The 56,643-nt window shown below is 52.3% G+C and carries 61 protein-coding genes, 6 tRNA genes and 1 rRNA gene (1 of these 68 only partly in view); 31 read left to right on the top strand and 37 right to left on the bottom strand.

What is annotated here, in order from left to right:
- Positions 1–18: 18 nt before the first annotated feature.
- The 3 genes from QXF46_02545 to dcd all read left to right on the top strand — a co-directional run bounded on the left by QXF46_02545 (position 19) and on the right by dcd (position 1,604).
- Positions 19–115 (top strand) — tRNA-Lys (locus tag QXF46_02545).
- A gap of 53 nt (positions 116–168) precedes the next feature.
- On the top strand, positions 169–1,035 hold the full coding sequence (locus QXF46_02550) for an ARMT1-like domain-containing protein (GenBank protein MEM0225736.1): 867 nt from the start codon (positions 169–171) through the stop codon (positions 1,033–1,035).
- A 50-nt stretch (positions 1,036–1,085) separates the two neighbouring features.
- Positions 1,086–1,604 (top strand): dCTP deaminase, encoded by a 519-nt coding sequence (gene dcd, locus QXF46_02555; GenBank protein MEM0225737.1) that lies wholly within the window; start codon positions 1,086–1,088, stop codon positions 1,602–1,604.
- Here the strand turns inward: dcd and amrS are convergent.
- From amrS to xylB, 3 genes are all read right to left on the bottom strand, one after another.
- Positions 1,588–2,667, bottom strand: coding sequence for an AmmeMemoRadiSam system radical SAM enzyme (gene amrS / locus QXF46_02560; GenBank protein ID MEM0225738.1), 1,080 nt, complete (start codon positions 2,665–2,667; stop codon positions 1,588–1,590). The genes dcd and amrS overlap by 17 nt on opposite strands.
- Before the next feature lie 141 nt (positions 2,668–2,808).
- A tRNA-Gln gene (locus QXF46_02565) sits at positions 2,809–2,909 on the bottom strand.
- Positions 2,910–2,934: 25 nt separating this feature from the next.
- Entirely contained in the window at positions 2,935–4,458 is a 1,524-nt protein-coding gene (gene xylB / locus QXF46_02570; protein MEM0225739.1) for a xylulokinase, read from the bottom strand.
- 85 nt (positions 4,459–4,543) lie between these two features.
- Here xylB and QXF46_02575 point away from each other — a divergent pair, with 85 nt between their 5' ends.
- On the top strand, positions 4,544–5,284 hold the full coding sequence (locus QXF46_02575; protein ID MEM0225740.1) for a PAC2 family protein: 741 nt from the start codon (positions 4,544–4,546) through the stop codon (positions 5,282–5,284).
- Between the two features lie 61 nt (positions 5,285–5,345).
- Here QXF46_02575 and QXF46_02580 read toward each other — a convergent pair whose 3' ends face one another.
- Positions 5,346–5,501: a ribbon-helix-helix protein, CopG family gene (locus QXF46_02580; protein ID MEM0225741.1), complete on the bottom strand. Its 156-nt coding sequence runs from the start codon at positions 5,499–5,501 to the stop codon at positions 5,346–5,348.
- Positions 5,502–5,568: 67 nt separating this feature from the next.
- Positions 5,569–6,213 carry an MBL fold metallo-hydrolase gene (locus QXF46_02585; protein MEM0225742.1) on the bottom strand — a complete coding sequence of 215 codons (645 nt, stop codon included), beginning with the start codon at positions 6,211–6,213 and terminating at the stop codon, positions 5,569–5,571.
- Positions 6,214–6,258: 45 nt separating this feature from the next.
- Here QXF46_02585 and QXF46_02590 point away from each other — a divergent pair, with 45 nt between their 5' ends.
- Positions 6,259–7,602: a glycerate kinase gene (locus tag QXF46_02590; protein MEM0225743.1), complete on the top strand. Its 1,344-nt coding sequence runs from the start codon at positions 6,259–6,261 to the stop codon at positions 7,600–7,602.
- 30 nt (positions 7,603–7,632) lie between these two features.
- On the opposite strand, the gene QXF46_02595 is transcribed toward QXF46_02590, so the two are convergent.
- The 3 genes from QXF46_02595 to QXF46_02605 form a co-directional block, all read right to left on the bottom strand.
- The gene (locus QXF46_02595) at positions 7,633–8,013 is read right to left on the bottom strand and encodes a hypothetical protein (GenBank protein MEM0225744.1); all 381 of its coding nucleotides are present in this window, start codon (positions 8,011–8,013) and stop codon (positions 7,633–7,635) included.
- Positions 8,014–8,157: 144 nt separating this feature from the next.
- Positions 8,158–8,889 carry a TatD family hydrolase gene (locus QXF46_02600; GenBank protein MEM0225745.1) on the bottom strand — a complete coding sequence of 244 codons (732 nt, stop codon included), beginning with the start codon at positions 8,887–8,889 and terminating at the stop codon, positions 8,158–8,160.
- An 86-nt stretch (positions 8,890–8,975) separates the two neighbouring features.
- Positions 8,976–10,040, bottom strand: a complete 1,065-nt coding sequence (locus QXF46_02605; GenBank protein ID MEM0225746.1) for a sn-glycerol-1-phosphate dehydrogenase — start codon at positions 10,038–10,040, stop codon at positions 8,976–8,978.
- A 92-nt stretch (positions 10,041–10,132) separates the two neighbouring features.
- Here QXF46_02605 and metG point away from each other — a divergent pair, with 92 nt between their 5' ends.
- Positions 10,133–11,842, top strand: a complete 1,710-nt coding sequence (metG, locus tag QXF46_02610; GenBank protein MEM0225747.1) for a methionine--tRNA ligase — start codon at positions 10,133–10,135, stop codon at positions 11,840–11,842.
- Here the strand turns inward: metG and QXF46_02615 are convergent.
- Complete coding sequence (locus QXF46_02615) at positions 11,839–13,101, bottom strand: tRNA (N(6)-L-threonylcarbamoyladenosine(37)-C(2))-methylthiotransferase (GenBank protein ID MEM0225748.1); 1,263 nt, start codon at positions 13,099–13,101, stop codon at positions 11,839–11,841. The genes metG and QXF46_02615 overlap by 4 nt on opposite strands.
- 114 nt (positions 13,102–13,215) lie before the next feature.
- Between QXF46_02615 and QXF46_02620 the strand changes: the two genes are divergently transcribed.
- Positions 13,216–14,775: a hypothetical protein gene (locus QXF46_02620; GenBank protein ID MEM0225749.1), complete on the top strand. Its 1,560-nt coding sequence runs from the start codon at positions 13,216–13,218 to the stop codon at positions 14,773–14,775.
- 220 nt (positions 14,776–14,995) lie between these two features.
- On the opposite strand, the gene QXF46_02625 is transcribed toward QXF46_02620, so the two are convergent.
- A tRNA-Leu gene (locus QXF46_02625) sits at positions 14,996–15,101 on the bottom strand.
- Between the two features lie 11 nt (positions 15,102–15,112).
- Positions 15,113–16,606 (bottom strand): DUF402 domain-containing protein, encoded by a 1,494-nt coding sequence (locus QXF46_02630; GenBank protein ID MEM0225750.1) that lies wholly within the window; start codon positions 16,604–16,606, stop codon positions 15,113–15,115.
- A 115-nt stretch (positions 16,607–16,721) separates the two neighbouring features.
- Between QXF46_02630 and QXF46_02635 the strand changes: the two genes are divergently transcribed.
- From QXF46_02635 to QXF46_02660, 6 genes are all read left to right on the top strand, one after another.
- Positions 16,722–16,979 carry a UPF0147 family protein gene (locus QXF46_02635; protein ID MEM0225751.1) on the top strand — a complete coding sequence of 86 codons (258 nt, stop codon included), beginning with the start codon at positions 16,722–16,724 and terminating at the stop codon, positions 16,977–16,979.
- Entirely contained in the window at positions 16,979–17,425 is a 447-nt protein-coding gene (gene rimI, locus QXF46_02640) for a ribosomal protein S18-alanine N-acetyltransferase (protein ID MEM0225752.1), read from the top strand. Before QXF46_02635 ends, rimI begins: the two co-directional genes overlap by 1 nt.
- Positions 17,412–18,422, top strand: coding sequence for a radical SAM protein (locus QXF46_02645; GenBank protein MEM0225753.1), 1,011 nt, complete (start codon positions 17,412–17,414; stop codon positions 18,420–18,422). The genes rimI and QXF46_02645 overlap by 14 nt, the downstream gene beginning before the upstream one ends.
- A gap of 222 nt (positions 18,423–18,644) precedes the next feature.
- A complete protein-coding gene (locus QXF46_02650; GenBank protein MEM0225754.1) occupies positions 18,645–18,824 on the top strand; it encodes a hypothetical protein in 180 nt (59 codons plus the stop codon).
- 93 nt (positions 18,825–18,917) lie between these two features.
- A complete protein-coding gene (locus tag QXF46_02655) occupies positions 18,918–19,283 on the top strand; it encodes a hypothetical protein (GenBank protein MEM0225755.1) in 366 nt (121 codons plus the stop codon).
- A 36-nt stretch (positions 19,284–19,319) separates the two neighbouring features.
- On the top strand, positions 19,320–19,637 hold the full coding sequence (locus QXF46_02660; protein MEM0225756.1) for a hypothetical protein: 318 nt from the start codon (positions 19,320–19,322) through the stop codon (positions 19,635–19,637).
- On the opposite strand, the gene QXF46_02665 is transcribed toward QXF46_02660, so the two are convergent.
- A complete protein-coding gene (locus QXF46_02665) occupies positions 19,634–22,147 on the bottom strand; it encodes a DNA-directed DNA polymerase I (GenBank protein ID MEM0225757.1) in 2,514 nt (837 codons plus the stop codon). The two genes, QXF46_02660 and QXF46_02665, sit on opposite strands and share 4 nt — an antisense overlap.
- Positions 22,148–22,732: 585 nt before the next feature.
- Here QXF46_02665 and aspS point away from each other — a divergent pair.
- Both aspS and QXF46_02675 read left to right on the top strand, forming a co-directional pair.
- Positions 22,733–23,998 carry an aspartate--tRNA(Asn) ligase gene (gene aspS / locus QXF46_02670; protein ID MEM0225758.1) on the top strand — a complete coding sequence of 422 codons (1,266 nt, stop codon included), beginning with the start codon at positions 22,733–22,735 and terminating at the stop codon, positions 23,996–23,998.
- A gap of 40 nt (positions 23,999–24,038) precedes the next feature.
- Positions 24,039–24,545 carry a deoxyuridine 5'-triphosphate nucleotidohydrolase gene (locus tag QXF46_02675; GenBank protein MEM0225759.1) on the top strand — a complete coding sequence of 169 codons (507 nt, stop codon included), beginning with the start codon at positions 24,039–24,041 and terminating at the stop codon, positions 24,543–24,545.
- Positions 24,546–24,846: 301 nt separating this feature from the next.
- Here the strand turns inward: QXF46_02675 and QXF46_02680 are convergent, their stop codons facing one another.
- A complete protein-coding gene (locus QXF46_02680; protein ID MEM0225760.1) occupies positions 24,847–25,575 on the bottom strand; it encodes an ABC transporter ATP-binding protein in 729 nt (242 codons plus the stop codon).
- Between the two features lie 44 nt (positions 25,576–25,619).
- Positions 25,620–26,255, bottom strand: a complete 636-nt coding sequence (locus QXF46_02685) for an FtsX-like permease family protein (GenBank protein ID MEM0225761.1) — start codon at positions 26,253–26,255, stop codon at positions 25,620–25,622.
- Between the two features lie 204 nt (positions 26,256–26,459).
- Here QXF46_02685 and QXF46_02690 point away from each other — a divergent pair, with 204 nt between their 5' ends.
- The 3 genes from QXF46_02690 to QXF46_02700 are packed head-to-tail and all read left to right on the top strand — an operon-like array spanning position 26,460 to position 28,992.
- The gene (locus QXF46_02690; GenBank protein ID MEM0225762.1) at positions 26,460–27,947 is read left to right on the top strand and encodes a DUF2240 family protein; all 1,488 of its coding nucleotides are present in this window, start codon (positions 26,460–26,462) and stop codon (positions 27,945–27,947) included.
- A 24-nt stretch (positions 27,948–27,971) separates the two neighbouring features.
- A complete protein-coding gene (locus QXF46_02695; GenBank protein MEM0225763.1) occupies positions 27,972–28,226 on the top strand; it encodes a hypothetical protein in 255 nt (84 codons plus the stop codon).
- Positions 28,219–28,992: a geranylgeranylglyceryl/heptaprenylglyceryl phosphate synthase gene (locus QXF46_02700; GenBank protein MEM0225764.1), complete on the top strand. Its 774-nt coding sequence runs from the start codon at positions 28,219–28,221 to the stop codon at positions 28,990–28,992. Before QXF46_02695 ends, QXF46_02700 begins: the two co-directional genes overlap by 8 nt.
- Here the strand turns inward: QXF46_02700 and QXF46_02705 are convergent.
- The 8 genes from QXF46_02705 to QXF46_02740 all read right to left on the bottom strand — a co-directional run bounded on the left by QXF46_02705 (position 28,974) and on the right by QXF46_02740 (position 33,337).
- Entirely contained in the window at positions 28,974–30,005 is a 1,032-nt protein-coding gene (locus QXF46_02705; GenBank protein MEM0225765.1) for an ATPase domain-containing protein, read from the bottom strand. The genes QXF46_02700 and QXF46_02705 overlap by 19 nt on opposite strands.
- A gap of 162 nt (positions 30,006–30,167) precedes the next feature.
- A 5S ribosomal RNA gene (gene rrf / locus QXF46_02710) occupies positions 30,168–30,286 on the bottom strand.
- A 174-nt stretch (positions 30,287–30,460) separates the two neighbouring features.
- A tRNA-Asn gene (locus QXF46_02715) sits at positions 30,461–30,565 on the bottom strand.
- Between the two features lie 87 nt (positions 30,566–30,652).
- On the bottom strand, positions 30,653–31,231 hold the full coding sequence (locus QXF46_02720; GenBank protein MEM0225766.1) for a hypothetical protein: 579 nt from the start codon (positions 31,229–31,231) through the stop codon (positions 30,653–30,655).
- Between the two features lie 11 nt (positions 31,232–31,242).
- On the bottom strand, positions 31,243–31,815 hold the full coding sequence (locus QXF46_02725) for a hypothetical protein (protein ID MEM0225767.1): 573 nt from the start codon (positions 31,813–31,815) through the stop codon (positions 31,243–31,245).
- A 46-nt stretch (positions 31,816–31,861) separates the two neighbouring features.
- The gene (locus QXF46_02730; GenBank protein ID MEM0225768.1) at positions 31,862–32,227 is read right to left on the bottom strand and encodes a hypothetical protein; all 366 of its coding nucleotides are present in this window, start codon (positions 32,225–32,227) and stop codon (positions 31,862–31,864) included.
- A 44-nt stretch (positions 32,228–32,271) separates the two neighbouring features.
- Positions 32,272–33,123, bottom strand: coding sequence for a UbiA family prenyltransferase (locus QXF46_02735; GenBank protein MEM0225769.1), 852 nt, complete (start codon positions 33,121–33,123; stop codon positions 32,272–32,274).
- Positions 33,124–33,242: 119 nt separating this feature from the next.
- A tRNA-Ile gene (locus QXF46_02740) sits at positions 33,243–33,337 on the bottom strand.
- 82 nt (positions 33,338–33,419) lie between these two features.
- Here QXF46_02740 and QXF46_02745 point away from each other — a divergent pair.
- Entirely contained in the window at positions 33,420–34,085 is a 666-nt protein-coding gene (locus QXF46_02745) for a hypothetical protein (protein MEM0225770.1), read from the top strand.
- 20 nt (positions 34,086–34,105) lie between these two features.
- Here the strand turns inward: QXF46_02745 and QXF46_02750 are convergent, their stop codons facing one another.
- From QXF46_02750 to QXF46_02775, 6 genes are read right to left on the bottom strand one after another with little or no spacing between them, the layout of a single operon-like run.
- Positions 34,106–34,531, bottom strand: coding sequence for a 50S ribosomal protein L14 (locus tag QXF46_02750; GenBank protein ID MEM0225771.1), 426 nt, complete (start codon positions 34,529–34,531; stop codon positions 34,106–34,108).
- 23 nt (positions 34,532–34,554) lie between these two features.
- Positions 34,555–34,941 carry a 30S ribosomal protein S17 gene (locus QXF46_02755; protein ID MEM0225772.1) on the bottom strand — a complete coding sequence of 129 codons (387 nt, stop codon included), beginning with the start codon at positions 34,939–34,941 and terminating at the stop codon, positions 34,555–34,557.
- Between the two features lie 52 nt (positions 34,942–34,993).
- The gene (locus QXF46_02760) at positions 34,994–35,311 is read right to left on the bottom strand and encodes a ribonuclease P protein component 1 (GenBank protein ID MEM0225773.1); all 318 of its coding nucleotides are present in this window, start codon (positions 35,309–35,311) and stop codon (positions 34,994–34,996) included.
- A complete protein-coding gene (rpmC, locus tag QXF46_02765) occupies positions 35,280–35,492 on the bottom strand; it encodes a 50S ribosomal protein L29 (GenBank protein MEM0225774.1) in 213 nt (70 codons plus the stop codon). The genes QXF46_02760 and rpmC overlap by 32 nt, the downstream gene beginning before the upstream one ends.
- A gap of 10 nt (positions 35,493–35,502) precedes the next feature.
- Positions 35,503–36,093, bottom strand: a complete 591-nt coding sequence (locus QXF46_02770; protein ID MEM0225775.1) for a 30S ribosomal protein S3 — start codon at positions 36,091–36,093, stop codon at positions 35,503–35,505.
- Between the two features lie 58 nt (positions 36,094–36,151).
- Entirely contained in the window at positions 36,152–36,604 is a 453-nt protein-coding gene (locus QXF46_02775) for a 50S ribosomal protein L22 (GenBank protein ID MEM0225776.1), read from the bottom strand.
- Positions 36,605–36,688: 84 nt separating this feature from the next.
- Here QXF46_02775 and QXF46_02780 point away from each other — a divergent pair.
- From QXF46_02780 to QXF46_02810, 7 genes are all read left to right on the top strand, one after another.
- Positions 36,689–36,787: transfer RNA gene (locus QXF46_02780), tRNA-Thr, on the top strand.
- A gap of 213 nt (positions 36,788–37,000) precedes the next feature.
- Positions 37,001–38,071, top strand: coding sequence for an ABC transporter ATP-binding protein (locus QXF46_02785; protein MEM0225777.1), 1,071 nt, complete (start codon positions 37,001–37,003; stop codon positions 38,069–38,071).
- Positions 38,068–39,138 (top strand): ABC transporter ATP-binding protein, encoded by a 1,071-nt coding sequence (locus QXF46_02790; GenBank protein MEM0225778.1) that lies wholly within the window; start codon positions 38,068–38,070, stop codon positions 39,136–39,138. Before QXF46_02785 ends, QXF46_02790 begins: the two co-directional genes overlap by 4 nt.
- Positions 39,131–39,805 carry a DUF47 family protein gene (locus tag QXF46_02795; GenBank protein MEM0225779.1) on the top strand — a complete coding sequence of 225 codons (675 nt, stop codon included), beginning with the start codon at positions 39,131–39,133 and terminating at the stop codon, positions 39,803–39,805. The genes QXF46_02790 and QXF46_02795 overlap by 8 nt, the downstream gene beginning before the upstream one ends.
- Positions 39,799–40,914, top strand: coding sequence for a substrate-binding domain-containing protein (locus tag QXF46_02800; GenBank protein MEM0225780.1), 1,116 nt, complete (start codon positions 39,799–39,801; stop codon positions 40,912–40,914). The genes QXF46_02795 and QXF46_02800 overlap by 7 nt, the downstream gene beginning before the upstream one ends.
- A gap of 3 nt (positions 40,915–40,917) precedes the next feature.
- Entirely contained in the window at positions 40,918–42,603 is a 1,686-nt protein-coding gene (locus QXF46_02805; protein MEM0225781.1) for an ABC transporter permease subunit, read from the top strand.
- Between the two features lie 295 nt (positions 42,604–42,898).
- Entirely contained in the window at positions 42,899–45,070 is a 2,172-nt protein-coding gene (locus QXF46_02810; protein MEM0225782.1) for an STT3 domain-containing protein, read from the top strand.
- On the opposite strand, the gene QXF46_02815 is transcribed toward QXF46_02810, so the two are convergent.
- The 9 genes from QXF46_02815 to QXF46_02855 all read right to left on the bottom strand — a co-directional run bounded on the left by QXF46_02815 (position 45,067) and on the right by QXF46_02855 (position 50,686).
- Positions 45,067–45,255 carry an RNA-protein complex protein Nop10 gene (locus QXF46_02815; GenBank protein ID MEM0225783.1) on the bottom strand — a complete coding sequence of 63 codons (189 nt, stop codon included), beginning with the start codon at positions 45,253–45,255 and terminating at the stop codon, positions 45,067–45,069. The genes QXF46_02810 and QXF46_02815 overlap by 4 nt on opposite strands.
- Before the next feature lie 7 nt (positions 45,256–45,262).
- On the bottom strand, positions 45,263–46,060 hold the full coding sequence (locus QXF46_02820) for a translation initiation factor IF-2 subunit alpha (protein MEM0225784.1): 798 nt from the start codon (positions 46,058–46,060) through the stop codon (positions 45,263–45,265).
- Between the two features lie 9 nt (positions 46,061–46,069).
- Complete coding sequence (locus tag QXF46_02825; GenBank protein ID MEM0225785.1) at positions 46,070–46,276, bottom strand: 30S ribosomal protein S27e; 207 nt, start codon at positions 46,274–46,276, stop codon at positions 46,070–46,072.
- Between the two features lie 5 nt (positions 46,277–46,281).
- Positions 46,282–46,566 carry a 50S ribosomal protein L44e gene (locus QXF46_02830; protein MEM0225786.1) on the bottom strand — a complete coding sequence of 95 codons (285 nt, stop codon included), beginning with the start codon at positions 46,564–46,566 and terminating at the stop codon, positions 46,282–46,284.
- Between the two features lie 203 nt (positions 46,567–46,769).
- The gene (locus QXF46_02835; GenBank protein ID MEM0225787.1) at positions 46,770–47,333 is read right to left on the bottom strand and encodes a hypothetical protein; all 564 of its coding nucleotides are present in this window, start codon (positions 47,331–47,333) and stop codon (positions 46,770–46,772) included.
- 46 nt (positions 47,334–47,379) lie between these two features.
- Positions 47,380–48,501, bottom strand: coding sequence for a DNA primase small subunit PriS (locus QXF46_02840; protein ID MEM0225788.1), 1,122 nt, complete (start codon positions 48,499–48,501; stop codon positions 47,380–47,382).
- A complete protein-coding gene (locus tag QXF46_02845; protein ID MEM0225789.1) occupies positions 48,488–49,546 on the bottom strand; it encodes a hypothetical protein in 1,059 nt (352 codons plus the stop codon). Before QXF46_02845 ends, QXF46_02840 begins: the two co-directional genes overlap by 14 nt.
- A gap of 1 nt (position 49,547) precedes the next feature.
- Complete coding sequence (gene pcn / locus QXF46_02850) at positions 49,548–50,297, bottom strand: proliferating cell nuclear antigen (pcna) (protein ID MEM0225790.1); 750 nt, start codon at positions 50,295–50,297, stop codon at positions 49,548–49,550.
- A gap of 53 nt (positions 50,298–50,350) precedes the next feature.
- Complete coding sequence (locus QXF46_02855; protein ID MEM0225791.1) at positions 50,351–50,686, bottom strand: transcription factor S; 336 nt, start codon at positions 50,684–50,686, stop codon at positions 50,351–50,353.
- Between the two features lie 116 nt (positions 50,687–50,802).
- Here QXF46_02855 and QXF46_02860 point away from each other — a divergent pair, with 116 nt between their 5' ends.
- From QXF46_02860 to QXF46_02880, 5 genes are all read left to right on the top strand, one after another.
- Entirely contained in the window at positions 50,803–51,222 is a 420-nt protein-coding gene (locus QXF46_02860) for a translation initiation factor IF-2 subunit beta (GenBank protein MEM0225792.1), read from the top strand.
- Between the two features lie 33 nt (positions 51,223–51,255).
- Complete coding sequence (locus QXF46_02865) at positions 51,256–51,552, top strand: SWIM zinc finger family protein (protein MEM0225793.1); 297 nt, start codon at positions 51,256–51,258, stop codon at positions 51,550–51,552.
- Positions 51,553–51,761: 209 nt separating this feature from the next.
- Positions 51,762–54,242 (top strand): phosphoenolpyruvate synthase, encoded by a 2,481-nt coding sequence (gene ppsA / locus QXF46_02870; protein ID MEM0225794.1) that lies wholly within the window; start codon positions 51,762–51,764, stop codon positions 54,240–54,242.
- Between the two features lie 97 nt (positions 54,243–54,339).
- On the top strand, positions 54,340–54,585 hold the full coding sequence (locus tag QXF46_02875; protein ID MEM0225795.1) for a DNA-directed RNA polymerase subunit H: 246 nt from the start codon (positions 54,340–54,342) through the stop codon (positions 54,583–54,585).
- 3 nt (positions 54,586–54,588) lie between these two features.
- On the top strand, positions 54,589–56,643 hold the 5' portion of the coding sequence (locus tag QXF46_02880) for a DNA-directed RNA polymerase subunit B (protein ID MEM0225796.1). The gene runs 1,299 nt beyond the window's last position; only the first 2,055 of its 3,354 coding nucleotides appear in the window; its start codon is at positions 54,589–54,591; its stop codon lies beyond the right edge, outside the window.

The following is a 56,643-nucleotide window of genomic DNA, read 5'->3' on the forward strand; positions in this document are numbered from 1 at the left end:
TTTGAAGGATGTCTACGGGGGCCCGTAGCTCAGCCTGGAAGAGCGACGGGCTTTTAACCCGTAGAGCGGGATAGCCGCGCGGACGACCCGGGTTCGAGTCCCGGCGGGCCCGCCACCCGGCTGGTGGCGCTGCTCAAAACTTATCTCATGAAACCTTGCAGGGGATGCGTGCGCATCTGGCCGCAGTGCATCCCCTGCATCTACGTGGCGAGGTCGAGAGAGCTTCTAAATTCTCAGTTAAGCGACTATGAGAAGGTTTTCGCGCTAACGAGGCTTGCGGGAATGTTGGCCGCTGCTACCCCCTTTTCATCCACGATTAGATTGGCTACTGATACTTACCGGTTCGTAAAGCTGGCAGCCAGAAACGCTGATCCTTACAGTGGCTACAAAGCCGAGAGTAACAGCTGGGTGAAGGAGCACGTGATACCACGCATACAGGAGCGCGTAAGAGGGCTGAGTGGCTGCGAGCTTTTGCGAGAGCTGTTAGTAGCCTCGATCGCGCTGAACGCATTGGACCCGGGAGTACCGGGCTACGGCGCGTTCACTATGAATTTTACAGTCGGGTTGGGCCGCGATGAGAGCGCGATGGTGTGCCGGCTCTTGTCGGCTGCTCGAAGGGTCGCCTACATCCTCGACAACGCCGGAGAGGCTCTGCTGGACCTGGAGGTGGTGAAGGTCCTGGAGAGCATGGGGCTTGAGGTCTACGTTGTGGCGAAGAGCGGTGCCTACCAAAACGACGTCACTGAGGAGGAGGCTAGAGCTCTCGGCTTCGGCGACTACGCGCGAGTCGTAGGCACAGGGAGCGATAGTGCCGGGCCCCTCCCGGGGGAGCTATCGAAGGAAGTTTTGGAATTATTATCTTCAGTGGATGTCATACTGGCAAAAGGGATGGCGAACTTCGAGGCTTTCGAAGAGTGGTGCCCACCGAAGCCCGTGATCCACGTGCTCCTTGCGAAGTGCGTGCCAGTTGCTTCGGCTGCCGGCGTTGCTGTGGGAGAAGGGGTTATTGCGGTTAGATTCTCGGATTGCCACTAGCTCCTGTTATTAAGCGTTGATTGTTTATTCTCCGGCAGTACTCCAAGGCCATGCTTTCGGGCGCTGAAATCAGGAGGTTGATTGAAAGGGGTCTGCTTCTAGTGGACCCTCTGTCCGGTGAGTGCATAAGGGAAAACGGGATAGACCTGCGGATCGGAGATGAGATAGCTGTGCTGCTCAATAATCCCGTGCCACTCGATCCAGATAAATTGAGGGAGGTGAACTTGAACGAGTACTACAAGGTAATGAAGCTAGACTCCGGCTTTGTCCTCCAGCCGTACATGAAGGTGCTGGTCTCAACGCTCGAGTACGTTAAAATGCCGGACGATGTGGCGGGCCTCATTGAGCTGAGGAGCACGTTCGCGCGCCTAGGACTTAGCATCCCGCCGACCGTGATAGACGCAGGGTTCGAGGGGCAGATCACGCTGGAGGTGCACGGCGGAGCGTTCCCCGTGGTTCTAAGAAAGGGTATGCGCTTCGCCCACGTCGTATTCTACAGGGTTGAGGGCGAGCCTATCCCCTATCGAGGTAGGTACCAGGGACAAAGAGGAGTTACTTTACCGCGTTAGCATACTCCGCTGTAGAGCCTGCTCGCCACCGTGTCCCCCTTATGTGCACCTGCGCTCCGCAGAACCTGCAGCGATTATCCAGCGTGAGGTTCCACTCGAAGATCTCAAAGCCGAAGCGCTTAATCACGGGTTTCCCGCATTGAGGGCAGTACGTGTACTCACCACTGTGTCCGGGCACATTGCCCACGTAAACGTAGTGCAACCCCTCATTTCTTGCTAGCTCCCAGAACCTCACTAGGGTCTCTACAGGCGTGGGCGGCCTATCTATGAACTTGTAGTGCGGGAAAAAGCGCGAGATGTGAAGGGGGACCTCTGAGCCCAGCTCGTCTAAATGCCATCGTAGCATCTTGCGGAACTCCTCCTCAGAGTCGTTAACTCCGGGAACGACTAGGTAAGTGGTCTCAACGTGCACGCCTTTCTCCTTGAGCAGTTTGACATTTTCGAGCACGGCTTCCAACTTGCCGCCGATCACCCGCAGGTAGGTCAAGGGATCGAAGGCTTTAACATCAACGTTGGCGGCGTCGATGTATCCCGCCAGCTCCTCCAGCGGCTCCCGGCAGGCAAAGCCGTTGGTGACCAGCACGTTAAACCCCCCCTCCTGCTTTACCAGCTTAGCGACTTCCTCAACGTACTCGTACCATATGAGGGGCTCGTTGTACGTAAACGCCAGGAAGGGAACACCGTACCGCTTCATGAGCCTCACAACATCCTGTGGCTCCACGTACTCCAGCCACGCCTTAGTGGGGCTGGCGCGCGAGATGGTCCAATTCTGGCACCAGGGGCACCTAAAGTTGCACCCCACCGTGCTGATGCTAAAAATGGGCGCCCCCGGGTAGAAATGATAGAGCGGCTTCTTCTCGATGGGATCGATCGCCATGGATGAAACCATACCGTAAACAAGCGTGTAAAGCTCGCCACCCCTGTTCATCCTGACGCCGCAAAGCCCCACGCGCTCGGGCTCCAGGACGCACCTCCACGGGCACAGCAAGCACCTGACCCTACCACCATCCAGCTTCGCAAACCAGCGCGCCGGTCTAACCCCTTTAACCCCTTCCACACCCACACTTTAAGGATCGCAACCCCTCCTTAAATTCAGTGCCCGAGCCTTTGGAAGCTAAGTTGATCGCTCGCAGCATGGCTGATCCGAACCTTTGACTCACTTATCGTGAGTGCCCGAAGCTGCAGCTTTACCAACGGGGAAGCTTGGTAGCCCGGCGGGGATTCGAACCCCGGCCTCGGGGGCATGCTCGCCGAGCTCAAAGCTCGGCTCAAAGCCCCGCATGCTTGCCGCTACACCACCGGGCTGTGAAAGTGATTCTGAGAGTCCCTTTTAACTTTTCGCGCTATTGAAGGCTTGCTCCAGGCAACGGTAAGTCTTCAAGTACCTCGGGTAGAGCTCGGCATAGATCCTCTGCATCTCCGGGTCTGGGTCTACCGCGCGCTCTATGTGTACCATCGACGCGATCGCGCGTCGCACGTCCCCGTAGTGCCCGCAGCCGACGGCGGCTAGAATCGCAGCGCCGAGACCTGCCGCATCGCTAACGTGCGGTAAGAGTAGGCTTACACCCACTACGGACGCTTTGATCCTGTTCCAAAGCTCCCCCCTCGCTTCACCACCCGTCATCGTCAGACGCTTGACATGAACGCCCAGCTCTTCGAGCAGATCGAGCACGCCCTTGTACTGGAAGGCTACACCCTCGAGTATAGCACGCACAAAGTAGCCGCGCGTGTGAGCGTGAGTGAAGCCTATGAAGACGCCCTTCGCGCGAGGATTAAAGAAGGGGGCTTTCGCCCCCCACAAGTAGGGGTAGTAGAAGAGACCCTCGCTCCCCGGCGGCACTTTCCCAGCCTCCTCTAGGAGAACATCGTACGCCGAGACCTGGCGCCGCCGCGCCTCCTCAACCTCGAGGCCGCCAAACTGGTCCCTAAACCACCTCAGCGACTCCCCAGTCGCGTTAACCACGATTTCGTACTCCCACCTGTTTGGAACCACATGCACGCAAGTATCGATGCGCATCTTCTTGTCTGGCCTCGGCTCGACGAGGGGGGCCTCGAAGCACGTGCCAGTGCCTGTACCAATGTTCACCTCGCCCTCATCGACAACCCCGGCCCCGAGCGCCTCGCACGGTCTATCACCTCCGCCGCTGACGATGGGAGTCCCCCGTTTAAGTCCAGTAACTTCAGCGGCTTCCGAAGTCACCTCGCCGACCACCTCCCACGAGCCCTTAAGAGGCGGGAGGATTTCCGCCGGGATCCCCAGCTCCTCGCAGAGCTCAAGGGACCACTTCAACTTGCGGATGTCCAGCAGCATCGTCCGCGAAGCCATGCTGAAGTCAGTGCAGGCTTCACCCGTCAACTTGTAGGCAATGAAGTCCTTAGCGAAGAGAATCCTGTCGATCCTGCGGAACAACTGCTCCGCCTCCTCCTTCAACCATAGGAGCTTAACAGCGGAGAACATCTGATCCACGGGTAGCCCTGTGATCTCAAGAACCCGCTGGCTTCCAACTCGCTCGCGAACCCACTCCTCCTGCTTGCTCGCGCGAGAATCAAGCCAGATTATCGCGTTGTAGAGAACCCTCCCCTCCTTATCCAGCGGAGCGAAAGCCTCCCTCTGCGACGAGAGACCAACAGCTTCGATGCTCTCCGAACCCACGATCCTAGTCACCTCCCTCAATGCCTCTAACGCAGCCCTCCACCAGTCGTTCGGGTCCTGCTCAGCCCAACCCACGCGGGGGTGGTAGACGCCGTACTCCCTGAAAGCGGACGCAACCTGCCTACCGGCGAGGTCGAAAACTACAACCTTACAGCCGCCAGTTCCAATATCAATCCCGGCCACCAGCGGGGTATCTGCCACGCAGGACACTGCTCGGAAGAGGTAAATAACGCTTTCACAGCTTGAGAGAACGATTTAATAATGGCGTTTAACCTCGACCCAGGCTATGATCAAGTTTAAGGAGCTAAAGAGGTTAAGGCTAAGAGATGGGGTTCTTGTGCAGGGACTGCCGGGGATAGGCCTGGCTGGGAAGCTGGCGGTCGATTACATCGTGAGAGAGCTTAAACTAACGAAGGTCGCCGAGCTGCTCACCGATGGACTCCTCCTCCAATCGAACGTCGCCGTCTTTGTCGATGATGAGGCCATCATCAGGCTCCCCGCCTACGAGTTCTTCCTGTACGAGGGAGCGAGAGACGCGCTCTTCGTTACGGCTCCCTCTCAGCCGGTTGTCTGGCAGCAGTACGAGGTTAGCGAGTACATCCTTGACTACTTCCAATCAATCGGCGGCCACGAAGTCATAGCCGTGTGCGGAACAACTATGGGGGACTCCGAAGGAGTTTACTTCGCTGCTGCAAGCCCAGAAGTCAAGGAGGAGCTGGCCAAGCTCGGCTTCAAACCCTCACCAGGGGGCGTTATCACGGGTGCTTGCGGGCTTCTACCTGCGCTGGCTGCGTTGCGGGGCTTGAAAGCGTATGTACTGATGGGGTATGTCACGCAGCCCGAGCTGGATCCCATCGCTGCGAAACACGTTGTACAGGCCCTCAGCAGGCTTCTTGGATTCGATATTAGCACGAGCAACCTCGATCTTCTGATGGAGGAGTTAAAAAAGAAGGAGATGGAGAGAATTGAAGCTCTCAAAGAAGCCGTAAAAACGAGGAGGATCGAAGGTCCACCCTTCTACTTGTAAGTAAAAAGTACATTGATTAACAGCTCCGATGATTGTATGATGATTAATAGTAATGATTACTTTATCTTAAGATAATGTTACCATAATCTTTCAGAAGCTTTACGATAGCTTCGCGGAGGGCATCGGACATCGAAGGGTAGATTCCTTCCTCGACTAGAAGCTTGAGTAGTCGGTATTGCTCAGCAGTCAACCTGATCGACACTCGCTCCACATCCATTCTCATCACGCTTCAGAGCTCCAGACCCTCGTCAGCACGTCAGCGCGAGTGAGGCGGTAACCCTCCCCTATATTATTGCTACCTCGCAAACGCCCTCGAGAAGCCTCTTAAATGATTCAGCATCCCTCCTGTCACCCACTATAGCCCCGTAGTGCATCGGAATTGCCAGTGCTGGCTGTATCCTGCGTACGGCTTCTACAGCCTCGCTAGCAGTCATCACGTACACGCCGCTCACTGGAACGAGAGCGACATCCACGTGTCCTCTGAGGCTCTCCATCTCGGGTATGAGGTCGGTATCGCCGGCGTGGTATATCCTCACACCACCCAGCTCTACGATCACGCCGATGCCGCCGTACTCGCGCGGGTGGTATGGTTTGCCGACGTTGTACGCAGGTACTGCACGCACCTTAACCCTCTTCACCTCAACCTCGTCCCCTGGTTTCAGAAGCTTCAGCTCCCGTACTAGTCCCCTCAACTTTCGCTCGCAGTTAGAGGCCGCTACGATGACGGCATCCCTCTTGAGGGCCTTCCTCAAGTCTTCGGGGCTGCAGTGGTCGTAGTGATCATGGGTGCAAATGCCCACGTCCCCGTCGCCGGGAGAAGAGGGCAGGGAGAAAGGGTCTATGTAGACGACCGAGCCGCCCCCTTCCAGCCTGAATCCCGCGTGTGGGAGGTGCTGAATCTTAACCCCCCTGAAGTGTAGCTCGCCCACGAGTAAGCATTAACAAAGCCGCAATATATCCTTACTGGGGTCGACATGGAACTGTGCGATTACGCGCGCAAGCTGGCACTTGTGCTGGTTCTCGAGGGTTTAAGAGCTGTAGATCCCGCGAACCTGCTCATGGAGCGAGTTTCGCTCGCTCAAGGCAAGCTTCGAGTTGACGGCTTGGAGGTGAACGTGAGCAGCGGTGTGTACCTCGTGGCGCTCGGGAAGGCTGGTGGGTACATGGCTGAAGCGCTCGAAAAGATCCTCGGCGACGCTGTAAGGGGGGGCGTTGCCACGATGTTAAAGGGGGCGTCGAGCCCAGCTCTAAGGAGAGTTTCGTTAGTGGTCGCGGGTCATCCCTACCCAGATGAGGGCAGCATAGAGGCTGGAAAGCTGGCCTTGAAAACCGCGGAGAGGGCGAAGGCGGAGGGCGTCCCTCTCGTTGTTCTGCTCTCTGGTGGCGGGTCGGCGATGGCCGAGGTACCTGCTCCCGGCGTAAAGCTTGAGGATCTGCGAAGGTTAACAGAGCAGTTGCTAAAGTGTGGCGCAACGATCGATGAGGTCAACACTGTGCGAAAGCATCTTTCGCTGCTGAAGGGTGGAAGGCTGGCTGCTGCAGCTTCACCCTCACCCGTTGTAACTCTCGCCATATCCGATGTCATCGGCGATAGATTGGACGTAATTGCATCGGGACCCACCGTACCGGACCCCACAACGTACGACGACGCGCTGAACGTACTGAAGCGGTACAACTTGATGTCACAGGTACCCCCTAGCATTGTTGAAGCTCTGATGAAAGGTCATAAGGGAGAGATCCCTGAGACCCCAAAGCCGGGCGAGCTACCAAACAGCGTCGCTCTCGTGGTGGGCAGCAATATGACTGCTCTCAAGGCTATGAAGAGGCACGCTGAGAGCATGGGTCTTAACGCTTTGATCCTGACCAGTATGCTGCAGGGCGAGGCCAGGGAGGCAGCTAAGGCCTTAACCGCTGTAGTGCTCGAGGTAAAGCGGTCTGGCTTACCGGTTAAACCACCTGCAGCTGTGATCTGCGGTGGCGAAACCACAGTCACTGTACGAGGGAGCGGTAAGGGGGGAAGGAACCAAGAGTTCGCCCTCTCAGCCGCTCTACGTATCGCGGGCGAAGAAGGCGTAGCAGTAGCAGCGGTAGGCAGTGACGGTATTGACGGTCCCACAGATGTAGCGGGAGCAGTAGTCGATGGCCGCACGATCAAGAGGGCAAGGGAACTGGGGCTGGATCCGATCCACTACTTGGAGAACAATGATAGCTACACTTTCTTCAAGCTAGTAGGTGGGCACGTAGTAACGGGTCCTACACGTACAAACGTGAACGACTTTTACATTGGCGTGGTGGCGACCGAGGACGTTGCCTGGTAAATAAAATAAAGATTGTTAAAAATAATAACGTTATCTTAATTGTATTCTCTCCGAGATGTTAAACTTCTCGTTAACTTCAGTGATTTCATTTTCACTTCTCTCGAGCTTGCTAAACCTGCTCAGAGTCAATCGTAAACTACCTCTGTAGAGCGTTGTGAACCCATTACTGATCCGGACCGTTGAGCCGATAATCTCCCTGATTCTATCGATATCATCGTCCCAGACCGACATTATCACTGTACCGGTTTCGTCGCCCACTATTGCGTCAGCCACTCTGTGCTGCGCCCCATCCTTCCTTGAAAAGACAGTCTTCTCATCATTTAACTTCAGAATCTTCACGGTGATTGTAAACCATTTCGAGTACGGCTTAAGATCCTTAACTTTCAGCACTTCTAAATTCCTCTTACTCACCGCATCCTCTCGCGCTCCCGCGCGCCTGCGCGGCCCGTGAGCCGCCTTAAAATGTTTTCGCCCCCCCGATCCACGCAGGTGTTCATTCCTTTTTCGAAGGCCTCAGGTCTGCTCTCCTGGAGCGGGGAAAGTCGCGTTCTAACGCTACGATAGAAGCCTAAGCAAGTTTTCTCGAGATACCTCTATAAGCTCATTAGCGGCTAGGCCGCGTTCTTCTGCTATGAGGGTAATAACCTCTGGGATCATTGAGGGGGTTAGATGCAGCCCCCTGTACTCGTAGGGGCCATCGCTTTCAAACGTTATTGAATTGAGCGGGGTTCTTTTCGCGATGCTTCTGTGCTTATCGCTGATTTTCACGGTGGGGTTAATCGATATCAGGTAGCCCCGTGCCACGATCTCTGAAAGGACGTCTAGGGGGCCGGTGAACCAGTGGAAAAGCGCACGTTTTATCCCGAAGCGTACGACTTCCTCAAGAACCTGCCTCCAGGCTTTAGCAGTGTGCAGGTTAACGGGAAGATCGTGATCCTTGGCGATCTGCAGAACGCACCTGAAGACAGCCAACTGCTGCTCATACGTGTCTGGTACGAACGCCAAATCTAGGCCTACTTCTCCAATGCATCGTACTTCACCACTAGCCGCGAGCTTTTCCAGCCCCTTCAATTGCTCTTCCAAGTTCACCTCCCTGAGCGACCAGGGATGAAGGCCAGCGCATGGTACAATGTACCTGAACTTCTTAGCGAGTTCGAGAGTCCTCAAGGAAGATTCCACATCGTCCGCTACCCCAACGATCATTTCGAAGCTATCCCCAAACGACTCCAGTTCAGCCTCGCCAAATTCATGGATGTGGCAGTGCGAGTCGGTATACCTATGCGTCATTGCGCAGTCGTTTGTCCTAGGCGGAGCTGGTTATTAAAGCCGTTTGAAGCCGCTGATCCGGGAAAGGCGGAGTTCGAGGCGGGAGTCTACGGTATGACTCCGGTGGTCTTGGCGAGCTTCCAAGCGGCAGATTCGCTGAGCCCGCCTTCGCCGAGTATGGTGTACCTATCCCTCACCTTGTGTGCTAGTTTCAACGCCTCGATGATTGCTTTTGGGGGTACGCCGAGCTCCTCGCAATTCGTTGGAGCCCCCACCACTCGCAATAGCCTCCTGATCCGTCTCCAGTCAATTCCGTGAAGATAAGCCATCATAATGGTTCCGACACCGACCTGTTCGCCGTGAAGACTCTGTTTCTCGGGGTAGACGATGTCGAGAGCGTGGCTGAAGGCGTGTTCGCTGCCCGAGCAGGGCCTAGAACTGCCCGCTATCGCCATCGCTACGCCACAGCTTATCGCAGCTTCGACGAGTATGCTAATGCCTTCAGGCTCCTGCCTGGCTATCGCCTCCGCGTTCTTGGCTACCATGGAAGCGCTCATCCTAGCGAGCGCCAAGCTGTAATCGCCCACATACTCACCCTTAATCTTCCTGGCCAGTATCGCATCTCTTACGCTGGTGAACTTACCTATGATGTCTCCAAAACCGCTGGCGAGAAGTCTACGCGGGGCCTGAGCTATAACGTCGATATCCGCTACAATAGCTATCGGTGGCTTAACGAATTTGCTAATAGGGTAGCCGTTCACATCCTTTAACGAGACGGCTGGGCTGGCAATACCGTCGTGAGAGACCGAGGTGGGCACGCTTACGAAGGGGATATTAAAGATGTAAGCCACGTACTTAGTAACGTCGATCACCCTCCCTCCACCTACTGCTATCGCAACGTCGGGTCTGATCGATTGGACCAGCCCCCTGGCTTTCTCAAGGCCCTCCCTATCACTCCCCTCAATAACGCCCGTATGAACCTCGAACTCCTCTCTTAAGAGCAACTCGGCTACGCTGAACCCGACACGGGGACCCACGTGAGGCCCTGTGAACACCACAACCTTCTCATAAGCGAACGACCCGAGCAGCGGGGGTAATTGCTTAAGCGCTCCACTACCCACGATAACTTTCGCGGGGAGCTCTATCTCGTGTATCGGCTTCCCCTCCACCACTCCCCCATTGTGGGAGAAGGCTAAAAAACCGACTGAGTCCAGCTGTTAAGCGGCGAACAAAGTTTAAGAGCCAATAGGGGGTTATCGCCGGGGTGGTGGAGCTAAAAAAGGAAAGGTGGTTGGTATTCTCAGCCTGGCCGTACGTTAACGCGATCCCCCACCTAGGTAACCTGATAGGGTCGATCCTCTCCGCTGACATAGCGGCGCGCTTCCTCAGGATGAAAGGGGCTGAAGTAGTATTCGCCAGCGGATCAGATCAGCATGGAACGCCAATCGAGGTGGAAGCCATTAAGCGCGGTCTAGATCCAGAGAAGATGGCCGACGAGATGCACGAAAGGATCAGCGAGCTCTTCAAGAAGTGGGGTATCTCATTCGATATTTACACGAAGACCCATAATCCAACTCACATAAACTTCGTTCGAGAGTTCTACTCTCGGGTTTATGAGAACGGGTATATCTTCAGTGATACGGTCCAGGTACTCTTCTGTCCTGTAGATAATATATTCCTGCCCGATAGGTTCGTTGAGGGTACATGCCCCTACTGTAATTACCCGAGGGCTAGGGGGGATCAATGCGACAACTGCGGTAGGCTCCTCGATCCCCTCCAGCTCATTGAACCCCGTTGCGTAATATGCCTATCTAAACCGGTGGTCAAGGAGAGTAAACACTGGTTCTTTGATTTACCTAAACTTGCTAATAAACTAAGTGAATATATTGAAAGCAATCCAAACCTTCCAGATAATGCCCGCAATATGAGCGTCCAAATGCTGAACGAGGGTTTGCGGCCCAGGTCAGTTACTCGAGACAATAAGTGGGGCATTCCAGCACCTTTCCCGGGAGCTGAAGGTAAGACCATTTACGTGTGGATGGAGGCCGTCCTTGGATACGTTTCCGCCGTGCGAGAATACTTTGAGCGGCGAGGCGAACCCGAGAAGTGGAAGGAGTTCTGGTTAAACAGCGAGACTAAGAGCGTTTACTTCGTCGGGAAGGACAACATACCCTTCCACACAATCATTTTCCCAGCCCTGCTTCTAGCATCGGGGGAGGGCTATGTTCTACCGTGGACAGTGGCTTCCACCGAGTACCTGTTATTCGAAGGTGAAAAGTTCTCTAAGAGTAGGGGGATCGGAATATGGATTGATGAGGCAATCGAGCTCCTGCCCGTCGACTACTGGCGCTTCGCGCTAGTTTGGATGAGGCCAGAGGTTCGAGATACTAGCTTTACGTGGAAAGGGCTGCAGGAGGTTGTGAACGCTATACTCAACGACACCATCGGCAACTTCGTTCACCGAACTCTGACGCTTGTTAAGCGCAGGTTTGATTACGTGATACCTGATCCTGGTGAATTGAGGCCCGATGATCAAAGGGTACTAGATGACGCTTGGAGTAGGATTGATGAAGCTGAGAAGGAGATGATGGCTTTCCGATTTAAACGGGCTCTCCTACGCATAGTGGAGGTTGCATCCATAGGTAACGCTTACCTGAACGAGAAAAAACCCTGGGAGGAGCCTCTTCAAGAAGCTGCAAAAACCCTCTTTACGGCTTGCAGTCTTGTAAAGACTCTAGCCGTAACGCTGGCGCCCGTGATTCCTGGAAAGGCTCAGGAGATGTGGGAGGCTCTTGGCTACCCAGGGAGAGTTGAGGAAGTTTGGTGGCACGAGGCGAAACAACCGGTCAAGCCGGGCCTTAGGATAATGGAGCCTCAACCCCTGTTTAGAAAGATCAGCGATGAAGAGTTGGCTGCTATGCAGGAAAGGTTGGCAAAGATCCGGAAAGGGGGTCTCTCCTCGAGTCAGAGTTAATCTACAACCTCGCCTACTAGATGCAAGGGGGTGTAACCCTTTATCCTCACTCTAACTCGCTCCCCCACTTTGACTGTGTTCGGCAAGATGACTGGTTTGTACGTGTCGGTCCTGGCTATCACGGTTCCCTCTTTCTTGCCATTCTCGCAGACTAGAACTTCAAGCTCCCTGCCTAAGTAAGTCGAGTTTATAGAGGCCGCCACCCTTAGTGCTACATCGGTGAGAATTCGCGATCTCCTCTTTTTCTCTGGTTCAGCGACGGTGTCTCTAGCTATGTAAGCTGGGGTAAAGGGTCTGAAGGTGTAGCGAGCCACGTGAACCTTGTCGAACTTCAACTCCTGCACTAATTTAACACTCCTGAGAAAGGCTTCCCAGTCTTCACCGGGGTATCCCACGATAATGTCCGTCGCTACTGACAGTTCACCTACCCTACGGCGAAATAGTTGAACTAGGTTCTTGTACTCTTCCACAGTGTACCTTCTTCGCATCAGCCTTAGTACAGTGTCGTCACCCGACTGCAATGGTAGGTGCACGTACTTGTATACCCTCTCGTCCTTGATGAGTTCGGAGAGCTCATCCGCGATGCTTTTGGCCATCCAAGGCTCCATCATTCCGATCCTAATCCTGTAGTCGCCGTCAACCTCAGACAGGATGCGTCTAATGAGGTCGGTTAGCCTGAGACCCAGATCGAGGCCATACGCCGCAACATCCTGCCCAGTGAGGTAGACTTCCTTTGCGCCTCTTCTCACGGCATCTGCAATAAGCCGCAACGCCAACTCTGGGTCTAAACTTGTTACCCCCCTCCTAACCAGAGGCTCGGCGCAGAAGCCGCACGCCCCTGTGCACCCCACCTCAATCGGAATCACATACCTCACACCCCCCGTGTATTCGCCAGCGAATATCGCCCTCCGGTACTCGCGGACCAGCCATAGCTCCTCACCTTGCACGAAGCGTGGTAGTTCACTGAGGCATGATGGCTCCACGAGTGAGGCTTTTGGAGCAGCTTCAAGTATCGAGTAGGGTCGAACGTTAACGAGGCATCCAGTTACGGCGATCCTCTTACCCGTCGAAGCGAACTCTCTCAACCTCCTGAGAATCTTGCGCTCCGTATCTCCTCTAACGGCGCACGTATTGATGATAACTGCGTCAGCTAGCTCGGCATTCTCAACGATCTCAGCGTACCGTGATACTACCTGCTTCACGTACTCACTGAGGGCCTTGTTAAGCCAGCAGCCGTAGTTTTCGACGTAGACCCTCATCCACTCGTACCGCAGTAGGACAGCTTAAATCCTTCAAGCGCGTTACAGAGTCAGCAGTCCAACGCACTGTTTGTTGAGGAAGAAGTTAAAAAGTGCACTTACCGCAGATAGCGCGTGCGGAGAATAGCGTGGACGCTGATCATGCTGCTTACACTAGTCCCCCTCAGCGCTACGGCAGCCCCCTCAGTCGAGGCGAAGGCTAGGGTTGAGCCGCCCTACGTGATACTCACTCTCTCTGTTCAAGATCTTCCAACATCAACTTTCACTCTCGATATTGGGAACTTCTCTCACTTTCTCGAATACGCCTTCGCGGTGACCAATGGTGCAGTCGCGTACGGTTCTCTCGAAGGATCAAAACTGATATTTCAAACGAAAATGGTAGGAAATACTACAATTTACATGGTTTTAAGAACGTTTAAATACGAATATCACAGCATTGTCTTCAGCTTACCAGCCCCCCTAGCTCCAATTGAAATTCTACCGTGCAATTTCTCGCTCACTATCTATGGTCTACCGTCAATGCCGAGCGTAATTCAATCGCCTTTCAATGTTACAACCGGTTACAACGAGAGCCTACGATACTACATCAAGGGTGCCACGGTAGCAGAAGAGCCATGGGGCAATTTAACTTTCAGCATTGGCACTACTCGCCTACCCCCTACAATTAAGAGGGTTGAGAGGACGTTGATGATCGATGCTCAAAGAGTTATAATAGTAGACAACATTACGCTGCAGGGCATCACCGACTACAACACCGAGAGCATCAACCTCACATACCCGTTAAGCCTCGATGTGGAGGAGGTGGGAGGCCTCGTAGGCCCCTATCCGCGAGCTCTCTACACGGTTACTCGCACCGGTAACAGCACGCAGGTCGGTATATCGCTGCTCGCGCCCCCTGCACGCGAGGGCGATCTGGCCTTCGTATGGGTGAAGCTTTCGAGCCCACTGCTCTCCAAGGATAATCGCTACCTGATCCCGGCTTACGCCGGTATTGGGCACTACGTGCCAAGCTTTACGGTTACTCTCAAAGTGCGCGGCAGTCTAGCAGGTTTGAGCGAAGCAGCGGTGGAAGGGGACTATCGCGTTTACAAACTTCCAGAGCGTAAACTACTGGGAGTGGAAGTAGACCCTTACATAATGCTTGAAGGGTCTCTACTGCCCCCACCGCAGCCGAACTACCTGCTCATATCCATGATTTTTGCCGTAATTGCGGCGTTGAGTTACTTCATGTCATCAAGAGTGGGGCGTGCGGCTCCGACAGAGACGAGAGTCGAGGTTAAATTGACTGGCGAGCTGATTGCTGTTCTGAAGGAAAGGAGCGACAACCTTGCTGCTTTTCTCGATTCGTGGAGCAAGTACGATAAAGGCAAGCTCAGCAGGCAAGCTTACAGGCAAGCGGTACTTAGGTACAGACGACGGGAAACCGAACTGAGGAGGAGGGCTAGAGAAGTCGCTCTAAAAAGTGAGGAGAGTTTAAAACTTTTAGATAAGGTTGATAATATATTTTTTGAGGTTGAAAAACTTTTGAATAGGCTTGACGAGCTAAAAACTAGTATGGAAAAAGGACTCATGCCACAAACAGAGGGAAGAAGAAGGATAACCGAACTTAATGAGAGGCTGGAACAACTAAGGAATGAATTAGAGGAGCTAATAGTAAAATATTCTGAATCTTGATCAAAACGTAAAAAGTATTTACGTCAACATCTTTACTGTTTGAAGCTTAGCCTCCGTACTGGTTAAATTCGGTGAATAGGCAAAGAGATAGCCCATGCGATTATTGAACCCTCCTTACGCTGAGCTAAAAGAGAGACAAGCTTTCGCTTTTTAGCCTGCCCACCAGAGCTATAGGACCGGTATGAGCCTTTGAAGCGCTTATTCTGCATCATAGAGGGGATGGTGCGGGGGCCGGGATTCGAACCCGGGCAGGCCTACGCCAGCGGAGCCTCAGTTTAGGCCTAGGGTGTAGTCCGCCCCCTTTGACCTAGCTCGGGCACCCCCGCACGGGTGACGTCTAAGTCTGGGTTATAAAGCTCGCGGCCGATGAGCTAGCGGGCAGTGTAAAGCTCAGCGGGTCGGCGATGTAGCTTCTACTGAGCTCTACGAACACTTCCAAGACACTATCGGCGGTTGTGGCCTCAAACTCGCGGAGCTTTCCAGCAACTTCGGCAGCTATTTTCTCGTAGTAGCTGATGCACTCGTCAGTGAGATAGGCACGGTAGCTCCTCAATTCCTCCAGGTCGATCACTCTCACCTTACGCTCCTCGGTGTACGTAACATCAACGCAGAGGTCTATGTACCAGAGGGCGTTTGGCGGGCGCGGTTCGATCGGCGTGTTTATGTTTACGTAAACCCCCTTGAGAAGCCCATTACCGCTAAAGTACGCGTGTGGCAAGACGCAAGATCCGAGCGTAGCGACGCTTAAGATAACATCCCCCTCCTCCTTTGGTATCTCGAGGCCATCATAGGTGCCTGGCGCACGAGCTTTCCTAACCAGCTTTAACGTGAGCGGCCATCTTGCGAGTACCTCGCACTCTCCCTCTATTACCGCTACCCTGCCATCGATCTTCTCGTGGAGAAGCCGGAGCCTGCCCGCCGTATACTCCTTTGCCACTTCCTCCATCAAGGCTTTGGATAGGTGCTCGGGCTTGCAGTACTTCAGAAACACGTTCTCGGCCTCATCGACTAGATTGGAGTACCTGCTTCCGCAGGCCTTAAAGAGGTGGTGCAACGGGATCGTGGGGACTTGCTTCGCGCGAAGGTTATCGAAGCGTGCTTTGTCTTCAAGCGATAGCGGTACGAGTGCTAATAGCTCGCCATCTGTTAGTTTGACAGGTTGCGTGGCTTCACGTGCTTTCTCCTTCACGCGTAATGCCTTTTCCTTCAACGACTGCAGCTCGCCCAATAGTTCGCTCATTTCCGCCCAGCGGGCCGAGCTTCTCCACTTGACCCCCCAACCCTCTAAACCGGCCCTCATGGCCATCGATAGGAGCAGGCTCCGCTGCACCCCCCGAATGTGCTCGCTGACCTCGTGGAGCCGCCCCTCTATCAATCGAGCATATTCGCCTACGAGCGCTACCCCCCGCCTCAGTATGGGCATTCCTTCATGGAAAGTCACTACGTGTGCAGTCACGAGTTCACCGACTTTCGCACTGTCTTCGAGTACTCCTTTACGCTCTCCCGGCAGCTCCACAGTGTTTGGTCCCACAACTCTACAAACGTATGTAGCGTAAAGCTCCTCCTCCATCGTCACTATGGGAGACCTTGCTGCCACGCTGCGTAAGATCCTCAGTACGCTCTCCGCTAACGGCCTTTGGCCGATGACGACGAGCCCAGCGTGGTCGTCTCGATCCTTAATCGTGACTAGCGCTACTCCTTTCTCCTCTACCTCGCTACCGAATCGCTCCTTAAGCTGGGGGCTGGCATCGACGATTTTAATGCCGTTGTCGATCATGAGACGAGCAAGGGCCGTGGAGAAAATCCCCCGCACTCTAACCCCTCTCTCCATTGGCACCGAGGAGCTGCCGTGAACCGGAAGAAGAGCCTTGCGCTTGGGATCAAGTTGTGCGCGAGTGGTTCGCAAGAAACTTTTATACATCCGCCCTTTCTGCAGCGTGATGAGTATGAGTGAAGCTGTCCAACTGAGGCAGGCGGTAGATCTACTTCGGAAGCTAGTGGAAGATCGAGGGGTTCCTCGAAACATCAGGCGGCTTGCTGCCGAATCCATAGAGATTCTAAACGACGCCAAGCTTTCGCTGGGTCTGAGGGCGGCGAATGCGATTTCGAAGCTTGACGAAGCCTCCCTAGACCCTAATGCTCCTTTGTATGCGAGGACGTTGATATGGCAAGTAATAGCGCTGCTGGAGCAACTGAAAGATTAGTGATCAGGGAAGCGAGGAAAGAGGACTTAACGGATGTTTATGACATAGAAACGTTAAGCTTTGGAAGCGAAGCTTACGAACCCTTTCTCCTACAGTTGTACTTCAATTTAGCTCGCGAAACTTTCCTTGTAGCTGAAGTTGAAGGTCGCGTGATAGGCTATGCGATCGGCGTGCTCACTAGGTGGGGTGGGGGGCACGTGATCTCCATTGCAGTCCACCCGTCGTTCAGGCGGATGGGAGTTGCCGAAAAACTTCTGAGAGAACTTTTGAAGAGAATGCGACAGAGGGGGGCTAAAGCTGTTAGGCTGGAAGTCAAGGTGAGCAATGAGCCGGCTATAAATCTTTACAAGAAGCTAGGCTTTAGAGCTGTAGGCGTCATAAGCAACTACTACCCTAACGGCGAAGATGCCTACGTAATGATGGTAGATTTCGATGAAAACGGTTAAACTGTACTCCGGCAACGTGGTTTACGGTCGTCTGCCGTACGGTTGCCAACTATGCCTGCTCGGGTTGAAAAGCGTAATCTTCGTCACAGGCATCTGTCCGCGCTCGTGCTACTACTGCCCACTCAGCCTGGAGAAGAGGATGCGTGATGTATTCTACGTTAACGAGCGTCCCGTTAAAGGGCTCAATGAAGTGATCGCAGAGGTAGCGACCTCAGGGAGCAGGGGGGCTGGATTCACTGGAGGGGATCCGCTATCGAGGTTTGAGAGAACATTAACTGTGTTACAAACCTTGAAGAGCACTTTCGGCGAGCGCTTTCACGTGCACCTATACACGACGGGAGTAACCTTGGATGCCGACATAATCGGCAAGTTAGAGAGGGCAGGGCTGGACGAGCTGCGTCTTCACCCCGACCCTTGCCATGTAGAAAAACTTCTGAGTTTATTAAGAGAGAAAAGACCATCGTTCGTCGTTGGGTTGGAAATACCAGCGATCCCGGGTGGTTTCAACGAGGCCTTAAATCTAATAGAGAGGGCAGCAACTTCCGAGGTGATAGACTTTGTAAATTTGAACGAGCTCGAATTCTCGGAGAGCAACAGTAGTGAGCTTAGGAAGAGGGGATTAAGCATCTCCGATGATGGAAGGAGCGCTGAGGGTAGTCGGGAAACAGCGCTCAGATTAATCGAGGTCGCGAAGGCAAGAGGGTACGCCATAAGTTTGCACTTCTGCCCTGCGAAAAGCAAGGATGCCTACCAGACGCGATTGAGGCTCTATAGAAGGGGGGTTATTTCAGCAAAACCCCACGAGATAGTAAGCAACGATGGAACTATACTCAAAGCTGTAGTACCGGAGAGTTGCAGCAGCGTACCTGAGATCCTCCTATTTCGGGGGCGTCAAGGCTCTGAGACATCGTTGTTAGTTGCTGAGCTTACCGGCGCCCAACACAGCTTAGTTGAAGAGCTACCCGACTTCAATCGCACGCTCCTCAACATCATTTAGCTGCTCTATTTTGTGGAAAATCTCGATAACTCGGTGTAAATCACAGAAATTATAAGAATAATGATTCATATTTTTCCTTAGATCACGTGCAGCAGGGCAGCACTACAGTATTAGTTTTGCACTTTAGCAATCGTTAAGTATCAAAGCAGTATACAACGTTCAAGATTCAGGATTGCACTGCACATAAATAAGGGAGCGTTAACAAGTGTACCGGGAGAAAACATGGCGGAGTGGTACGCATTCGATGTAAAAGCCAGGAAGAAAGTGCGCATCAAGAACCCACAGTTCGTGCAGCTGAAGAACGGTCGATGGGCTGTAACCGGTCAGAGCGAAGAAACAGGAATAAAGGTCTTCAGATTCCTTAGCAAAGAGGAAGTAGAGAAATACGTAACTAAAAAGTAGATAAGATAGAACTCTACAAATAAAATAAATACATCTTTTTCTTTTCGCGCTGAGAAACGTTTATCTAGCGTGGCATTCTGAGGGACCGGGTTTATGTCGGAGGAGGACATTCTATTGCGTAAGATGATGCTCGACATGAAGCGTAAGTTGATGACAAGGCAGTCCCCTCAGAAGGTGGAGAAAGTAGACTACGTGAAGTTGCTCTATGATAACTTAAGCGAAGACGGAAAGGAGATGTTTAACAGGGCTTTAGCGCAGTATCCATCTGTGGCGCAGAAGGTTGCGGAGATGCTGGGGCAATTGATAGTGCAGGGCAGAGTGAGTGGTCCATTAGATGCTGAAACCATCTATGGGATTTTTAGCGAGTTAGGGTACCCCATACGGCTGGAGACGAAAATAGTTTATAAAAAGAAAGGAAAAGTAAAAACTATCAGCGAACTGTTAAAGGAGGAAGAATAGAGAAAAGCGTATATAATGGTCAGCCGACTGATCCTTATGCAGGGTGGTTCCAAAAAGCTGGTGCTTGTGACCACGGATTGGGCACCCTTTTCCGACAAGGTAGCTAAAATATGCGAAGAAGAGGCTGCTAAGGCTGGGGTTCAGTTCGAAGTAAGGAAAGATGATTGGGTCTACTTGACCAGGTATGGGGAAGTGGATGAACTGGGGGGTGCGGATGTGCCTCAAGTATTCATCGAAAGTGAGGGGCAAATTGTGCATGTACTCACACGAGTGCCTCTCGATGAAAATGGAAAACCAGACTTTGAGGGGGCGCGGCGCAGAATAGCTGACGCGTTGAGCAGTAGCCTGGCTTAGAGCAATTGTGTTCCTGTTATGATTTCATCGAATGACGTTCCTAAAGCCTCTAGAACTTGCTCCAAAGCCGTCCTCAGGTGCTCTATGTATTTGTCTGGATCGATCTCGTCTATTCTTGCCAGCTGAACTGCTTTGACCCCTTCACTCCCCCTAACCTTGACGAAGAAAATGATGTCTCCCACTTCTACCTTCATACCTACCCTTTGCAACTGCCTGGCCGCTTTAACGTGTTGAGGAGTGGTTTTCACGTAGCTTGCCAGCGGCTTCGTTAAAGCTACTTTGAATACAAGGTCGTTAAGAGCTACTTCCTTCCTTTTCAGCTTCATGTAATACTCGTATGTGAATTTCTTTAACTCTTCAATAGCGTTATCCAGTTGTTGAAGATCGTTAGCTGTACCCAGAAGATCTATGACCTGCATCACGAAACTCTTGATCAGTTCTGGAGTGTTTCGTTTCTTACCGACAATCCCTTTGGCGTCAACTAGCCCATTGTCGAGAATCCCTACGTAGTTTTTCTTGCGGCCGCTGAACGCGACCCACACATACCTTTTGTCGACGTCCAGGTCAACCTGCAGTTCTCTCACCCAGTTGATTAACTCTTCTAGCTTACTCGACTGGGGGTTCCAGAGGAAGAGGGAGTCTGTGTCACCATATAGGACTGGTAAACCCAGTTCCAGTGCTTTCCTCAAAGTTTGAACCATCAGGTAACGCCCCAGCGCTGTCGTTGCTTCTGCTACCGGTGGACAGTACAAGGGGAAGGTTTCGGCCCCGAAGACACCGTAGCTCGCGTTGATGAAGACCTTAAGCGCGCTTTGTACGACGTCGTAATGCCTCTTCCTCACGGGATCTTCTTCCGTTTTGGCGAGTCTCTTATAGATGTGAACTCTGAAATCCCTGAGGAAGCCAACGATCTCCGACATTATGCCCTTTCGCTTCGTGCACACCCAGTGGCTCAACCCGGGTATCGTGTTGCTCTTACAGTCTTCGTGTGGACACCTTACCGTTTCGTAAGAAAGATTCCACCTTTTGATTACTGACGGATATAGCGATGCGAAGTCGACGACCGTCACGTTGAAGAAAATACCCTTTGGTGGGTCGATTACGACCGCTCCAAGATACTTTTTCCCCTTTATGACGGCGCGAGTGTCTGTGTAACCCTTGTACTTGCGGATATCCTCCTCGTTGGGTATCAGGTACCCCCGCCTTCTATGTTCATAGTGGAGGAGGCTGCGAATCCATGTAGATATGTTGTGCCTTGTTAGATCCTCCACGCCGAGCTTAGAGATTCTTATCATGAGCACCATGAGCTTTAGTACCAAGTCGTCGTTGAAGGACGTCAAAGCGTAAGTTAACTCAGCGTCCCTTAAGCTGTATTTCGCTAGCTCCGTGTAGCTTAACGAGGGGATCGGCTTATCCGGTTTGACCTTTCCCACCCCTAGAAGTGCCTCGGAAATTTCGTCCAAGGAACGTCCTTCTCTGTACTTCCCCCCGAAAGCGTAGGTCTTCATCGACTTATTAGTGAAGAACTTGTAGAGATCTATGTGAAGCGAGCCTTTTAGCCTCGCGCGATCAGCACCACGCTCCCACTTTACTGGGATTTCCTCCTCGCTAAAGCCGAGCTTGAGGGCTCGGACCCTAAGGTAAGGCAGGTCGAATGCGTCGCCATTGAACGTGAGTACTACGGGGTATTTTCTCAGGATTTCAAATGTTCTCCGCAATAACTCGCGCTCACTGTTGAAGTACTCGACGTTCTCAAGCGGAATGGGGTCGCCCAGGTCCGGGCGCACCAATAGCAGAGTGCGCTTATACCCGTCCGATGCACAGAGAGAAACCGCTATCACTGGGTAGGGAGCCTCGTTGGGCCTAGGGACTCTGTTGGGCTCCGGCGAATAGACCTCTATGTCGAGCGAGACACGCTTGATGTGTGGAACAGGCGCCTGGAAGAGCTTCGCCCACTCTAAAGCTCTACGAAGTTGCTCTTCATCATTACCGTAGAGTTTCCTCAATTCGGCGACAATGCTTTCAGGGATTTCTACTTCAACAGCCTTCACCCCTTCGCCGGACAGCACGTAGGGCATCCCAGGAATTAGCCCCATATCGTATGCGTAGCAGTGGTGATACCTGATTCTAGCCTCCCAAGCGTGATCCTTAAGCAACTCCCTCAGCGCTCCGCGAGTTCCACCAATAGACAGCGGGTCTCTTGCTACAACTTTAGTCATTAATACGGTTCTATCCTGGAGGGGATCGTACTTCTCAACCACTTCTAAGTGATCAAACCCCCTGTGCTTCAGTACGTCAGGGTACTTTTGCACCAGCTCTTCAGGCGGGAGATCCGTGAGGAGGTAAGGCTTATGTCCGTTGGCATCTGGCAGCTCGACTATTCTGCCCTCTTCTTCGTCGTAGAATTTCATGACAGCCTTACCAAGCTTGCCGTCATACTCCACGTCAAGCAAGTACAGTGCCTTTGCCCTCTGCGAGCTCACAGGGGGATTAAGTCTCGACCGGGAGATAAGACTGTCGTTACCTGCTCCGCACCACCTGCTCCCCCCTTCCCTTCATAGGCTTTCGTCTCTAAGGTCGCCCTCGCTCTCCCTGGTTTTGGCTGTGGAGCGAGTGTCGTGGGGTCGACTGCCTTGAGAGCGGCTTGCTCGCCCGCTTTACGGCGCTCCGGCGATGGGGCGCTGATCGATGGGGTCGCACCTTAATCGCACGGGTGGCTTCCTAGCTCTGCTGGAAAGCTGCGAAAAGGAGCTTTAAGTGAACGTGCAGCTAAGCGCACTGGTTGAGGCGTTGAGGGCTTTCAAAATGGTCAGCCTGAGGTCAGGCGGCGTGGCCTTCGCGCTGATTGGAGAGGGGCAACGTGGTGGTAGTCCGGCTGAGAGCGGGTCGTATGAAGGCCCACATAACTGTAGTCGTTGAGCGACTGAGAATTAAGTGTTTTTTCCCTTTTCCCTCCCCTTCTCCACCCGCGCAGACTCTGCAGCGGGCTTTTCCTCTCCATCCCCACACTGATCTCCAGAGCGTCCGAGCCCACGATCGAAAGATAGTAGGGAAATAGATGAATTTATGAACGAGATGATCGCTGGGGAAGGATCGTGCAGGAAGGGCGGGTTCAAATCAACGGTTGGGTTAATTCTGTAAGAACTCTGGGTGGAATAGCTTTCTTAGAGGTGATTGATGGAGTCGACCTGCAGCTTTACACCGTTGTCGTTAAGCGTGATGAAAACCCGGAAGCTTGGAAAGCAGTAGCGAAGATTAAAGTCGGTACAGCTATTAGTGTGATAGGTGACGTACCAGCGGCGCAAATCAGCAAGAGAGGCATCGAAGTGCGGGCTCACGAGCTCAGGATCGTCGCTGAGCCGCAAGACCTTCTCCCACTCGATCCAACCGGTAAAACACCTGCTCTGCTCGATACTCTCATTGAGCACCGCTACGTAGCGCTGCGGATTCCCCGGCAGCGCGCGCTTTTCAGGGTTAGGGCTATGGTAATTAGGGCTGTACGCGAGTTTCTGGAAGGTCTAGGGTTCCTCGAGGTGCATACCCCCAAGATTTGCGGAGCGGGTGCAGAGGGCGGAGCTACTCTATTCAGGATTGACTACTTCGGTGGAACTGCGTACCTGGCTCAAAGCCCCCAGCTATACAAGCAGATGCTCATGTGCGGGTGCTCCCGAGTGTTCGAGATAACGCCCTACTTCAGAGCCGAACCTTTTAGCACTAGTAGGCATCTTAACGAGAGCTGGGGGATCGACGTCGAAATGGCGTTCATAAGGGGGCCTGAAGACGTCATGACACTTTTGGAGAAGCTCGTCATCCACGTTTTTGAATACCTTCAAACGAATGCCACTCGAGAGCTTCGAGAACTGGGCGTAGAACTGAGGGCTCCTCGTTCACCCTTCAAGCGATTAACGTACGATGAAGCACTTGAGATTCTGAAGGCTAGAGGGTTCCATGTAGAGTGGGGGCAGGACTTTGGAAGCGACGAAGAGAGAGTGATCGGCCAAGCAATGGTTGAGGAGGGGTATGACGCATACTTCATCGTGGAGTATCCTTGGCAGGCCAAGCCCTTCTATATAATGCGTAGGGGGGATGTAAGCGCCTCATTTGATCTCGATTACAGAGGGTTGGAATTAGCTTCTGGTGGACAGAGGGAGCACGACTATGATAAACTTGTTCAGAACATGTTGGAAAAGGGATTGAATCCAAGCGATTTTGACTTCTACCTTAAGGCATTTAAGTATGGGATGCCCCCTCACGGCGGTTTCGGAATGGGTCTAGATAGACTAGTCATGGTTATAACCGGCTCTCAGAACATTAGAGAAGTGGTGCTTTTCCCGCGTGACCGGCACAGACTCGTACCTTAACGTTAGCTTAAACTGGGATCACTTTCATACGGCTAACGGGATGATACTAGGTAGAGATGAGCTGCTGAAGTTGATACTGGAATCACAGCCCCCACTTATCGAAGGTTGGGTGGATCTGAACGTTCAGCTTCAACCGGCAGGTTTTGACCTAACTTTAAAGGAAGTGCGAAGGTTTAAGGGCGTGGGTCATATAGATTTTGACAACAGAGGAAGGGTTCTTCCCGACACTGAACCTATACCCTTCGAACCTGATGGTCGCGTTCACCTGAGCAAGGGTGCATATGTTCTGGTGTTTAATGAAATTGTGAATTTACCGTTGGGTATCGCTGCGATAGCTAAACCCCGATCCAGCTTGATCAGATGTGGTGCTAGCGTTGAAACTGCGGTTTGGGATCCCGGTTATAGGGGGCGTAGTCGCGCGTTGCTCGTTGTCTATAATGACTCAGGCATAGTGCTGGAGCGCAACGCTAGAGTAGTCCAACTAATGTTTATACGTGTCCAAGGAGCATCTGTTGGTTACGGAGGGGCATATCAGGGCGAAAGCTGATGGAAAGAGCCGCTCAAAAGCTCCTCAGTGAAAGGCGTCTGCTTAGGGTGCGCATTGAAGAACTCGGAGTAACTTTACACCTCGCTTACGGAACAAAGTTAGATAGATTATACTTGTTGCTGCCTCCCATTTTTTGCAGCTGCTCTAGCTTCTTCTTTAACGTGTTTACCAGGAGATTGAGCGAGCGTTGCGTACACCTTGCAGCTTATGAAATTGCCGGTTCCTCAGTTCCCGAAGTACACGTAAGCTTCGAGCACTTTAAAAACAGTTATTACCCTCTCATAATTAAAGGCTTGCTATCCTAAGCCTCTTCCGCCTCTACGGCTATCTCTGCTCTCGTTTCGATCCTTTCAACCCTACCGTCCCTGAGGTAAACGATCCTGTCACTGACATCGATCATCTTGAGGTCGTGGGTGGCCGTTACGATCGTAACCCCTCTCTCCTTATTCAACTGTCTCAACAGATTTATGATTTCCAGGCCGGTCTGCAGGTCGAGGTTGCCGGTGGGCTCGTCGGCGAGGATGATTGCGGGGTCGTTGGCGAGGGCTCTAGCGATTGCAACCCTCTGCTGCTGACCACCACTCAACTCCGTCGGCCGGTGGTAAAGCCGATCCCCAAGCCCAACGCGCTCAAGCAGCTCTCTAGCCTTCCGGATCCTCTCCTCTCTCCTAACTCCGGCGAAGATCATGGGCAGCATCACGTTCTCCATCGCGGTTAAAACCGGGATAAGGTTGAAAGTCTGGAAGATGTAACCGATTTTTCTCGCCCTGAGCCAGGCGAGCTCGTACGCGTCGAGCTTGCTGATGTCCACCTCATCTATGTAAACCCTCCCTCGTGTAGGTCGATCAAGCCCCCCTATCATGTTGAAAAGGGTGGTTTTACCGGCTCCCGAGGGGCCCATGATGGACACATACTCTCCTCTCCTTATTTTTAAGTTAACACCGTCCAAGGCTTTGACAATGTAAGGTCCCATTTTGTAGTACTTTGCTAGATCTTCAGTCTCAACCGTGTACTCGTACCTGAGCGCCATCCCTCTTCACCCCGATACATGATACGGGGGGTATATTACGTTTTCTAGATCTCGTAGCGTAGGGCTTCAGCGGGGCTGAGCCGCGCAGCATAGTACGCCGGGTAAAGGGTAGCAATTAAGCTGAGGAGCATAGCGATACCGACCCCGAGTACAAGCATTGCTACGGCGACCGGCAGCACGTTAGCAAGCGGTATAGTGGGATTCGTGTGCACCATAGCACTGACCGCGTTTGAAATACCTACTGCTGGGTTAACGGCCGCGTACACTAGAGCTGCTATAAGCCCGACCGCGTAGCCGGCTAATCCTCCAATTCCGCCCACCAGTAAAGCCTCCAGAAGGAATAGCTCGAGGATGTGACGATCCAAAGCCCCGAGGCACTTGTACGTGCCTATCTCCTTGTACCTTTCTGCCACCGCTATCAGCATGCTGTTAGTTATGCCTACGCCGCATACGAGGAGAGAGATGAAGAGGAGCCAGTACATGTATGGTTGAATGCCAGCTCCGCCGGCCAGCGCTTGGAACGAAGCCATCATCATGAGGGAGACAAAGAAGGCTATACCTAATGTTACGGAGGCAGTCGTTATCGCAACTCTGGTAAAGCGCCGCCGTACGTTCTCCAGGGAGATGCGGAACGCCTCTGAAACCGGCAGCTTAATTTCCCCGATTACGACCGTTGACATTTCTCTCGCCTCTCCAGGCCGATGATCTATAAAGGTTTTGCGCCATTACAATTTTTGTCCTTGCCCTCTCATCGAGTGCGTAGTTCTCCGCTTTAAATCCGGTCGTGCGCGGGGCTCACCCTACTCAATGCCAGTTAAAACGTGTACGCAAGGGAGCAGATGCTTTAAATGCCTCGGACTTGATTTCTACCGAGCAGCAGAGTCATGCAGGACAACTACGGAAACGACGTTCTAGATGCGCGGCAAGCGGTCTCCAGGATCATAGATCATATTCTGTCGCATAAGCCTGAACTGACAAAGCTACATGTTCTCAAAATGATCGAGGAGAGGATAAAGGAGCTGGAGGGGTTGATCGATGAGGATGCCGCAGCGTTGCTAGTAGCGCGGGAGCTGGGTGTACCACTCCCCCAATCGCCCCTACCAAGCAAAGCGAGGCTCCCCCTAAGAGATCTGATACCGGGCTTGCAGAATGTTCGAGTAATGGCGCGCGTACTGAAGGTGTTTGACTGGAGGTTCCCTGACGGTAGGATGATGGTAAAAATCACTGTAGCCGATGAAACCGCCTGCGTAGACTGTGTGGCGTGGGGCGAGACCGCGGAACGAATAGCCAGAGAGGTGAAGCCCGGGGATTGTATCCTGATAAATCGGGCAGCTGTCGTTAAGTACAAAGGACGTGTGGAAGTGAAGATCGGGGAAGGCAGCACTGTCGAAAGAATCGAGGATCCTACAATCCCCTCTTTTGACGAGCTAGTCGGGGCTCACAACATCGACATCCTCAAACTGCTAGTCCATGAAGTAGTAGTCGGCAAAAACGGCTTAGCGGTGTACGGGGTCAGTAACGGAGCCCCCGTCTGCGTACTAATCCCCTCTCCTTCAGCCCCACAGATCCAGCGTGGCGACACGGTGCTGATTCAAGAGCCTAGGAAGCTAACGGGGGGTCTTGCGAGATATAAACTAACGCGTACATCAAGGGTTTTTGTTACTGGAAACACGAATGTCGACACAATAGGCTTCAAACAGGTGGATTTGGATATTGATGAAGAGCTGCCCGTTAATGTTTTCGCCGTAAGAGGTCGTTACGCAGCAGTAATTCCTTCATCGTATAATAAGCTCACCCTAATTCTGTGTGGTCAACATCACAGTACAAGCATTCTAACGTACGATGAAAACCTTGTGAACGAACTAAGACACGTTAAGCCAGCTACCCTGCTGGAGCTTAAAGGCGTTTATTACACTCCGCGGGGCCTAAGGTTAAATCCCTTCTACCACCTACGCATATTGGAGCAACAGCACTCTCCCAAAGCGCTCGTGGACAACCTATCGTCCACCGGCTGCTACGTAAGGACCGAAGCCACCGTTCTGTCCGTCTCTTTCAAGCACAAGATTCTGAAGGACGGGAGCCTAGTGATAGGGGCAGTCATCAACGTTGATGACGGTACAGGATATGCGCGCGCGGTGGTTAGCGACATGGATCATGTGGAGGAGCTGCTAGGAGCTGGCTGGGATGACATCAGGGAGCAGGCTATCCTGGGCGTGCTACCGAAGCTGCTAGCCTACATTCAAGAGGAGATAAGAGGATCCGATGTGGAGCTAGAGGGCTACTTGAGTGGTGACCGCATACTCGCGGTCACCGATCTTAGGCTGAAGGCTGGCGGGCCATCACAGGAGCCATGGGGAAGGCAAACATTTTAAGACGGAGCAGTGCATCGCTGTGCGATGGGTAGGAGGAAGAGCAGAAAAAGGATCAAGCTACGACCCCGTCGCACGTTACCGAAAGTGTTTCAATGCCCCCGTTGCGGCTCGGTAAGCGTGAGTGTGGTTACAGACAAGAGCGGTGGACTAGTGCAAGTTAGATGCGTCACTTGCGGGCTTTCAGCTGACTTCGAGTATCGCGAGTTCTACCAGCCGGTAGACTACTACGCGAAATTCCTCGATGCGTATGAAAGTTCTCTGGTGAGCGAGCATGGGTAAGGTTGAGAAGTACATCCTTGATGCAATTAACGAGCGTGGAGCAATCCACATGGTCCTGATAGATCCCGCACGGATGGGAGGTGAGCAAGCCAAGGAGGTAGCGAAGGCTGCAGCGAGCGCGGGCTCTGCAGCAGTAATGGTGGGTGGGAGCGTCGGGGTGTCTGAGCACATGGTTGACGAGGTCGTCCTTTCCGTCAAAGAAGTATGCGATCTCCCAGTAATACTCTTCCCCGGCTCGCCCACCAACCTAAGTAGGTTCGCTGACGCAGTGTGGTTCATTTCCGTTCTCAACTCCATGAACCCGTACTTCATCGTGCTTGGCCAAATGCAGGGGGCACCCATCGTCAAACGGTACGGCTTAGAGGCGCTTCCCCTAGCATACCTGGTGATGGGCGTCGGCGGCACTGTGGGTTACGTTAGTCAAGCTAGGCTGATACCGTACGATAGACCCGAAATAGCCGTAGCATTCGCTCTCGCAGCGCAATACATGGGCTTCAGGTTCCTGTACCTCGAGGGAGGGTCTGGTGGTGAACCCGTACCCCCAGCGTTGATTGAGGCAATCGACAAAAACGTTGAAATCCCGCTGATAACAGGTGGAGGCATACGAACTCCAGAGTTGGCAAGAGCTGCTGTAGCGGCTGGAGCGGACATCATAGTGACGGGAACGATAGTCGAGGAAGAGGGGGATCTGTACTCCAAGCTGACCTCTATTGTAAGGGCTATAGAAGACGCGGGGAGGACCCGTCGTTACACCATTTCTCGGTAAAGCCCTCTGATTACGATACCCGTTGCGGGGACTATATCGAAGATGAACTTTGTAGGCTTAGCTGGAGCCCACCGCGCCTTCCTCAAGTACATGACTCGCACGATATCGCCTTTTAACTCCTCTAATCCCAGCACGATTATGCCCGATGCCAGGAACTCCTCAACTCCAAATCGGCTCAGCTGCTTGCTCCCAGTGGGAATTTCGCTTGTCATCACGGTGGTTAACGTCCCTAGGCTCTCTATCGCAAACACCATTTCGCGGAGGAACTCCCTCACGTAAAGCACGTCTTCTTGCGAACCGCCATAAATTAACGGTGCGATTGGGTCTATGACTAGACGTTTCGCCTTGATTTTCTTCGCCGCGTTGAGTATCGACTCTATGATAAACTTGGGCTCGATTTTTCTCCTCTCCTCACGTAGGTATATCTTGCTAAAGTGCGTCCTCATGTCTAGGAACACTAGTTTCTTTCTTCTTATGAGCTCGCTGACATCCCACCCGAAGCGCTTCAGCCCTTTTAACAGCTGCTCTGCGGGTTCATCTATAGCTATGTAGACGCCCGGCTCATCGTACAAAAGAACGCCCGTTAGAAGAAACTGTATCGAGAAGATAGTTTTGCCACAGCCAGTCTCACCCGCAACAAGGTAGGTCTTCCCCCTTATGAAGCCGCCTCCCAGGGCTTCGTCAAGCTCTCGAATACCCGTGCTAGCGTAATCGAAGCCCGTTAACGTCGTGGGAACAACTTCAAACTGGTCCTCAAAACTCCTGTAAGCCTCAGCAGGAACCATAACCTGCTGTGCGACGGGTTGAGGTTGCACCTGCCGTAACTGCGTATCGACGGCTACCGGTGAAGGATTTGGAGGAGACGTTACCGTAGGAACAGGCCCGAAATTCGTGGAGACGCTGCTTGCAGCGCTGGGAGCGGTACTCACCTCAGCGATCCCGCGACTGTTGCTCCCCCCTTCTTCAGCCTCGCAAGGCGGATTCTTCGGGTCCTTAACCTTAACCGCCAGCAATGCACAATAATTCGCCCTGCGCAAATAGTAAGTGCACGTATCGCATGATCGATTCGGCATTCCCTGCACCTGGACTCAGCTTCTAAAAAGTAGAAGTCTGCCCTATTTAAAAAAGTACCGTAAGGCAGTAGACCAATAAGATTTTAGCGCTAGTCGGGGCGCCGTAGCCAGCACCGCGCTTTCCCGGGGCCGCAGACCCCAGTACTCGCGGCGGCGGGCGACTGCTTAGCTTCCGGGATCTGACGAGACCGGGCGTTTCCAGTCGCCCTATGGCCGGCTCGGCGCCAATAGGCGTGTAACACCCACATATTTAAATTTTGCACGCGATGACTCCCCAACCACGCGACTAAAACTTATCATCAATGTAAACATATTCGATTGTAAATTTATACTAACAATTATAAACAAGTTTGAAACAAGTAACCTTACCTTATAGACTGATGAGATTAGATCCGTGGCGCCGGGGCCGGGATTCGAACCCGGGACCTCCCGGTTTCTATCCATTCCTTAACATAATTCGGCTAACAGCCGGGCGCTCCACCGGGCTGAGCTACCCCGGCGCACTGTCTCGTCTAGCTGAAGCTATTTTAAGCTTTTGTCACTTGAGCAGGCAACCTAGTGTTTGATTAAGTTATTATTAAAATTGGCTAGTTGGAAACGTGTCTATGGAAAGAAGCGTGACTACGCGATGTGCCTGCATCACGTGCAAGTGCGATCTTGAGCGCGTCCAGCTCGTGGCTTGATAGCTTACCCAGTTGTGTAAAGTCACCAAGTATTACGCTTTCCTTTACCTGTTCGTTTCCTAAAAGCTCGACCTGAGCACCTACTGCTTCGAGTTTCTTATAAAGTTCTTTGGCCAAAGCAGCGAGATGGCTAGAATACCCTATACGAACGTGTACTTCTGCTCCGAGGCCTACAAGGGCTGATATCACGTGAACAAGCCTCTTGGGATTTCGTGCAACGCTCGAGAAAGCCAGTACTCCTCCAATCACGACGGCAAGCCCCAGGTGCCTGGAGCCCAAATCGACTCCGAGGGCTACTCTTTTTGTCGCTGTGAGGGTCATCGCAAGCCAGCAAGCGAAAACTGCCGGGTCCCCTGAACTTAGGACGGCGTCCGGTACTTCGATTCCAGTCGTGCTTACCTCAACTAATGATTCAAGTCCCAACTCGCGCAACCATGAGTACACTTTTTGGACGGCTCGAGGGTCTTTAACGGTAATCTCCAAGCTCCTCCGCGTTAGTTCTGACGTAAGGCTTCGCAAGCTTCCTCTACCTCTCTAACGCTTATCTCAAACCGTCCTAGGGCTATGAGCGGGTCGGCTAGGTCGCGCTCTTCAAGGGTTAAAACTTCATTCTCGACTATAGTTCGCACAAGCCTAGGCTTAAGCCTCCGCAGTATTTTGATGGTTAAGGGTCCGCCCGTTCTGTAATCCTCAGCACATACGAGTAAGACCTTGCATCCCGCCTCCACAGCCAAGCTGAGAACGCTTACCTCCGTTAACGCCATCCGATACACGTAACTTTCACTCAACGAAGCCCTGTACGGCACTAGGTTGGCCATGAACTCGTCTATTGCCACCAGCTTTACTTTCTTCTGCTTGCAGAACCCTATGCACTCTATTGCGGTTAACAGTTCATCGTAAAACGATGTTGCAGCTCGAACCTCAACATCGCGAAGGGTCACCTTTAAACGAGCATGTCGGCCGGCACCTATGTAAACGGATGGTGCTAACTGCTCGCCTAGGAGGAGGGTTAACCGAGTTCTAAACGTACCAGGTCCACCGTAAAGAACCAAAACCCCCCTATCCAACCTTTTTGTTAGAAATGTTAAAAGCCTATCTAATGCAGGCATCCGCTTAACGTTTCGCGTAGTACATAACAGCGATGAGCAGCGCACCGATGATTATCAAAGTAAGGCTGATCGCGATTCCTCGAGTAAAGTCCCTCCTGATACGCCGGTACAGATCGTAAAGATTGTAAAAGCCGTAAATCATCATTGCGTAACCCATGAAGCTTAGGATGAATTCAGTTGTGTTCTGCAAACTCGTACCTGGCACGGGTCCAATTCTCGAGTGGACGGCTGCGCACTGATCTAAATCGTGAAGGCATGTATAGAGAACGTTGAAAATGCCGGATACGAGAAGGAGCGCTGACATTACGGCGAGCGGCGCGAGCGTAGCTGGCTCCAGCAACTTCTTCAGGGGGTTTAACGGTCGGACCACGGAAAACCGCGCTACCGGGCATGTATAAATGTTGCTACGTAGCCTCAGGCCGTCGTTGCGAATGCTAGTATCCCGGTGAGCATGGCTAGAAGTGTCAACTTTCTGCTGCGTGCGGCTACAGCACTCTTTTGAAGGAGCAGCGAGAAAGAAACGTAGGTGAAGAGTGCATCGGTCAAAGCCACTGTGGAGGCATAAAGGAGGAGTTTCTCCTCTGGGAGGAGGGGGATTGCTAGCAGGCTAGCCGCGACGGCTGCTAGCATCAGGAGGCTGGCCACTCTTGCTGCGAATGCTGGGCCTTTGACTACAGCCAATGTCTTAACCCCGACTCTGCGATCGCCCTCCATGTCTAGTATGCCCTTCAGAATTTCCCTACCTAGAGTAGCAAGAAAGGCAACTGAGGTGAGGAGGATGGCTAACCGGGGTATTTTGAAGCCGCTAGGGATGGAAGCTCCGAAGAGGAACGGTAAAGCAGTGTCAAAGGCCACGATGATGTTTCCTGGCAATCCAGCTCTTTTTAGTTTCGCGTTGTAAGCCATCCCTGAAGCCACGGCTACTATTACAAGTAGAGCGGGCATAACCCCTAAGCTTAACGAAAGAGCGGTTCCCAGTACCAGTGATGCTAAGCCGATAATCCAGGCTTCTTTAACGCCGATGTCGCCTCGAACCAGCGGCCTCCACGGCGCGTTGATTCTATCTTCCTCGAGGTTATAAATATCGTTAAAGACGAAAAGCCCTATTTCAACGGACAGGGTTGTTGCGACTGCTATGCAAGCTGGAAGAAGCTGCATGTTTGACCAACCCTGCGCACCAAGAGCGTATCCCACGAGCGTTGCGATCGCCGCCATTACTCCGTGATCGATTCGCGCTAATCTCAGCATAGCGCCTAGCTTGCCCATGAGCACTCGAGCCGTTCTGCTCTTAAATAATGATTTCTTGACTCGCTTTGCTTTGGGCTTGAAGGAGAAAGAGGTAAAGTAGGCTAAATTTAGCACAAAGACCGCAATACAGTATATGATGGGCCCGCCGGGATTCGAACCCGGGACCTCCCGGTCTCTATCCCGAGCTCACGGGTTATCAGCCGGGCGCGCCACCAGGCTACGCCACGGGCCCCCTTGCGTGCTCCCTTAGCAGGGGTTTAAGCTTTTTGCGCTAGACGTGCTCTTAAAGGAAGCGAAACCTTATGCGGTTAACTGTGGAAGAGCGCTTTCACGCCCTCGCCTTACTGCTCCTGCGTAAACAGCGTCTAAAGTTGGATGAGCTTCAGGCAGAGCTAAAAGTTACAGAGGAGACACTGCGCATTTTTCTGGCGGGACTTCCGGTTCTGCTGAGTGGGGGCGAAGTAGTGGTGGTAGACACCGTCGACTTACTCCTAGAACTTTGGAAGAGGAGGTTTGATCCAGTTGAGTTAGCATTAAGAACAGGATGGAAAGAATTTGAAAAGCTATGTTCTAGAATTCTAGAACAATGCGGTTTCGAAACATTTTTGAATGTACGGTTAAAGGTTCTTAGAAAAGTACGCGAACTAGACGTTGTAGCACTGCGCGAACCATGGGTGCTGGCTGTGGATTGTAAACGTTGGGCTCGCCGGCGTGAAAGCCATTTAAGATTAGCAGCTCGCGCGCACAAGGCTCGCTGCGAGCTGCTCGCACGCGAGCTGCCTGGAGTAGTTGAGGTAGCAGCTAGGGTGGCAAAATGGAGGGAGGCTAGAGTGGTTCCAGTCATAGTAGATGTTCATGAAACCGTCATGAAGATGTTTGAGGGGGTTCCCATAGTCCCGCTACGTAAACTCCCTGCCTTCCTGGACGAATTCGAAGCGTTCGCAGACGAGCTGTACGTGGTGAAAGTTGCTCTAAAGTAGGCCGAGTCGAGTGGATGCTCTCAAACTACCATCGTGACCATAGTTGCGAGTCGTGGGTGTCTCTCTACGGCTTCCTTGGCCACAGGCCCGTGGATTTCGCTCCCCTTTGGATCCCCCTCCGGAGTTATCAGCACGATGGCGTTGTCCTCAAAGGCGATCCACGTTCCATCGGGCCGCCTGAACGGTCTGCGCTGCCTCACTACGATTCCGTGCAGGATCTGCTTCCTCAACTCCGGCTTTCCCTCGCGGATCGAGACCACGACAACATCTCCTACAGCTGCTCCCGGTATCCTCCTCCAGACGGTCTTAGCGCCTCGGACGCCGATCACTCGGGCTAACCTAGCTCCCGAGTTATCCGTCACTTTGACTAGACTTTCTACAAATACGCCAGGTGTTTTATGGAACCTGTACGATACCCCGGTGACTTTAGGTCCACGTTTCGCCACGCCTGATCACCGTAGTTCGACCCTTATAAGTTTGAAGCTGCCTCTATCGAGGGTGTTCGTGAAGCAGTCTGGTTCCCAACCTTAGCCAGGACAACGAAGGCCACCGACTTCGCCAAGGGTCTGCACTCTCCAATGATTACCCTATCTCCTGGTTTAACTTCGATGCAGGGAGGAACCCTCACGTGCTTTTTCTTTCGTCGTTTTTCATACCTCATGTACTTTGGCACATAGTGGAGGTACTCATGGATGACAACGGCCGTCTTATTCATCTTTACCTTGTCTACCGTGACCTCCATTATCACCCCCCTCACGGGCAGCGTCCCGTGCCATGGGCAGAGAGGATCATCGCATACCTTCTCAGGTGGTTTTAACCCCGGAATACCGACGTTTCGGAACCTTGTACTACTCATACGATTCCTGCGGCCACAGAGCACCCGTTTATAAACAGCACGCCCGTCCTGATCACCAGTTGCGCAGCTTCTTCTTTATCCGATCCTCGGGTCTACCCAGTAGTTCTTTACCATCGACCAGTACGAGAGAGCCGTCTGGTAGCTTTAAGAGCAGCTTTACATCACTCTTGAAAACCCTCTTCCGACCTTTCGGCGTTTCGAGGAGGATGGTTTTCATAGTTTCATCAATTATCCTACCCTTGATTCCCACCTGACACCTATTCTTGCTTTCGGCAACTTCCGCCTCCAATCCTATTAGCTCATGCAGTAATACGTTCGATGGGGAGATGCCCACCCCTTTACTGAGAACCTTTCTTGCGCGCCTCTTCATTCTCTATTGTAAGTATTCTAGCGATGGCCTTTCGTATCTCCCGTATCCTTGCAGGGTTATCGATGGTGCCCCGGCTGCTCTGCGTCCGCAACCTAATTAGCTCAGCTCTCAGCTCCTCTAACCGCTTCAGCCTTTCTTCCCGGCTCATCTTCCTGATTTCATCCGCTTTGAGCACGGGCATATCAATGCACCTATGGAGATGTCTTGATAAGGCCAGGTATTTCAATTGGCGGCATTATCCTAACCCTCACTCCGTAAATGCCAGGTTTTAGTAGCACTTGAACGACAGCTTCGTCAACATACTCACTGGGCTTCCCCGACTTATAGGTAACACCTGCCGTGTACTTCTCGAACCTAGATCGCTCCGATGAGAGCTTGCCGCTAATCACAACTTCTACTCCTTTTGCACCCGCCTCCATAACCCTTCTGATTGCCACGAATGCTGCTCTCCTGAATCTAACTCCTCTAACCATAGCTCGCGCGATACCGTAAGCGACAATTTTAGCGTTGAGGTCCGGGTTGGCGACTTCAACAACATCTATCTGTGGCCTATCCACGCCGAACTTGCTCTCTAGCACTTCCTGTAGCTCTTTGATGTTCGATCCGCGGCGGCCAATCACCATTGCAGGCCTTTCCGCGAGGATCACCACTCTGGTTCCGATAGGCGTGCGGAATAGCTGGACATCCACGTAGCCCGCGTGTGCTAGTTTCCTCGCTAGGTAAGCGTTCAACTCCATATACTGCATCCCTCTCTCCAGGAACGTCTGTACGAGCGTGGGCATGCAACCACCGTGTTTTTCTCAGCCTGCGCGCAGTGTCATAACGCCTTTTTAAGCGTTTTCAGGATCGCTCTTCGAGACCGATCTCTATGTGAACCAGCTGCTCGAACCACGGTGTTGCTCTACCAAATGCTCTAGGCATGTACGCCCGAATCTTCGTGCCCTTGTGAGCGGCGGCGTGTACAACCCATAGCTTCTCGGTATCCAAGCCCTTGTAAGCCGCGTTTGCTTCAGCATCCTTGAGGACTCGTAGAATGGCTCGAGCGGCTTTCACTGGGTATCTGCCAGCCGCCATACCGGTTTTATGGCCCACCTTTTTCTTGAACCTCCTGTAGGGTACAGGCCTGCGCATGTTAATTACGTCCTCTAAGAAGCGTTTAGCTCTCTCCAAGCTCAAGCCTCTTATTGCGTCAAGGACTTCGACCGCATCCTTATAGGATATCCTGAGGTCGCGTCCGGCAGCTATCGCCGTCCGAACTGGATCCAACTGTACAGAGAAGCTCCACCTAGGCACAAGCCACGCTGCAGGAGAGGCCCTTTTAAAACCTGGTGGTCGGCCCAAGAACACATATATAGGCGCTAAGAAGGAGAGCCTGGAGCCCCGGTAGCTCAGCCGGGCCAGAGCGCCGGCCTTGTATTCCGCTCGAATCGACGAGAGAGCCGGAGGACCCGGGTTCGAATCCCGGCCGGGGCTCCACAATAGAGGCAGAAGAGCTTTAAGGGGCGCCAGCTCAAGTTGATCGATGATGAGTGATCTGCCGGACGATTTGTGAAGAGAGGATTGACTCTGATCCGACTGTCGCGCGGAGGACCGCCAAGTAACCTATGAAGCTCTATATACCACCTTATACAGCTGAATTTGTAAAGTACATCATCAAGAAAAGGTGATCATTAAAGGGCCTTCATTAGAATGAGAGGAGCTAGCATCGCAGTGAAAGATCTCACGAAGTCCTACGGTCCAATTAGGGCACTTGATGGTATCACTTTTGAAGTTGAGCAGGGTGAATACTTCGTTGTTCTCGGGCCAATCGGCTCAGGTAGAAGTACGCTGCTCAAGTGTATCGCAGGTCTTGAGCAGCCGGATAGTGGGGACATCCTTTTTGACGGTTCAAGCGTGGTTGGATTGCCACCCGACAAGAGGCTTGCAGGCTATATGCCTCCCGGCTACGCGCTCTTCCCCCATATGACGGTGTGGGAGAATGTTGCCTATGGCCTGTGGATCAAGGGGTACCCAAAGCACGAGATCGAAAGGCGCGTTGAAGAAGCGTTGAAACTAGTCGGCTTGTTGCACCGAGCTGATAGTTACCCGCACCAGTTGTCAGGTGGGCAGCGTCAACGAGTAGCTTTAGCTAGGGCTTTAGCCTCCGGCGCTAGGCTTCTGCTGTTGGACGAGCCGCTAACAGCCCTCGATGCGGTCTTGACGCTTGAGGTTCGGAGGGAGGTGCGTAGGGTTGCGAAGAGTTTGGGTTTGACTGTGATTCATGTTACGCATAATCAGGAGGAGGCGATGGCTGTTGCTGACAGAATTGCCGTAATGAGGAGGGGGAGGATTGAGCAGATCGGTGAGCCGGAGGATGTATACTTCCACCCTCGGTCCCCCTTTTGCGCTAAATTCGTGTCAGGGGCTAACCTACTGCGAGGGCAGTTAATCGAGTCGTACGGCGTGGTGGGCCTAGCGAAAGTCGAAGGATTGGGCGTGGTTAAAGTCGAGCATCGCGGCCTAAGACGAGGATCCACCGTTTTGGTCGCAGTTAGACCAGAAAGCATAGAATTGGGTGAAGGAAGGTTTCGTGGGAGGATAGTCGACGTATCCCTGGTTGGTGGTATAGCGAGGGTATGGCTTCAGATAGGAAACTTACGGCTGGAGGCCGACGTCGAGCCGAGATTAAGCTTGAGAGCCGGTGCGGACATAAACTTCGACGTATCTGAACCCCTGCTCGCGTATGAATTCAGAGGACTCGAGGAGGAGGTGGAGCTATGAGCGGTGTGGCCCTCCACGTTTTAAACTTGTCAAAGCGCTTTGGCAACATCGTAGCTCTAGACAAAGTCTCCTTCGAGGTGAGAGAGGGAGAGTACTTCGCTATAATTGGGCCGAGCGGCTCGGGAAAGAGCACGCTGCTTAAGTGTATTGCAGGCCTCGAGCGCCCTGACAACGGGAAAGTATACATTTTCGGGAGATTAGTAAATGATCTTCCTCCAGAAAAGAGGGAAATAGGATTGATATTTCAGGAAATATACCTTTTCCCCCACATGACTGTCAAGAGTAACGTACTGTACCCGGCTGTAGTTAAAGGGGTGAAGAGCGCGGAGGATACCGCACGTGAAATACTGTCCTCAATGGGCATCGAATTGAGGGCGGCTAGCCTACCCAGCGAGCTTAGCCTGGGAGATCAACAGAAGGTGGCTCTGGCTAGGGCTTTAGCCTCCGGCGCTAGGCTATTGCTGCTGGACGAGCCGTTCGGCTCAATGGATCCCCGAACAGCTGAGAGACTCCGATACGAGGTGCGTAGGGTTGCGAAGAGTTTGGGTTTGACTGTGATTCATGTTACGCATAATCAGGAGGAGGCGATGGCTGTTGCTGACAGAATTGCCGTAATGAGGAGGGGGAGGATTGAGCAGATCGGTAGTCCTCTCGAGCTGTACCTCAGGCCTAGATCACTTTTTGTGGCAAGGTTCATCGGCGGAGAGAATAACTTCCTAGTAGGTAAAGTAGTGGAAGCGAGTGGGGATTTCGCTGTGCTTGATATCGGGTCAGCAGTCCTGAAGGGTCGGGGTTCAGTGACGAGCGGGCTCGCAGTACTAACCATTAGACCCGAAAAGTTGAGGTTCGCGAACGATGGGCGGATCGAAGGAGTCGTCGATATGCGCGAGTTTCTGGGCAAAACCTACAAGTACGTGATTCGGTTAAATGGAGGGGTTTCGTTGATCGTGAGATCGCGTGAGAAAATCGAGGTGGGGGCCAGCGTACGACTGACTTTTAACCCGGAGGATGCTCTGGTCTTTCCGTACCCGAAGGAGGGGCTTGAGGAGGCGGTAAGGTATGAGTAGTGAAGGCATTTTAGCCTGGTTTAGCGATAAGAGGCGGGAGAAGGTTCTCCAGTCTTTGGAGGCCCACGTGCGTGAAGTTATGAACTGCGTCAAGGCCCTCCAAGAGCTAATCGTTTCCTGGAGAACTGGCACGATCGATCTTACTGCCCGCTACAACGCCGTGAAGGCCTTCGAAAAGGCGGCTGATAATTTGAGAAACTCAACTGCCAGGTTGCTGGCTGGTGGAAGTGCAGGCGACGCTGTTGAAAGAACATTCTTGTTGAGGTTGATGGGCCGTGTCGACAGGATTGCCGATTGGTCGCTGGAAGCTGCCCGCGTGATAACAATTCTGAGCTCGTACGAGGTTCCGAGCCAAGTACGTGACGTGTACGTGGCAATGTCTTCCAAGTTGGGAGCTATAGTTGAAGCTACGTATGGCGCTGTCAAATACCTTAAGGAAGAACCTTTAGCTGCGTTAAACGCTGCTGATACGGTAGAGAAATTAGAGGAGGACATCGATTCTGTTTACGCTGAATGCCGAACCCTCCTTATAGATGCGGCATCAAACCTGTCGGCCCCCATCGTGGTGATGCTTTTCAGCGCTTTAGATGCGCTCGAGCATGTAGCTGATGCTTGCGAAGACGCTTGCGATATAGTTCGAGAGGTTGTGGTGAGATTAACGTGGTGAAGAGGGGTTACTTGCTACTCCTGACAGGGCTTCTGATAGGCTTACTCTGTGGCGTCCTGATGTCTAGAGTTTACGGCTACAGAGTAGCTCTCTCCACATCAGGAGCACCTGAGAGGATCGAGCTGGTCTTCCTTTTCACGAGTGAGAAGGAGGCTTGGATTAACGCTATTAAACCGCTTTTCGAGAAACATTTCCGGGAAAAGTACGGCATAGAGCTGGAGTTAAAGCTGTACGTGACAGGCTCGCACGAGACCGTCAACCTAATACTGAGCGGTAGCGTAAAACCGGATGTCTGGAGCCCCGCTTCGAGCATATGGATACCGTACCTTGAAGAGAAGTGGAAGAAAATGCATGGCAACGATATCGTAGGCGAATGGTACCCGATAGCGCTAAGCCCCCTTGTCTTAGCTGGGTGGGGCGATCTTGTCGCTCGGTACGGTGTCAGGGGGTTTGCCGACCTCTACATGCTCGCTAAGGCAGGCGTCGACTTCAAGTATGGCCATACAGACCCTATGCTTTCAAATAGCGGCCTTATGGCGCTGCTCTTGCAATTCTGTGAGGCTGTGAATAAGACCCCCGATCAGCTGACAATCGACGATATCAGAAACCCTAAAACGCTTGAAATCGTTAAGACGATAGAGTCGAAGGCGGTGTTCTACGGTAAATCTACGGGGTTCTTCGGCGAGTGGGCGGTCGAGAACGGGCCTCAAGCCATCTCCTTCTTCGCTGTATACGAGAACGTGGTGATAAGCACCGCAGCTAAAGCGCGCGCTAAATGGGGAACGGGCTTAGTAGCGGTCTATCCAAGGATTGGGGTTCTCTACAGCGATCACCCGCTCGTCATGATAGATGCTGAGTGGGTGGACCCGTGGAAGAAGCTCGCAGCCCGCGAGCTCCTTCTTTTCCTGCTTCAGCCTGAAGTGCAGGAGCTTGCTCAGCGTTTCGGTTTTCGCCCGGTGAACCCCCTGGTTCACCTTAACGAGTCAATATTTAATGAAGACAATGGTGTCCTTGGCGAGATAAAGGCGAGGGCTCTTAAACCTCCAAGAGGAGATGTGCTTGAGGCGATTCTGGAGGTTTGGGTTGAAGTACGAAACCCCGGGGTGTAGTGAGTGAGGTTCGTTAAGTACGTTAAGTCCGCCTACACTATAGCGGTTCTGGCTATTTCATCTTTCCTCGTGCTTGCCCCCTCTTTATACGTTGTAGTCTACGTAGTAATGCATGCCGGGAAGGTTGTAGAGGAGGCTTTTAACCACTACATAGTGGGAAGCGGTTACTGGCAGTTGATAGTAAAGGCTCTCTCCCTCTCCCTCAGGCTCTCTCTATCGACGCTTGCGTTAAATTTGGCCATCGGAGTACCCCTTGCTTACATTATATCGCGTCGCCGCATCAGGGGGTACGAGCTTCTTGAGAACGTAGCTACCCTCGCTTTAGTGCTACCGACTTCAGCATTCGGTTTCTCCGTGTTAATAACATGGAGCAGTCCACTCGGCCTAGCGTCATTCTTCAACCTTGGTAGGGGAATCATCTCGCAGGAATTCGTGATACCCGTGATCAATGTGCCCGCACTCCTATTGATAACGCACGTGGCCCTTTCTCTCCCGTACCTTGTCAGGCCGCTAACGGCGGCGTTGGAGACTCTAGGGGAAGCCTACGAGCTCGTTTCTAGATCCTTAGGGGCATCCACTCTCACCACGTTCCGCCGCGTGGTTCTCCCCCTCATGCTACCGAGCTTAGTTTCAGGTTCTGTGCTTGCGCTCACCCGCTCGCTCGGGGAGACAGGGGCCAGCGTTATCGTTGCCGGAGTAAACGTACCTGCAAGCGTCGCTATAGTGAGGCTTGTCGGGGCACTACGCTTCGGGCTAGCCAGTTTTCTCGCCAGTCTCATGGTTGCATCAACTATGGCCCTCGTACTGCCGATCGAGCTCTTATCTAAGAGAATAGGACTGGGTAGGGAAGTTAAAGATACAAGAGTAGAACGAATGCTAGTAAAAATTGAGTCTAAGCTTTCACATGGGCGTTTTCTGACAAGCTCATTCAAAGCTTTCATTGTAGCTGTACTCTTCCTGGTAGTCCTTCTTCCCGTGCTTTTTGTGATGAAGAGTACGATCGAGTACTGGAGCCGTGAACCATATACCGGGAGAGTTGAGGGAGGCATCCTTTACCAAGTGTTTGGGCCTGTTGGTTACTGGCCTCTCATCATAAGGGCCGCCTTAAATTCACTTGTCGTCGCAGGCCTTTCCACACTCGTTGCCACCTACCTCTCGATCCTGCTTTTCACAGCTATCAGGGGGACAAAGTTGGTACCAGTTATCAGGGCGCTCTTTAGGATCCCGCTGGTCGTTCCAACGAGCGCGACAGGCCTTTCGGCCCTTTTACTATACGGTGAAAACGGTCTTCGGCTGGCGCATCCCAGCATCTGGCTCACGATAATGGTGCATATAGCCTTCACGACGCCAGTCGTGTTCGAAACTCTCATGTCAGCTAGCGAGAGCATAAAGCCCGAGACGTTCGAGGAGGTCGCACGAACGCTCGGTGCATCGCCCTACGATGCTCTGGAGACAATAACGCTTCCCATGCTCAAGCGCGGCATAGTGGCTGGGGCCGTTCTTGCTCTTCTAAGCTCGCTCGGTGAAACAGGCGCAACGATGATGGTGATGGGCAGCGACATAACACTCACTGTACTCGTAGTGAACATGGCTGAAGCAATGGCAATCCCAGCGGCTCTTTTCACTTCGACCCTCCTTTTGGCCTACGCTCTTGTAGCCTTGACACTTCTTCGCAGGGTCGTGCGCTGAAACACTGGCGGCAACATTGTGCTTGAGTTAGCCGATATGCACTAAAACCACCCCCTCTGTAGCTTCTAGCGTTATGTACTACGTGGTTTGCAGCTGGTGCTCTTACGTGCTTCACGCTGGCGAAAAACCGGTAGATGTACTAAAGATATTGTCCAGGTATGGGGATAAGTGCCCCAGGTGTCTCCGGAAGCTTTCTCTGGAGCCTAAGAAAATAGTGGTTAGGGTTCGGAAAAAGTAGCGCACGCCAAGAGGGGTCTCGCACAAATTTTTAAGCCCCGTCGACAGTATCTAGGCGATGAGGAACGAGGGCTGGAAGTCGCTACTGGCTAAACTTGCGCGAGGGCTTACTGCGTGCATAAGCTTCTTTGCGAAACCGAGCTTCATTGCCGCATTAGTTGTTACCCTCAGCGTCGTTATAGCTCTTCTTCTGAGATTGGCTCCCCTCAGATGGGGGGTGTACCTAAACGAGTTCGACCCCTTCTACGAGTACTACCTGGCTGAGAAACTGCTTGAGAAGGGTAATGGCAGCCTACTAAGAGGGCTTGCGTGGTGGTTCAGCTGGTGGTTTGATAGGGGGGAGAGAGACACGTTGTTCTGGGCGCCCTTTGGGAGGGATTTAAGGGCAAGTAGTCAACTCGGAGCACCTCTCTTTTCAGCTTCAGTTTATAAGCTTCTGAAGGATCTTGGATTTGAAGTGGATTTGTACACGGTGCACGCCTTTATTCCGGCTGTGTGGGCTGCGACAGCTAGCATCTTCGCCTACCTTCTGGCCAAGGAGGTCTGGGATTCGAGCGCGGGGGTTCTCGCAGCAGTATTCATGGCTTGTAGCTGGCCTTTCATCTTCAGGACGAACTTAGGAGCGAAGCACGAGGGTGTAGCTATACCGTTCATGCTGCTAACGCTCTACCTGTTGATCAGCGGGGCAAGGAGAGGGTCGGTGCTGAGGGGCCTCCTCGCCGGTTTAGCGATGGGCATAGTCATCCTAGCTTGGGGTGGCTTCCTATACGCTTGGAACCTCGTCTCCCTCACTGTACTAGTCTGGCTGCTCTTCAACCCGGAAGACGTCAACGTAGCGAAGGCCTTCCTACCCCTCATTGTAATCGCCGATATCTTAATAGCGGTTATGCCGCGCTTCGGGCCAATCTATGCTTTCGCCTCGTATGCTGCGTTGCTGCCGTGGTCGGCTAAACTGTTATCCGTGCTCGTTATGCTGCACCGCGTTCCTAGGATGGGTTTGCGCTTGGATAGGAAGACTGCCTCGATCGTTGCGGGTGGTCTGGCGGTTGTAGCTCTGATCCTGTGGTACATGGGGCTCCTGACGGCGCTCCCGGGCAGAATCATGGCCATTCTGCTTCCCGTGCTTCGCGAGGTCGGAGTAACTACGGTAGCTGAGCATGCGGTACCCACGTGGGCCTCCATCTACGGTAGCTACGGTATGCTCCTCCCTCTTTCGGGTTTCGGAGCCCTACTATGCGGCTACAAGTATAGGAGGAGGATCGAAGATACTCTCATGCTGCTGTTCTGGGTCAGCGCAGCCTACGCTGCCGCATCTATGGCCAGGCTTACCTTAATTATGGCGCCGGCCGTAGCGTTGCTAGCCGGGTATGCAATAAGCGAGCTCATGGAGGGGGCCATGCGATTGTGGCGGCAGAAGTCGAGTGCCAAAAGGGGGCTTCAACCGGGCTTTGAGCTGGCTCTCCTCCCCCTCGCGATAGTGCTTTTACTGCCTCTCCCCACCGTAGCCGACACGAACTCCATAGCAGCGACGCACCAACCCGCTTTGATACTTTCCTCCTCGATCCCAGTATTGGACTACAACTACCAGTACTTAGATTGGCTCTCAGCTCTCGAATGGATCAAAGCTAATGTGCCGAAGAACGCTGTCATAGCCACGTGGTGGGACTACGGCTACTGGATCTCCGTGAACACGGGAAGGAACACCACCTGCGATAATGCTACGATAGACACGAAGCAGATACAAAGGATCGCCACCGCCTTCCTTTCGAGCGAGGAGGAAGCGTTGAAGATTTTTAGGGAGTTGAATGTAACCTATGTAGTCGTATTCGAGCCTTTCCTCAGGGCTCAACTACAGTACTTAGGCAACGTTTACTTCTCACCGGCGTACGGAGGCGTTGGAGGAGATCTGGCAAAAAGCTACCAAATGGCTCGCTGGATCGGTGCAGACCCCAATCGGTACGTTGGCATAGGGTATGTAGACAATTACCCTGTGCTCGTGCCCGCAGACACTCCGGAAGCGCGCAACGCTACCTTGTACCGCCTCCTCTTCGTCAAAACGTTGGAGAGGCGACTCTTCATATTCGAGAAGCTGCCGTTCTATGGAACACCAATATCCAACTATCGGGGTCCCAGCCCGGATATACCCCCGCCCACTCACTTCAAACTAGTCTACGCCTCTAGGCCTAACGAGTGGGTTTTGGTCTTCAAAGTCGAATACCCAAGTGATTAAACGGAACCCTGATTGCGAGCAGATTGCATTTTAAGCATCCTCCTGTACTTGCTATACTTATCTTCCGGAGAGAACCTGGGGGGATGAGGTATACGCACGGGGCCGCCGCACTTGGGGCAACCTTCCCTATTGAGAGTGTAAGTGCCGCACCTTGTACACTTCCTCAATAACCATCTCGAAACCATAGCTCCACTACTCCAATTTCAACCTCTCAAAGGATGCCTGGCAACCTTTTTCGCTTGCTCTAGAAAGAATCGCCTTACTAACTTCATTGATGAACGCTTCAATTCGTTTTGGATCATAAGCCTCTATGTCCATCCTATACCTAGGCGGTCCAACGACGTAGAACCGGGCCGTTAGATCGGGAAAGGACTTGATCACCTCGCTCCAGGCCCCGAGAATACTACGCAGTCTTTCTACACCGTCGCCGTGGGTACAGCTTACTGAGAACATTAAACTCGCTTTAACTTTTGGTATTCTTACGTAACTTTTAGCCAGCTCATAAAGTACCGAGAGCCAAGGCTCCTTGACTCCCGCTCGCTGAAGAGCCTCAGGGCCCTCCTTTACAGCAGCCTCTAAACCAGCGAGAGTGTCGCCGTAAAAGTTTTCGAGGTTTAGGGCTACTTCAAGTGCCTCCTCTATGCTTTTATTCAATTTTTCAGCCGATAATTCTAACAATTTCATCGATCTCTGAAAACGTTTCCATTCTTGCATTTTCTTCCTTCTTTCGCTATCGGTAACTCTTTTCAGAGAGACGTCAACTAGACCGCGTCGCGGGTCGACACGGATAACCTTGAACACCCTCTTCTGGCCCACTTTCAGAACCTCCCTTATGCTCTTAAACCACGAGTGCGACACTTCGTTTAAGGGAACGTAAGCTTCAAGGTTAAGGTACTCATCCAATGTCACGAATGCTCCATGCTCTTCGATCCTCTTTACGGTTCCGATCACAAGTTCGTGAAGCTTTGGGAGCCGTTTAACGGTGGTCACCAGACCCCCCTAGAACTTATCTAAGACACGAACAGGTTGCGCCTCTATGATGGCTTTACCTCCGGTCGGCTTAGCCAGTCCGCGACCGCAGACCCTGCAGAAAACTGGCGTTGATGAATGGCTGAACAATACTTGCTCGTTGCCGCAGTCAGGGCATCTCACTAGTATGAAGCGGCTTCTGGGAACTGGTTTGAGAATTTTACTGAATTTAGGCATACCTATCACGCTTTTTCAACTATTTCTAGCTTTTTCATTCTGCCCAAGCTTCTGTGTTGTATGTAGCCGCAAACAGAGCATTTTATCTTAATCACCTGCTTTTCGGTGACCTTAGCAAACTCCTTCTGCTCGGGCTTCCTCTTTGATCCATAGCCTTTCTGCTTCCTTAGGTAGCGTCGCTGCCCCTCCGCCAATGTCCGTCTCTTTCCGGGCTTGTAGAGTGTTACGCTATGATTGGTATGAGTCTTGCAGCGCGGACAATACGTTCTGATCGCCCTTGGAAACTTCATCTCAACTCACCCTTGCCGTTTTCCCGAGCTTAAAAACGTTTAGCTAGGTCTGCACAGCCGGTCATCGACGTCTTTCAGGTTGAACCGTCCGGAAGAAAGGTGGCGTACACAAACCAGACTCTGCGGGAGCATATAACCTCGCCAAGCTTTGTTTTATCCCCTCCTTTAAGAGACTTGTAATTGGACTGAGAAGCCTTCGCGGATCAAACGGTAAAACTCATGATTATTTCAACAGTTTCGTCGCGAGCCAGCATGTCAGCGTCGCTTAACGGTAAGACAGCTATGTCGCCGATCGAGAAGGGACCTAGAAGCTTTCCGTTCGATAGCACCAGCTTAGTGTACGGTTTCTTAAAAGAAACTAGCGCCATCATGTTAAATCCTCGTACGGGTAGAGCAGTAGATCTATCTTCTCTCTCGGGCACTTCCTCTTGCTCCTTAGCCTCTTCACATGTTATTCTACTGAGGATGCTAAGAATGCTCTTCAGCAAAGCGGCTTCCTGCTTGGGTAATCGTTTCTCGGGTATGACACCGTGTGTCCAGAGGTAGTTAAGCTCCTTGGTCAACCTCAATATAAGCAGCTTCTTAACAGTCGCTTTCGCGCGCTCTGCAAGCTCATCGGGCAGTTCAGTTGTGTTTCTGCCCGTCTCAGTGCTTAGCGATTTTAACCAATTCTGAACGTTGTCATAAAAGTCTTCTTCAAGGTCGAGTAACTCCCCTGTTTCAAGTTCCCTTCGCAAAGCGCTCTGAAGCTCTGTCAGCAGCTTCATTCCCAAGAGAAGTTTATGGTGAGAGCTTTAAGATAGTTGCTCACGTTTAAAGCAGGACAAACTTGGAGAAGCTGACTCCGTTGAGCAGCATGTACACAGCCGCGTAGAGGGGCAGTGTTCTCGAAGATGCGGTCGAACTGATGTCTAAGACAGTTTTTGGGGGTTCGTTCTCGAATTTCACGGCTACTTCACCATCCCTGAAAACTTTGGCTCTCTCGAGAAGATCCTCGCTCTCCAAATCCTGTACGGTGAGTGGAGTAACGCGCAACCCAGTCTTGCCGTGCAAGCTATTCGGTAATCTTATTAAACGCTTAGTATCCACGGTAACTCTCTCGTCTATGGCAACGGCCTCCTTCGCTATACACTCGCTGAGCAGCTTTCTCCATTCCTCTAAGCTTAAGACAGGGTTTTCTTCCCCCGTCGTCAGTACTGCCCAACGGGCTATCCGTCCATACCAACCAGAGACTGGCATTCCGTAGCGTAGCTTGTAACCGCCTGCCGTCTTGATTACCATCTGTTTGATGTCCAAACCTAAACCCTTTATGTGGTCAACTATCTCGCGCCTGCCGTCCTGGCTTACCCACCTAACTTCCTCGCTTTCTACGCGCACGTGGAAACCCCTGTGCCCAGAGAACGTGATGAAGAGGTCGTGGGAAGTGAAGCCGAAATCTCGCTCTAAGAAATCCACGAGTTTCAGGATCTCGTCGCGCGCGACGCTGATGCAAACGTTGCAGACCCAGGTATGCTTCTCGAGGTTCTCGCTACCGCAACTGGGGCACCGGGAAGGTGCACCCCAACCGGTTGAACCGCATGTTCTGCAGAACCACTTGTCATGCTGCTCCTTGCATGGCGTGTCTATGTGATCCACGTCAATGTCGAAGATGAGATCAGCCCCCTCCCAACCCTTATCATCCATCGTCTTCGCAGCGGGGTCACGGTAGTAGGCCGCCGAGTGGTAAGCGTGACGCGGTACAGCTTCCGCTAGGTATCTCACCAGCTCTGAGCTACTACCGAAGGCGATATGCCTCCGCATACCCCCTTCGGTGAAGTAGGTAAATGCAAACTCTCTTTTCTGGAGATCGTTCACGTAGATATCCTCCTCCCTTAATCGCTTGTAATAGCTTCTAAAGAGCTGAACCACTAACTTGGTGGCATCAGGAGCCTTCATGCCGCACAACCCTTCCACGGCGCCTTAACCAGAAGTACTGCAGCGGGTGTCGTACCTTGCACTCGGCCACGCAGAGCCCTAGAGTTCTCATGTTATCGCACTTGTACGGGGAATACTTCTTCTTAGAGCCCCTCATGCCAGCAATATGCTCGACCTGGTATCGGGCGATCCTTTCGTTGAAGTCTGGGGCAGCCTTGAAAACATCAAGAACCTCCTCAACGCTCAAACCTATGTTAAGAAGGAACGAGGCGAGCGCGAATCTAGCGCTGTGAGGTATGTTCCTGCCAGCTCGCAGGTTTTCCAGTATAGCTGCCATGCAGGGGGGTAGAGCCTGCTCAAAGCCTGTTGCATCGGTGGGAATCCATGCCTCCTTAATCTCCTTCAGTTTTTGGCTCCACTCCCTGCTTATCTCCTCAACGAGTGAGAACACCTCATTGGGGAGTCCTAAACCGTCCAGCTGAAGGTTTTCAACCCGCTGTTCTACAAACCGTTTGAGAGCTTCCTCACCCAGCCTGATAACTTCAAACTTGTTAACGGAAACCCATCCGTGATCAACCAGCCTATGGGCAAGCTTCCATGGTCCTTTACTTTCTGGAATATTCTCGATATAATCTAGAACGTTTACCATTATGTTGAAACCAGAGAAATCCTCATCAAGAATTTTCACTTTTATACCAATTTTATTTAAAATATAGATTATTTTAATTAAATCCTCGCTTGCTATAAACTGTGAAAATCTTTTAGAAAATAGTACACCAAAACGCCTGATGAGCATTCTATCGAAGACCATGCGGAGTAGGATCAGTGTAGTCATGTACGATAGTATCTCTACATCGCAATCGTCTGCGGGTGGGGGAAGCGCTTTAGAGTCGATTGCGGCTCTAACATAGGTCCCAGCCCGCTCGAGAACCTCTCTCAAAGCTGGAATCGCCAAGTCGTTAAGGGTGATGCCCAGTCGTTTTGCCCGCTCTACCGCCTCAGGGAGGAAGGGGTATTTACGGAAGTCTTCTGGCGAAAGCGCTACTTCGATCTTGGGTGCTACCATTCTACTCCATCCGCGGTGCTAAGAAGAACCTGAGTATGCCTCCGGCCGCTATGTCGAAGGTTAAGCACAATGGTTTGTTTGTTGAAAACTCGATTGTAACAAGGTCGCTTATCCTGTACGCCTTACCCACAATATCATTTAGGTATTCCAGACTGTAGGACGAGTACGAAGGCTGTCTTACTTCGTACTCTATTAAAGATCCCTTTTCCATAGAGAAGATCGCTTCCCACTCACCCTTATCGCTGCGCGCCGCAAGTTTCAACTCTCTCTGTTCGCCAGCGAATCTAATCGTATCGCTTATAAGCTCAGCTTCTTTCAACGAGTCTCTAAATGTATCGGAAACCATCTTAGCTGTAACATCAAACGTTACCTTAGGTACAGGGAGCTCTCCACCCTCAGTGCTAATGATGGGGAGCGAGAACGTTCTCTCGGCTTTACCCGATAGGGTTACTTTCAGTCTACCACCCTCTACGCGGCAAATTATCTTATCATCGGCTTTGGCGCGCTTCAGAATTTTATTAAACTCGTCGAAGTTCACGCCAATCCTAGTAGGCACCTCGTCGATCTCGTACGTGCTGAAGCTCTCTCTCGGTAAGTACAGGTCAACCATAGCTATGCGTGAGCTATCGAGAGCTCTAAGGCGGAGAGCCTCGTTATCGGCTATGAAGCTCGCCTCTTCGATTACAGTCTCTAAGCTTTCTATGAGGTACCTCCAATCCCGCGCGTCCGGGAACTCAAATAGTAACGGCATATCAATCGTGTAATGGCTCGAATGAAGGTATTTATACTACTCGCTCGAAGCGGCTACTGGTATTCGCGCCACGTATAGCCGCATTTTACGCATCTGAAGAAGCGTGTCGCAGGTTCGTCGCCAGCCCTCGTTTGAGCCTCCCAGTAGTATGCCTCTAAGTGCCCACAGCGTGGGCACTCAACCTTGGCTTTAGGCAGCGTCTCAACGCTTACCTCACGGTCAATCACCAGAATGGTATCCTCAGGACCATGGCGTGCCTGTCGTACAACTCTGTAAGCAGAGGGATTGCTTACAGTTTTCTCGTAGCCACACCTTCGGCACACTAGCACTACTTGACCATCCTTCCTTCTCGGGAGGAGCAAGTTACCACAGCTGGGGCAGTACTCCATCTCAAGCGGCTTGAGTGCCCGCAGAGCACGTATTTATACTTTCTCAAGCCATAACGCGTGGCGTTTAGTCTGACGCAGCGGCGACACGCATTTATCTCCTAGTGAACCCAGATTGTGTGGTGGAACATCTCGATTACGAGACGCTGCTCGAGAGAGCGTATAAGCTGCTGCCTGAAAAGACCACGAGAAGGGAGAGGCTTGAAGTTGAGCCACCTGACGTTGTAGTATCTGGGAAAAGAACGTTCATAATGAATTTTAAGAGAATTTGCGATATCATCAACCGTGAGCCACGCCTTGTATTGAGGTTTCTACTTAAGGAGCTGGGAGCTTCGGGGAACATTGAGGGCGACGTTGCAGTGATATACGGCGTAACAACTCCAAAGATGGTTGCCAGTCTTCTCAGCGTCTTCATGAAGGGATACGTTTACTGTCCGGTCTGCGGCAGTCCTGATACCATTCTCAAGAGGGAGGAGAGAAGGATAATGCAGCTCAGATGCCTGGCTTGTGGAGCCATTAGTCCCGTGAAGCCTTTCTAACGTATTTGCACGTGATGCGCTGGGGAATGAACCATGAGTGATGAGAGAGCTAGCATGGTTTCGAAGGCCGCTTGGCTGATTAAAGAGGGAAGGGTGGTTAGAATAAGCGACTTGATGTACTACGTAATGGGAAGGAAGAACCGGCACATAGTTCGTGTCATTGGAGGCGCTCTCTCCTGCACTTGCCCCGGCTTTAGGGAGCGGGGTATCTGCTCCCACGTGATCGCGGTGTCCACGATAATGAAACTTGGGAGTAAAAACGAGTTTCTCGATGAGGTTCTTCGAGCACGAGTAGAGAAAGAACTAAAACTTTTAAGACGAAAACTATAATGATATGTAATTTTCAATAAGCTAATATTCTAGAGTGATATGTAAAAGTCTGAAAAATAGCTAGATATTCATGTAGAATAAGGCCTGAGATTTGCCTCAACCCCTGGCGAGGGTCCGTTAGTTCATTGCAATTTGCACCGCACTTTGCTCGCGTTTTGCTCGGTAAGGAAAGCTCTTAAGGCGTGATTACAACACCCCCTGGGAACAGGATGAAGGATAAGGCTACGGAAATCATACTGTGGTTTGAGGAGTTAACGAAGGATGACGTTCCACTAGTCGGTGGCAAGAACGCAAACCTGGGTGAGATGATCCGCGCGGGTATTCCTGTGCCACCCGGCTTCGCAGTTACGGCCTACGCCTACAGGAGGTTCATAGAAGAGACGGGGATCAAGGATGAGATACAGAGGATCTTAAGAGAAAGGGTGAAGCCAGGTGCCTCAGCGCCCGAGGATTACATCGAAGCTAGCCGTGAGATCAGGGAATTGATTGAAAAGACCCCCATGCCAAAGGATATCGAGGAGGCTATTCGTAAAGCCTACAGGGAGTTATGTAAGCGTTTGGGCAAAGCTGAGGAGTTCGTAGCAGTACGCAGCAGCGCGACTGCGGAGGATCTTCCGGATGCGAGTTTCGCAGGGCAACAGGAGACTTACCTTAACGTGAAGGGTGAGGACGAGGTCGTGGAGAAGGTTAAGAAGTGCTGGTCGAGCCTCTTTACTCCACGAGCCATCTTCTACAGAGAGAGCAAGGGTTTTGCGCACGAGAAAGTCCTGATTAGCGTTGCCGTCCAGAAGATGGTGAACTCTAGATCAGCTGGAGTGATGTTCACGATACACCCGGTCACTGGCGAGAAGGATAAGATCGTTATCGAGGGAGCCTGGGGTTTAGGAGAGTCTGTCGTAGCCGGTAAGGTGACTCCTGACGAATGGGTGGTTGACAAGAACACGCTTCAAATTGTAGAGAGAAGGGTTTCAGAGAAGGTGAGAGAGCTAGTTAGGGATCCTGTTACAGGCCGGAACATCGAACGGGAAGTAGAGCCTGAGAGGAGGAACGCGCCCGCTTTAACTGACGACGAGGTTCGCCTGCTCGCTGAGCTCGCGAACAAGATCGAGAAGCACTACGGTAGGCCGATGGATATCGAATGGGCTGTCGATAGGGATCTCAAGTTCCCTGAGAGCGTGTTTATAGTTCAGGCAAGGCCTGAGACTGTGTGGAGCGTGAAGGCCGCCGAAGCTAAACCAGCCGAGGCGAAGGCTGTTAGGTTGGCGGAGGCGAAGCCTGTAGTGAAGGGTTTACCCGCAAGCCCCGGTGTGGTATTTGGCGTCGCTAAAGTCTGTCTCACTCTAGAGGACGCGAAGAAGCTGATGCAGAAGGGCGACATCCTCGTGACGAAAATGACGGATCCGGATTGGGTACCTTACATGAGGCTCGCCGCTGCGATTGTGACTGACGAGGGCGGAATGACCGCCCACGCTGCGATTGTCAGCAGGGAGCTTGGCATTCCCTGCATCGTGGGTACGCGTGAGGCAACTAAGGTCATGAGGACGGGTGAGGGATACACCGTTGATGCGAGAGCGGGTGTCGTGTACGAGGGTTACGTTGAGGAACTGTTGGGCAAGAAGGAGGAGAAGCCCGCCGCGGCTTTAGCAGCGCCGATCGAGATTGTCCTGAAGCCCGTAACTGCCACGAAGATCTACATGAACCTAGGAGTACCCGACAAGATACACGAGTACAAGGACTTACCGTTCGACGGTATCGGTCTGATGAGAGTTGAGTTTATCATGGCCAGCTGGGTCAAGGAGCACCCGCTCTACCTGCTTGAGACGGGGAGGGGTGACGTTCTCGTCGATAGGATGGCTGAGGGTATAGCGATGGTTGCGAGGGAAATCTATCCGAGGCCGGTCGTAGTCAGGTTCAGCGACTTCAAGACGAACGAGTACAGGCAGCTAACTGGTGGCGAAAAGTACGAGCCTCACGAGGATAACCCGATGATAGGTTGGCGTGGTGTTAGCAGGTACATTAGCCCGCAGTACGAGAAGGCTTTCCGCCTCGAGGTTCGGGCGATCAAGAAGGTAAGGGACGAGATGGGACTCACTAACGTCTGGGTAATGGCGCCATTCGTAAGAACCTTATGGGAAGCTGAGAAGTTCATTAAAATCCTGGCAGAGGAGGGTCTTGAGAGCAGCAGGGACTTCAAAATCTGGGCGATGGCCGAGGTTCCGAGCATAATCTTCCTGGCGGAGGAGTTCTCAAGGTACTTCGACGGCTTCAGCATAGGGAGCAACGACTTAACCCAGTTAACGCTCGGAACCGACAGAGACAGTGCTATTCTACCGAAGATTGATCCGAGGTACTTCGACGAGAGGGACCCGGCTGTCAAGACTGCCATAGCTATGCTGATTGAGAAGGCCCACAACTCACCGTACGGTTACAGGACGGTCAGTATCTGTGGCCAAGCCCCCTCCGTATACCCCGAGTTCACGGAGTTCCTAGTGAGGCACGGCATCGATAGCGTGAGCGTTAACCCGGATGTTATCGTTCGAACTAGGGAGCTCGTCGCAGCTATAGAAAGGAGAATACTCATTGAAAAATCACTAGGCATTGAGCGATACGACGAGGAACTCGGCTGGCCAATGCGCAGAAGAAGGAAAGGCCTACCAGACGTGTGGGCTAGGCGCGTAGACGAAATCTAGACCTGCCTGTTCGCAGCTACGTTACAGCATTTCTTTTCCCTTTCTACGTCTTACTAGCTTAAACTTTATATAGAGCGTCTCCCTCGGGCCCAAAGCTATGGGTACACGGAGAGTAAACATTCTCGAGCACGAGCTCGTACCACAGCATATACTGCTGAGCAAAGAGGAGGCTTCTAGGATTCTCAAGAGAATGGGTATCACTAGGCGTCAACTCCCCTGGCTGCTTGCTTCCGATCCTGTCGCAAAAGCTATTGGAGCTAAGCCTGGTGATGTGGTTATGATAGTGAGGAAGAGCCCAACCGCGGGGGTATCTGTTGCCTTCAGAGTGGTAGTGAGGGGATAGCTTATGGATGAAGAATGGAGGTATAGCAAAGAAGATGCGTGGGTCCTCATAGAAGCATTCATCCGTGAGCATGGTCTTGTACGCCAGCATTTAGATTCCTACAACAAGTTTGTGGAAAAAACCCTTCAAGAAATAATTAATGAAGTAGGATCTGTTGAATCCGGGATTCCAGGTTTAAAGGTAGTTTTTGGGAAAATTACTGTTGGTAATCCCAGGGTAAAGGAAGCTGATGGTTCTGAGAGTTCTATATTACCGATGGAGGCAAGACTCAGGAACCTATCTTATGCAGCACCCCTCTTCTTAGAAATGATACTCGTAGAAGAAGGAGAAGAGAAGGATAGGGCAACTGTCTATATCGGGGATCTTCCCATTATGGTCAAATCGGTTAAATGTCCTCTTTCAAGGATGAGTAGAGAGGAGCAGGTGAAAGTGGGCGAGGATCCTAAGGATCCTGGGGGGTACTTCATCGTTAACGGCTCGGAGAGAGTGCTTATAGTCCAGGAGGACCTGGCCGTTAATAGGATCCTCGTAGATTATGGGCCGAGCGGGGGTTCGGTAACTCACGTTGCTAAGGTTTTCTCCTCGACTGCCGCCTATAGGATACCAGTAACCGTGGAAAGGACGAAGGACGGGCAGCTCTATGTTAGCTTCCCCTCGATTCCTTCACGCATACCGCTAGTCGTGATGATGCGGGCGCTGGGGCTTGAAAGCGACCGTGAGATTGTTAATGCTGTTACGAGCGATCCAGAGATATTAAATGAACTTTATCCCTCTCTCCTCGAGCAAAGCCGAATCGCGATGACCGTCGATGATGCTCTTGACTACATAGGTGCTCGAGTGGCCGTAGGGCAGCCGAAGAATATCAGGCTAGAGCGCGCCCAACAGGTCATTGATCAATACTTCCTCCCTCACTTGGGTACTAAACCGGAAAACAGGCTGGATAAGGCCTACTTCCTGGGTCAAATGGTTGAAAGGTTGATCGAGCTGGTCCTAGGCCGACGACCACCGGACGATAAGGACCATCTCGCTAACAAACGCTTCAAGCTCGCCGGGGATTTAATGGCAAGCGTGTTTCGGCAGGCGTTTAAACAGTTCGTAAAGGATCTGGGCTACCAGCTGGAGAAGAGCAGGGGCAAGAGTAGGGAGATCAATCTCCTCACCCTAGCAAGAGCCGATGTCATCACGGATAAGCTGAGGAGTGCGCTTGCAACCGGGAACTGGCCAGGTGGCCGCACCGGTGTAAGCCAGATACTCGACCGTACGAACTACCTGTCGACGATTAGCCACTTGAGGAGGGTTGTCTCACCCCTTAGCCGGACCCAACCGCATTTCGAAGCGCGTGAACTCCACGCAACCCACTGGGGAATGTTATGCCCTGTTGAAAGCCCCGAAGGCCAGAACTGTGGTCTTGTGAAAAACCTGGCCCTTCTCGCGACGATCTCAATAGGCATAGATGAGGAAGAGATCCGCGACCTGCTGATAAACAAGCTCGGGGTTGTGCCGATACGAGAGGCGCGGGAGAAAGGCATCACTGGAACAAAAGTCTACATTAACATGAAGCTGGTCGGTGTGCACGAGAATGGTGATGCGCTAGCGAAGATTATCAGGGAGCTGAGGAGACGGGGTAAAATCCATCATGAGGTTAACGTCGTTCATTATAAAACAGAAAAAATCGATGAGGTTTACATAAACTGTGACAGCGGTAGAATTCGAAGACCTCTGCTAGTTATTGAAAATGGAAGGTTAAAGTTAAGAAAGCAGGATATTGAGAAATTAAAGGAAGGAAAGTGGAGTTGGAGTGACTTAGTGAGACAAGGGATCGTAGAGTACTTGGATCCCGAAGAAGAGGAGAACGCGCTCATCGCCACTTCGATCGATGAAGTGAACGAGGAAACCACGCACCTTGAGATTTCACCGGCTGCTATATTGGGCGTTGTGGCATCCGTGATACCATACCCAGAGCATAACCAGTCTCCACGTAACAGCTACGAGGCCGCGATGGCTAAGCAGGCTCTTGGCTTCTCGATGGCTAACTTTCTCCACAGAATGGACCCGAGG

The organism is Thermofilaceae archaeon, assembly GCA_038731975.1.
GTDB lineage: Archaea > Thermoproteota > Thermoprotei > Thermofilales > Thermofilaceae > JANXEW01.

Bases quoted from the DNA above. Each gene is read 5' to 3' on its own strand.
- dcd (MEM0225737.1), top strand. From the start codon at position 1,086: ATGCTTTCGGGCGCTGAAATCAGGAGGTTGATTGAAAGGGGTCTGCTT.
- QXF46_02575 (MEM0225740.1), top strand. From the start codon at position 4,544: ATGATCAAGTTTAAGGAGCTAAAGAGGTTAAGGCTAAGAGATGGGGTT.
- QXF46_02580 (MEM0225741.1), bottom strand. From the start codon at position 5,501: ATGGATGTGGAGCGAGTGTCGATCAGGTTGACTGCTGAGCAATACCGA.
- QXF46_02590 (MEM0225743.1), top strand. From the start codon at position 6,259: ATGGAACTGTGCGATTACGCGCGCAAGCTGGCACTTGTGCTGGTTCTC.
- QXF46_02600 (MEM0225745.1), bottom strand. From the start codon at position 8,889: ATGACGCATAGGTATACCGACTCGCACTGCCACATCCATGAATTTGGC.
- QXF46_02615 (MEM0225748.1), bottom strand. From the start codon at position 13,101: ATGAGGGTCTACGTCGAAAACTACGGCTGCTGGCTTAACAAGGCCCTC.
- QXF46_02630 (MEM0225750.1), bottom strand. From the start codon at position 16,606: ATGGAGAGAGGGGTTAGAGTGCGGGGGATTTTCTCCACGGCCCTTGCT.
- QXF46_02635 (MEM0225751.1), top strand. From the start codon at position 16,722: ATGAGTGAAGCTGTCCAACTGAGGCAGGCGGTAGATCTACTTCGGAAG.
- QXF46_02645 (MEM0225753.1), top strand. From the start codon at position 17,412: ATGAAAACGGTTAAACTGTACTCCGGCAACGTGGTTTACGGTCGTCTG.
- QXF46_02650 (MEM0225754.1), top strand. From the start codon at position 18,645: ATGGCGGAGTGGTACGCATTCGATGTAAAAGCCAGGAAGAAAGTGCGC.
- QXF46_02655 (MEM0225755.1), top strand. From the start codon at position 18,918: ATGTCGGAGGAGGACATTCTATTGCGTAAGATGATGCTCGACATGAAG.
- QXF46_02660 (MEM0225756.1), top strand. From the start codon at position 19,320: ATGCAGGGTGGTTCCAAAAAGCTGGTGCTTGTGACCACGGATTGGGCA.
- QXF46_02675 (MEM0225759.1), top strand. From the start codon at position 24,039: ATGATACTAGGTAGAGATGAGCTGCTGAAGTTGATACTGGAATCACAG.
- QXF46_02680 (MEM0225760.1), bottom strand. From the start codon at position 25,575: ATGGCGCTCAGGTACGAGTACACGGTTGAGACTGAAGATCTAGCAAAG.
- QXF46_02685 (MEM0225761.1), bottom strand. From the start codon at position 26,255: ATGTCAACGGTCGTAATCGGGGAAATTAAGCTGCCGGTTTCAGAGGCG.
- QXF46_02690 (MEM0225762.1), top strand. From the start codon at position 26,460: ATGCAGGACAACTACGGAAACGACGTTCTAGATGCGCGGCAAGCGGTC.
- QXF46_02695 (MEM0225763.1), top strand. From the start codon at position 27,972: ATGGGTAGGAGGAAGAGCAGAAAAAGGATCAAGCTACGACCCCGTCGC.
- QXF46_02700 (MEM0225764.1), top strand. From the start codon at position 28,219: ATGGGTAAGGTTGAGAAGTACATCCTTGATGCAATTAACGAGCGTGGA.
- QXF46_02735 (MEM0225769.1), bottom strand. From the start codon at position 33,123: ATGGGCAAGCTAGGCGCTATGCTGAGATTAGCGCGAATCGATCACGGA.
- QXF46_02755 (MEM0225772.1), bottom strand. From the start codon at position 34,941: ATGAGTAGTACAAGGTTCCGAAACGTCGGTATTCCGGGGTTAAAACCA.
- QXF46_02760 (MEM0225773.1), bottom strand. From the start codon at position 35,311: ATGAAGAGGCGCGCAAGAAAGGTTCTCAGTAAAGGGGTGGGCATCTCC.
- rpmC (MEM0225774.1), bottom strand. From the start codon at position 35,492: ATGCCCGTGCTCAAAGCGGATGAAATCAGGAAGATGAGCCGGGAAGAA.
- QXF46_02770 (MEM0225775.1), bottom strand. From the start codon at position 36,093: ATGCCCACGCTCGTACAGACGTTCCTGGAGAGAGGGATGCAGTATATG.
- QXF46_02785 (MEM0225777.1), top strand. From the start codon at position 37,001: ATGAGAGGAGCTAGCATCGCAGTGAAAGATCTCACGAAGTCCTACGGT.
- QXF46_02790 (MEM0225778.1), top strand. From the start codon at position 38,068: ATGAGCGGTGTGGCCCTCCACGTTTTAAACTTGTCAAAGCGCTTTGGC.
- QXF46_02795 (MEM0225779.1), top strand. From the start codon at position 39,131: ATGAGTAGTGAAGGCATTTTAGCCTGGTTTAGCGATAAGAGGCGGGAG.
- QXF46_02810 (MEM0225782.1), top strand. From the start codon at position 42,899: ATGAGGAACGAGGGCTGGAAGTCGCTACTGGCTAAACTTGCGCGAGGG.
- QXF46_02815 (MEM0225783.1), bottom strand. From the start codon at position 45,255: ATGGTTTCGAGATGGTTATTGAGGAAGTGTACAAGGTGCGGCACTTAC.
- QXF46_02825 (MEM0225785.1), bottom strand. From the start codon at position 46,276: ATGCCTAAATTCAGTAAAATTCTCAAACCAGTTCCCAGAAGCCGCTTC.
- QXF46_02830 (MEM0225786.1), bottom strand. From the start codon at position 46,566: ATGAAGTTTCCAAGGGCGATCAGAACGTATTGTCCGCGCTGCAAGACT.
- QXF46_02835 (MEM0225787.1), bottom strand. From the start codon at position 47,333: ATGAAGCTGCTGACAGAGCTTCAGAGCGCTTTGCGAAGGGAACTTGAA.
- QXF46_02840 (MEM0225788.1), bottom strand. From the start codon at position 48,501: ATGAAGGCTCCTGATGCCACCAAGTTAGTGGTTCAGCTCTTTAGAAGC.
- QXF46_02845 (MEM0225789.1), bottom strand. From the start codon at position 49,546: ATGGTAGCACCCAAGATCGAAGTAGCGCTTTCGCCAGAAGACTTCCGT.
- pcn (MEM0225790.1), bottom strand. From the start codon at position 50,297: ATGCCGTTACTATTTGAGTTCCCGGACGCGCGGGATTGGAGGTACCTC.
- QXF46_02855 (MEM0225791.1), bottom strand. From the start codon at position 50,686: ATGGAGTACTGCCCCAGCTGTGGTAACTTGCTCCTCCCGAGAAGGAAG.
- QXF46_02865 (MEM0225793.1), top strand. From the start codon at position 51,256: ATGAGTGATGAGAGAGCTAGCATGGTTTCGAAGGCCGCTTGGCTGATT.
- ppsA (MEM0225794.1), top strand. From the start codon at position 51,762: ATGAAGGATAAGGCTACGGAAATCATACTGTGGTTTGAGGAGTTAACG.
- QXF46_02875 (MEM0225795.1), top strand. From the start codon at position 54,340: ATGGGTACACGGAGAGTAAACATTCTCGAGCACGAGCTCGTACCACAG.